Here is a 56,217-nt window from a genome sequence, read left to right as displayed (position 1 = left end):
CCAACAGGAACTATACACCCGGCAGCCGCGCGGAACACGGTAAAATACGGCACTTATTTCGCGCGCCGCCAGCCCTTCCCGGCAGCCCGCACACCTACTCAAAGCGCCCCATGTCTGAAAAATTCCTGTACTCACTCGCCCGCCCGCTGCTGTTTTCGATGGATGCCGAAGCGGCCCACCATCTCACCCTGCCCGCCCTGAAACGTGCCAGCGCGCTGGGCCTGACGAAGCTGGCCGGCAAGCCTGCTCTTGATCCGCGCACCGTGATGGGCATCACCTTCCCGAATCCCGTGGGCCTGGCCGCCGGCCTGGACAAGGATGGCGCTTACATCGACGCGCTGGCCGACCTGGGTTTTGGCTCCATCGAAGTGGGCACCGTCACGCCGCGCGCGCAGGCCGGCAATCCGAAACCGCGCATGTTCCGCCTGCCGCAGGCGCAGGGCATCATCAACCGCATGGGTTTTAACAATGGCGGTGTGGACGCCTTCGTGGCGAATGTGCAGGCGTCGAAGTTTTACCAGGACCGCGCCGGCGTGCTGGGCCTGAACATCGGCAAGAACGCCGACACGCCGATCGAGCGGGCGGCAGACGACTACCTGCTGTGCCTGGAAAAAGTCTACCCCTACGCCAGCTACGTGACGGTGAACATCTCGTCGCCGAACACCAAGAATTTGCGCCAGTTGCAGGGCGCGTCGGAACTTGACGCCCTGCTGTCGCAGCTGAAGCAAGCGCAGGCGCGCCTGGCCGACCAGCACAAGCGCTATGTTCCGCTGGCTCTCAAAATCGCGCCGGACATGGATGGCGAACAGGTGAAAAGCATCGCCGACTCGCTCACGCGCCACCGCATCGACGGCGTCATCGCCACCAACACGACCCTGTCGCGCAGCGCCGTCGAAGGCATGCCGCACGGCGCGGAAGCGGGCGGCCTGTCGGGCGCGCCCGTGTTCGAACTATCGAACAATGTCATCCGTTTGCTGAAGGCGGAACTGGGCGATGCACTGCCCATCATCGGCGTGGGCGGCATCATGCAGGGCAAGGATGCCTTGGCCAAGTTCGAGGCGGGCGCGCAGCTGGTGCAGCTGTACAGCGGCCTGATTTACGCGGGGCCGGCCCTGATCAAGGATTGCGCACGCGCGCTGCGCGGCAAACAGCCAGCATGATGGCGAAGGTCGGACTCGGTTCCAGCAGCCTGGAAGTGAGCCGGATCTGCCTGGGCACGATGACCTTCGGCGAACAGAATAGCGAAGCCGAAGCGCACAGCCAGCTCGATTACGCGCTCGAGCGGGGCATCAACTTCATCGACACGGCCGAGATGGGATGACGGTTATATAGGGCAATCATTACATTTTTCAATTTCACCTTAAGGTATGAGGTGTCTGAAAAAAGGCCCTCATGCGCACTTGTATTTTTTCTGAAGTGAACAATACTGGTTTCACGTTGAATGAATTATGGTGCCTTATGAAGTTGCTTCTGGCGCGACAAAATTGTTTGCTCTTGTGCGACAACGGTACGATTTGCTAGAGATGTGCTGCCTGCAATTGATCTTCCAACGTTGTGCAACCGGCGTCGAATACACGTCGTCCGGATCCTCCCGAACGACATTTACATGGCTGTAACTCCCTCAATGCAGATCCAGGAAATCATCGTATTGGGCATAATGGTTGAGGCATCTAATGATCTCTTCCTTTGACGCATTTGGCTTTTGCTTATGTGCTAAATCGACAACATCTTGAAAATGTTCTCGCATGTAACCAAACTCAAGATTCTTTTTCGTGACCGAATCAGGGACCACCTCATTATCGTCCTCATCGAAATCGGGTACAGGACCTACGTACACCTCCATTCCGGAAATTAAATCGCCCACGTTTTTAGGAACATAAATCATATAGATGGCATCTCGTTCGTTCTTATCTCTTACAAGATCAATCAAGTCCTCGATCTTATAAAATTCGTTTATTAAGAAATTTCTCATAATGGGCATCCTGTAACAGGGTTTAATTTTCCTTCTCGACCAGGGCGACCACCTCCCCATTTGTCCCTACCACCACTACCATCCGGATGATAGATTTCATGGTTATCGGCATGATCGCTTCGATCGACCAAATTTAATCTACCAACATCGTCATTATGGTGCCAAGTCATTCCCGAGGGACTGCCACTTAGGATCCAGGGGATTTTTCGACCATTCAAGTAACGCTGGATTTCGCCCCAGCATGCCTCGACGAAAATCCGGATCGGTATTCATTCTCTTAATCAGAGATTTACCGGCCACGACGGCGCAATGGAGGCACACCTAGCGATCCCGCTCCCGGACGAGATAGCTATAGATATCGAGATTTTGGATACTTGGAGAAATGAGATGGAGGCTAGGCTGAAAGGTAAGAAAAAGCCCGTGGCAGTCGCACTTCCCGTCGTGTAAAAATGGAGGATTGAGAACCTAGACCAGTAACTGGAAGCATTGACGATGCTCTCGAATGCGAGCAGACAGTGCTGGTTTGAGGGGCTCTCCAGTCGCGGCTAGTCTTGGCCGGGAATTGGCTTGAATGTTGGTCGGCCCCGTTTCAATTGCAGATCGTTACAGCTAAAAATGATCCGCTGAAAACGACCAAAAATGCGAATGGTTTCAAGGTTGACGAAATGTCAGAAAATGGCGTTTTTTTGCTAAAATAGACTCATTAAAGTACATTTCTTACATAAAACGTATTCGAATTGGTGGGCGACTTGCCTCTTAGCTTGAAGTATTACGCAGCATAACGAGCTTATTTTTTCGCCATTCGGCCTGTACCCGGTGATGGCCAGCGCGCAAACGCAGGGCAGCACCGAACGCCATATTGGCAGCTGGCTGAAGAAAAGCGGCAGGCGCGGCGACATTGTGCTGGCCAGCAAAGTGGCCGGACCGAACTCGCGCATGCACTGGATACGCAAGGGCAAGACGGACCACGACGCGGCCAACATTCGCGCCGCCGTCGAAGACAGCTTGCGCAGGCTGCAGACGGAACACATCGACCTGTATCAATTGCACTGGCCCAGCCGCAACCTGCCCATCTTCGGCGCCAGCGTGTACAACCCGCGCAAGGAACATGCCTCGGTCGCCATCGAAGATACTTTGGCCGTGCTGGGCAAGCTGGTCGAGGAAGGCAAGATCGGCCACATCGGCGTGTCGAACGAATCGTCGTGGGGCGTGTGCGAATTCATCAAGCAAGCCGAACTGAAAGGCTTGCCGCGCATCGCCTCCATCCAGAACCTGTACAACCTGGCGGCGCGCCATTTCGAGACGAGCCTGCTCGACGAAACCTGTCACCGCGAGAACGTCGGCTTGCTGGCCTACAGCCCGCTGGCGTTCGGCCAGTTGACAGCAAAATACCTCGACGATCCGCAGGCCAAGGGCCGCCTCACGCGCTTCCCGGCCGGCTGGAGTCCCCGCTACGTGCGCCCCGCCACCATAGCGGCAGCCAGCCAGTATGCGGCGCTGGCCCGCGCGCACGGCTTGACGCCGGCGCAACTGGCGCTGGCCTGGTGCTACACGCGCTGGTTCGTGGCCGCCACCATCATCGGCGCCACCAGCGTGCAGCAGCTGCAGCACAATATCGATGCCCATCAAGTCACCTTGTCGCCGGAACTGGTGGCGGCTGTCGACGCCATCCACGCCAGAGCGCCCAATCCGGGGCAGTAGGCATGCGGCGCCAGGCCTGCAACGTTCATTCCCTATAGTCGTATTTATACAACAGCCAGCAATTTACTGCGGTGCAGCATTGCAGCCTTGCCATGCCCGGTCGTATGCTGGAGACAAGGCCATATGCACTACTCGCGCCATTTTGACGAGTATCAGATATTTATTGCATATCGATAGACAGAACAATTCGTAAGCACGCCGTTCGCCCGCTGCTAAGCTGATTTCGTCACCGGACCGCCATGGTCCGCGCAACCACTAACCGAAGAGATATTGTCGATGAGTTCAAGCACCGCCCGCTCCCAGCTTCCCGCCCTCCCCGTGAAAACCGTCCTCGCCGCCAGCCTGATCGCCTGCTTCAGCCTGCCAATGCATGTGCAAGCGCAGCAAGAGCTGCCGGCTGAAGGTGAATTGCAATCGGTGGTGGTCACCGGTACCTTTGCCAAGAACCGCCGCACCATCGATTCCGAATCGCCGATCGACATCCTCACTTCGCGCGACCTGCAAAGCACGGGTTCGGCCGAACTGGCCACCGTGCTGGCGCGCCTGCTGCCATCGCTGAACTTCGCCCGCGCCACGGGCGCCGACGCCAGCGACGCCGTGCGTCCGGCCCAGTTGCGCGGCCTGTCGCCCGACCAGACGCTGGTGCTGGTGAACGGCAAGCGCCGCTACACTTCGGCCGTCGTCAACGTCAACGGCTCGCTGGGCCGCGGCTCGGCGCCCGTCGACCTGAATGCCATTCCCCTGGCCGCCATCGACCACGTGGAAGTGCTGCGCGATGGCGCAGCGGCCCAGTACGGCTCCGACGCGATAGCCGGCGTGATCAACATCATCCTGAAAAAAGGCGCGGCCGGCGGCGACATCGAAGTGGGCTATGGCCAGACGCAGGAACGCGACGGCAAGCAGAAATCCATCAAGGGTTCGGCCGGCTTCGCCCTGGGCGACGACGGCTGGGTGCGTGTCTCGGCCGAAGTGGCGGAACGCGATCCGACCAACCGCGCCGGCGCCGATTTCCGCAATCCGCTGGAACCGCGCTACGGCAAGGTCAACCAGCGCTATGGCGACCCGGAAAGCAAGCCGGCGACGATTTTCCTCAACAGCGAATACCGCATCAATGACAATGTAGACTGGTACGCCTTCGGCAACTATGGCAAGCGCGATACCTCGGCCGCAGCCACCTGGCGCACGGCACTGATCCAGAATTCCGTCACCAAAGCGTATTCGCAGCGCACGCCGCTTTTCCCTGAAGGCTTCTTGCCGCTGCAAAACAGCACCCTGACCGACCAGTCCATCGTCACGGGCTTGCGCGGCGAAGCGGCCGGCTGGCGCTGGGATGCCAGCCTCAATTACGGCAGCAACAAGTTCGAACTGGACCTGGACAATACGGTCAACCAGTCGCTGGGCGCAAACAGCCCCACGCATTTCTATGCCGGTTCGCTGAAAAATGAACAGACCGTGTTCAACCTCGATGCGGCGCGCGAATTTCCCGTTGCTTACTTTACGGGACCGCTGACGGTGGCCGTCGGCGCCGAAGCGCGCCATGAGAAATACAGCATCGGCGCCGGCGACGAAGCGTCGTACACGGGTGGCGGCTCGCAAGGCTTTGCCGGCTTCCGTCCCGCCAACGCGGGCAGCCACTCGCGCCACAACGAGTCGATCTATGTGAACCTGGAAGCGGAAGCGACGAAAAACCTGTCCGGTGGCGTGGCACTGCGCCATGAGCGCTACAGCGATTTCGGCAGCACCACCTCGGCCAAGGGGTCGGCCCGCTACTCGTTCACCGACGCCCTGTCCCTGCGCGGCACCGTGTCGAGCGGCTTCCGCGCGCCATCACTGGCACAGCAGTACTACACCATCACGACCACCAACTTCCAGGTCATCAATGGCAACAATACGGCCATCGAAACGGGCACCTTCGCCGTGAATACGCCGCAGGCGCGCTCCCTCGGTGCACAGGACCTGAAACCGGAAAAAGCCCGCAACTACAGCCTGGGCCTGCAATTCCAGCCTAGCCGCAACTTCACGACGTCGATCGACGCCTACCGCATCGACATCGACAACCGCATCCTGTTCTCGGCCAACCTGGCGCTGAACGACAAGCTCAAGGCCGAGCTGGCGACGCAAGGCTCGACCGTAGGCGCAGCGCGCTACTTCACCAACGCCGTCGACACGCGCACGGAAGGCGTGGACATCGTCAGCACCTACCGCATCGACCTGCAGGACAAGGATAGGCTGGACCTCACCGTGGCGTACAACCATAACAAGAGCACGGTGCAGAAAATCGCCGACAATCCGGCCATCCTGACGGCCAACAACCTGAAACTGATCGACCGCCAGAGCATCGATCGCATCACGGTGGCGTCGCCGAAGGACAAGTTCAGCCTGGCCGCCGACTATGGCTTCGGCATCTGGAATGCGCACGGCGTCGTGACGCGCTACGGCAGCTTCACGGTGCCGCAAAACGATGTCAAGCTGGACCAGACGTATGATCCGCAATGGGCGCTGGACGTGTCCGGTTCCGTGAAACTGGGCAAGAACTGGCGCCTGGTGGCCGGCATCGACAACGTCACCAACCGCTACCCGGCGCAAGTGACCAGCAACGGCAACCTCAACGTCAACGGCACCCAGCCCTACAGCATCTTCGCGCCGAACGGCTTCAACGGCCGCTATTACTACGCCAAGGCCGGCTATAGCTGGTAAGCGGCAAGTCCATACGACAAAAAGCCCGGAACGCATCGCGTTTCCGGGCTTTTTTCATCTTGCGCCCGCAGGCGCTGCAGGCTCAGGCGCGACGGCGGCGCGCGACAAAACCGAGCAGGCCCAGACCCAGCATCAGCATGCCGTAGGTCGCTGGCTCAGGCACGGCCGAGACCGAGTTGAACGCGCGGAAATTGCTCAAGCCACGCGGCAGGTTGGCAATGCTGAAAAGCGTATTGGCGGCCAGCGGCGTATCCCAGTGGAACAACAGTTCGCCACGGCCATAATGCACGGCCAGGTAGTCAAAGCTGGAGGTGACGGTGAACGAACCGGACTTGCTGCTGGCCAGGTCGCCCTGGGCGGCAAAGACCAAGGAGCCGGTACCGCTGGACGGCAGGGCAAACTTGCTGCTGACCAAACTCTGGATGGCGGCCGCGCTTTGCGCGCCGGATGGGTTGGCGCCGTCGTATACCCAGACCGTATCGGCGGCCACCGAGCCATAGGTGACGGTATTGCCGCCTACCAAGAAACCACTCTTGGCCGGATCGGTGATTTCCACCCAATTCGCCGCTTGGGCCAATGGCGCCAGGCAAGCCGACACACTGAGGCACAGTCCCAATACTGCATGTTTCGTCATATTCATATATTTCCCCTGGATTTTATTTCAATATTGCAACTTATTTGTATTTTTTATTATTTCTGCGACAAAACAAAAGATATCATCGAGGAAATCAAAATGCAATTAAAGAAACATATTTTCCCATTGGCATTTTCAATCGACCTCATCAATTTATTGCCAGGGTCCGCTATCACGGGGCTTGCCGCTATCCTTGCCATGCGCGGGCGCTGTGCCCGGAAAAGGATTGTTGTCATCGGCACACACCCGATGGCGAGGGAACCTTGCGACAATGGCAAGCCTGGACCGCATGCGTGGTCATCCTGACACGCAATCGGCTACCATGCGTCTATCTGTACCGCGAAGTGCAGGACAACAGCGACGACAGCGGCTGGCGCTTCACGGCCAACGACGAAAGCGATGACGACATCAACGACAGCGCCAAGGTGGCCCTCGTCTCGCTGGGCGCCGTGCTCAGCGTGGACGAGCGTTTCATGCGCCTGCGGGACGCTCCTGCCGGGTCAGCCTATGCCTACGACCACAACACGCGAAAATTCATGGTGCTTGAAGAATGACAACAGATGAACTGAAGGAATTTTGCGCGGCCCAGCCCGGTGCGCAAGCCGTGCTATACGGCGCGCCGTCGAACATCCTCGTGCTTGAAGTGAGCGGCAAGAAATTTGCCTATTTTAAGACCAGCGCACCGGAACAGTGGCGCTTCAGCCTGTGGGTCAGCGCGGAACGGTTTATCGAACTGACGGATATGCCGGGCGTGAAACCAGCCCGCTACATGGGCCGCTTTCACTGGGTGAGCATCGTCGATGTGGCGCGCTTCCCAAGCGATTACCTGGCGGAACTGGTACACGATAGCTACGCACGCGCCGTGGCCAGCCTGACGCGCGCGCAAAGGGCGGCCATCGCCTAGGGGGCGTCCTCTCCCGCCATGGCACGGTCGATGTCTGCGCGCGTCAGGTCCGGCGCCAGCTGCAATATGAACTCGTAGGCATAGGCGCGCAGGTACGTGCCGCGGCGCACCGCCAAACGCGTCGTGTTACTGGCGAACAGATGCGACGCTTCCACGGCCCGCAGCCCCTTGTCCCGACCATGATCGAAGGCCATGGAGGCAACGATACCCACGCCCAGGCCCAGCGCCACGTATTGCTTGATAACGTCAGAATCCATGGCGGTCAGGATGATGTCGGTGGCCACGCCCGCCTTGGCGAACGCATCGTCGATATGGCCGCGTCCCGTGAACCCCTTGTCGTAGGTGATCAAGGGATACTTGGCCAGGTCTTCCAGGCGGATGCTTGCATGTTCGAGCAGCGGGTGGCCGTCCGGCACGACAATCAGGTGGCTCCAGCGGTAGCACGGGAACGACACGAGGTCGGGGAACTGGCTCAAGCCTTCCGTGGCGATGCCGATATCGGTCTTGCCCGACAGTACCCACTCCGCGATGTGCTCGGGCGCGCTTTGTTGTAGCGCAATACGCACGTCGGGGTAGGCGGCGCGGAAACTTTGCACCACTTTCGGCAGCGCATAGCGCGCCTGCGTGTGCGTGGCCGCCACCGACAAGGTACCGCTGGTCTGGCCGCTGTATTCGAGGCTGGCCTGCTGCAGGTTTTCCGCCTCGATCAAGAGACGGTCGACGATCTTCAAGATGCCCTTGCCCGGCTCCGTCAAGCCCGTCAGGCGCTTGCCGTTGCGCTCGAAGATGACCACGCCCAGCTCGTCCTCGAGTTCGCGGATTTGCCGGCTCACGCCCGGCTGCGACGTGAACAGGGCGTTGGCCACTTCCGTCAGGTTATAGCCGCGGCGAGCCGCTTCGCGGATCGAACGCAGTTGTTGAAAGTTCATGGCATTCCAATATTAAATTCTTGATGTGGGTTCGACAAAGACGTGCAGGCGCTTGGGACGCACGACCAGCGTTTCGCCTTCCTTCAGTTGCAGATGCGTGAAACGCTCGTTCGACATCACCGCTTCGATCAGCTCGCTGTTATCGACGCGCTGCAAGTCCAGCTGGGCCAGCGGGCCGATGGCATGGGCGCGGCTCAGTTTCACGACGATGCCTTCGGCGCCCTGCGTGTAGCGGTCGATTTCCAGGTCGTGCGGCCGCACATAGGCCGTGCCCTTGCTGTCGCTCACGCCCGCGTAATCGGGCACTTCGAAGCTGGCGTCACCGGTCGCCATCACGCCGTCATGCACGCGGCCATGGAACAGGTTGACGTTGCCCAGGAAACCGTAGACGAACGGTGAAGCCGGGTGGTTGTAGACTTGCTCCGGGGAACCCAGTTGCTCGACGGTGCCCTTGTTCATCAGCACGACCTGGTCCGCCACCTCCAGCGCTTCTTCCTGGTCATGCGTGACGAAAATGCTGGTCACGTGCAAGTCGTCATGCAGGCGGCGCAGCCAGCGGCGCAATTCCTTGCGCACCTTGGCATCCAAAGCGCCGAACGGTTCGTCCAGCAGCAGCACGCGCGGCTCGACGGCCAGGGCGCGTGCCAGGGCGATGCGCTGGCGTTGTCCGCCCGACAGTTGCGGCGGATAACGGTCGGCCAGCCAATCCAGTTGCACCAGTTCCAGCAAATCCTTCACCTTGCGGCGGATCTGGTCTTCCGACGGGCGCTCGCTGCGCGACTTCACGCGCAAACCAAAGGCCACGTTTTCAAATACCGTCATGTGCTTGAACAAGGCGTAATGCTGGAAGACGAAACCCACCTGGCGTTCGCGCACGTGGCGGTTCGATGCGTCCTCTGCATCGAGCAGCACCTGGCCGCTGTCCGGATGCTCGAGGCCGGCGATGATGCGCAGCAAGGTCGTCTTGCCGCAACCGGACGGGCCCAGCAGGGCCGTCAGTTCGCCGGCGGGAAAGTCCAGCGAGATATTGTCGAGGGCGACGAAATCGCCGAAACGCTTGTGGATGTTTTTAACTGCGATGGTCATGTCAGTGCTCCGTAGAACGTAAGGCGGAATCGTCGGCGTCGCTCTCGTTCAAACGCCACTCAATAAAAGCTTTCAAGGCCAGGGTCACCAGGGCTAGCAAGGCCAACAGCGAGGCGACGGCAAACGCGGCGGCAAAGTTGTACTCGTTGTACAGAATCTCCACCTGCAGCGGCATGGTGTTGGTTTCGCCACGGATATGGCCGGAGACGACAGACACGGCGCCGAACTCGCCCATGGCGCGGGCGTTACACAGGATCACGCCATACAGCAGCCCCCACTTGATGTTTGGCAAAGTCACGCGGCGGAAAGTATTCCAGCCCGAGGCGCCCAGCACGATGGCAGCCTCTTCTTCTTCGCTGCCCTGCGACTGCATCAGCGGGATCAATTCACGCGCGACGAAGGGGAAAGTAATGAAGATGGTAGCGAGCACGATGCCGGGCACGGCAAACAGGATCTTGATGTCGTGCGCCTGCAGCCACGGGCCAAACCAGCCTTGGGCGCCAAACATCAGCACATAGATCAGGCCGGAAATCACGGGCGAGACGGAAAACGGCAAGTCAATCAGGGTCAGCAAGATACTCTTGCCGCGGAATTCGAATTTGGCGATACACCAGGAAGCGGCCACGCCAAATACCAGGTTCAGCGGCACGGCGATGGCGGCCGTGATCAAGGTCAGCTTGATGGCGGAAATCGCATCCGGATCGATGATGGCGGCGATATACGCTTCCCAGCCCTTCTTGAACGCTTCGGCAAAGACGGCTACCAGCGGCACGATCAGGAAAGCCGTCAGGAACAGCAAGGCGATGCTGATCAATACCGTGCGTACCCACAGAGGTTCCAGCACGACGGGGCCGACATTCGGTTCGAAACGGCGCGCTGTCGGCCGCGCATCTTTCACCTTGGCCACGGCAGTGATATTCGTACTCATGATTTCTTCGCCTTTCCGCGCGTCCATGCTTGCAGCAGGTTAATCGTCAACAACAGCAGGAAGGACACCACCAGCATCACCACGGCGATGGCCGTGGCGCCCGCGTAATCGTATTGCTCCAGCTTGGTAATAATGAATAGCGGCGTGATTTCCGACACCATCGGCATATTGCCGGCGATAAAGATCACTGAACCGTACTCGCCCGTGGCGCGGGCAAAGGCCAGCGCAAAACCCGTCAGCAAGGAGGGCAAAATCGTGGGGAAGATGACGCGGATAAACGTTTGCAAGGAATTGGCGCCCAGGCTGGCGGCCGCTTCTTCCAGTTCCTTTTCCGCGTCTTCCAGCACCGGTTGCACGGTACGCACGACAAACGGCAAGCCGATGAAGGTCAGCGCCACCACCACACCCAACGGCGTGAACGCCACCTTGATGCCCAGCACACCTTCGATGAACTGGCCGAACCAGCCATTCGACGAATACAGGGCCGTCAGGGTGATGCCGGCCACGGCCGTCGGCAAGGCGAATGGCAAGTCGACCAACGCGTCGATGATGCGCTTGCCGGGGAATGTATAGCGCACCAGCACCCAGGCCAGGATGCCGCCAAACACCACGTTCAGCAGGGCGGCGATCAGCGAGGCGCCAAACGTCAAGCGGTATGACGCCATCACGCGCTCGGACGTGACGGCGCTGAAGAAGGCGTCCCAGGTCATGGTGAAGGTTTTCAGGAACACCGACGAGAGCGGAATGAGAACGATTAGGGCCAGGTAAAAGAGCGTGAAGCCCAGTGACAGCTTAAAGCCCGGCATGACCCGGAACGGCGCTGCGCGCGCCTTGAGCGGTGCTGCTGATGCTGCAGACATAGAAACCCCTTCTTATTACATTTTTGAGTTATAGGGCGCAATAATCACATGCAACAGTTATAAAAAGAACTAACCATTTCTCATTTGCTTAGATGGATTTCGCATACCTGCCACTGAAAAATCCGGGCCAAAAAAAACGCACCGGCAAGGTGCGTTTTTATGGGGAAAGAGTGCCGAATAAAACGTTCAGGGCTAGGCGCGTTGCCGAAGACAGTACGAATGTACGGCGAGGCAATGCAACAACGCGATGGACGTTTTTTCGCTGCTTTTACTTGTTTGGCTGCGGCGTGAGGCGCAGATAAGGTTTCGCGGCCGTAAAGCCCTTCGGATATTTCTGCTTGATCACGTCCGGGTCTTGCACGGTCAAGGGGATGATGACGTCGTCGCCATCTTGCCAGTTACCGGGCGTGGCCACGGTGTAGCCATCCGTCAATTGCAGAGCATCGATGACGCGCAGGATTTCGTTGAAGTTGCGGCCCGTGCTCAGCGGATACGTGAGGATCAGCCGCACTTTCTTGTTCGGGTCGATGATGAAGACGGAGCGCACGGTGGCCGTGACGGATTGCTCCGGGTGGATCATGTCGTACAGCACCGATACTTTCTTGTCGACGTCGGCGATGATGGGGAAACCCACGACCGTGTTTTGCGTCTCTTCGATATCCTTGATCCAGCTCTTGTGCGACTCGGCCGCGTCCACGGACAGGGCGATAGCCTTCACGTTGCGCTTGTCAAATTCCGGCTTGAGCTTGGCAGTCAAGCCCAGTTCCGTCGTGCACACGGGGGTGAAGTCGGCCGGGTGGGAGAACAGCACCACCCAGGAGTCGCCGGCCCACGCGTGGAACTTGAGCGTGCCGATGGAGCTGTCTTGTTCAAAATCAGGGGCGACATCGCCCAGGCGTAAAGTCATCGTGATCTCCTTGTGAGGTTGTGTGGCGGGATGCTGGTCGTATCAGGCTGCCTGACGGTGGCGTTTGTCGCTTTGCGCCAGATCAAACAGCGTTTGCAGTTGCGCCTGGCCATACAGCCAGTCGCCCAGGCGCGACTCGGCATTGATATGGCCCAGCGCACCGCCATCAATATACTTGCAATTCCAGCGCCGTGCCCACTGCGCAGCGTGTTCGGCTGTCATCCAGGGGTCTGTCTGGCTGGCGATCAATATGCCGGGGCAAGGCAGCCGCTTTTGCGGCAATGCCTTGGCCACGCCAAACTTGTCCGGATCGGCAGGTCCCACCAGCAGCACGCCGGCCACGCCTTGCGGGTCGCGGGCAAGGCTGTGCGCCGTCGTCAGGCAGCCGAAGCTGTGGGCGACGATCAGGGTGGGACGCGCATCTAGCCGCCGCACCTGATCCAGGCGCGCCGACCATGTGGCCAGGTCGGGTTCGTTCCAGTGGTCCTGCTCGACCCGCTCGAATTGCGGATACAGGCGCTGCCAGCGGCTCTGCCAATGCTCGGGACCGCTGTTATGCAAGCCCGGCACGATCAATACCCGGTAATCGGAAAAGCTGCGCAGCGCCATGATGTGTCCTTGCGTGATCGATGCCGGCAAGCATTGCCGCCTGCCGGTGAAGATTACTTCGGCTGATAAATCTGGTCGAAGATGCCGCCATCGGCAAAGTGCGCCTTCTGTGCTGCCGTCCAGCCCCCTGCCACTTGCTCGATGGTGAACAGATTGACCTTGGCAAACTGCGACGCATATTTCTTCGCCGCCTTGTCCGTTGTCGGACGGTAGTAATTCTTGGCGATGAGGTCTTGCGCTTCGTCCGTGTACAGGTAGTTCAGATAGGCTTCGGCCACCTTGCGCGTACCGTGCTTGTCGGCAACCTTGTCGACGACGGCGACGGGCGGCTCGGCCAGGATGCTGACGGAAGGCGTGATGATATCGAACTTGGTCGGCCCCAGTTCCTTGACGGCCAGGTAAGCCTCGTTTTCCCAGGCGATCAGCACATCGCCGATGCCGCGCTCGACAAAAGTGGTCGTAGCACCGCGCGCGCCGGAGTCGAGCACGGGCACGTTTTTATACAGTTTGCCGAGGAAATCCCTGGCCTTGGCTTCATTTCCGCCCGGCTGGCGCAGCGCGTAGCCCCACGCGGCCAGATGATTCCAGCGGGCGCCGCCCGAGGTTTTCGGATTCGGCGTGATAACGGACACGCCAGGCTTGATCAAGTCGTTCCAATCCTTGATGCCTTTCGGATTGCCCTTGCGCACCAGGAACACGATGGTCGAGGTGTAGGGCGAGCTGTTGTGCGCCAATCGCTTTTGCCAGTCGGCGGCCAGCAGCTTGTGCTCGGCCAGCGCATCGATGTCGTAGGCCAGGGCCAAGGTGACCACGTCCGCTTCCAGGCCATCGATGACGGCGCGCGCCTGCTTGCCGGAACCGCCGTGCGATTGCTTGATCTTGACGTTGTCGCCCGTCTTGCCTTTCCACTGCTTGGCAAACGCCGTGTTCACATCCTGGTAGAGCTCGCGCGTCGGGTCATACGACACGTTGAGCAGGGTGATATCGGCCGCTTGCGCCGTTTGCAGAAGGGCAAACGCGCTGAGGGCGGCGGCAATGATGATTTTTTTCGACAGCATCTAAGATCCCCGTGTGGTTGAACTTTCAGAGCCACCAGATTACGGCGCAACGGCCGCAAAGAGAACGAAGCGTTTCGCCGTTTGATATGCAATTTGCGCATATGGACGGCGTGCAACGGGGATTTGGCGCTTAATAAAAACGGTTGAACAGGACAACGGCCCAGGTGGCAAACGCCAGGATGCACGTCAGCAGCACGGCGGCGCTGCCGAAATCCTTGGCGTTTTTCGACAGCGGATGGCGTTCCAGCGAGATGCGGTCGACTACGGCTTCCAGCGCGGAGTTGAGCAATTCTATGATCAAAACCAGCAACAGCACGCCGATCAGCAGCAGCTTTTCAAAGGCGGAGATGCGCAGCAACAAGGCGATCACGGTGCCGACGACGAACAGGCCCAGCTCCTGGCGAAACGCGTGTTCGTGGCGCCAGGCCGCTTTCAAGCCATCGAGCGAGTAGAAAAAGGCGGAAAAAATCCGTTTCAAGCCACTCTTGCTTTTGAATTCATTTACAGGTTGCATAGTTTTCCAAATGTGATGCAGGTGCAGTGGGCACATTATGGGGCTGGCATGGCAATGTGACCATTTATTCGCTGAATATCTCGGAACATTTCACTATTTTTTCACATCATGGTATAAAGAAGCATGAATACTGCAATGCACCAAATCCATCATGAAAATTGAACCGGTCGCTGCCCCAAAGACGACGATACAGGTGATCGAACGCATGGTCGCCCTGCTCGATGCCCTGGCCAAATATTCCGACCCGGTCAGCCTGAAGGAATTGTCGAAAGTTTCCGGCCTGCACCCCTCGACGGCGCACCGCATTCTCAACGACATGGTGCTGACGCGCTTTGTCGACCGCATCGAACCGGGAACCTACCGGCTGGGCATGCGCCTGCTGGAACTGGGCAATGTGGTGAAAAGCCGCCTCAGCGTGCGCGAAGCGGCGCTGGACTTCATGCGCCAGCTGCACAAGAAAACCCAGCAAACCATCAACCTGTCCGTGCGCCAGGGTGACGAGATCGTCTACATCGACCGCGCCTTTTCCGAACGCTCGGGCATGCAGGTGGTGCGCGCCATCGGTGGACGGGGACCGCTGCACCTGACTTCGACCGGCAAGCTGTTCCTGTCAGTCGATGAGCCAAAAGCCATCCGCGCGTATGCCACGCGCACGGGCTTGGCCGGGCACAACAAGAATTCCATCACGGATCTGCAAAAGCTCGAGCGCGAGCTGAGCCTGGTGCGCGAACGCGGCTATGCGCGCGACAATGAAGAACTGGAACTGGGCGTGCGCTGCATGGCCGCTGGCATCCGCGACGATACGGGCAAGCTGATCGCCGGCCTGTCGATCTCGGCGCCAGCCGACCGCCTGCAAGACGAGTGGCTGGTGGACCTGGTGGAAACGGCGAACCAGATTTCAGTGACCTTGGGATTTATCCCACAAGACTAAAGCACTGCCGCATAAAAATGTTCAGGGCAAGGCGCACTAACGAAGACAGTACGACTAGTACGGCGAGTCAGTGCAACGCTGCCATGGACATTCGCATTAAAACTTAATTAACCGCCGGGCAGGCTCATGTTGGCAGGCTTGAGGGCTTCGAGCCACTTGCGCATGCGTCCCGCATCGGCCGTACGCGACTGTTTTCCCTTGGAATCGAGGAAGACCATGATCACGGCCCGTCCTTCGATGACAGCCTGCATCATCAGGCAACGTCCCGCCTCATTGATGAAACCCGTCTTTTGCAAGCCGATCTCCCAGCCCGGATTGGCCACCAGGTGATTCGTATTGCCAAACTGCATGGGCTGACCGCTGGCTTCGACGATGGCTTTCGGGTCCGTCGAATACTCGCGCAGCAGCGGATGACGGAAAGCGGCCATGGCCAGCTTGCCCAGGTCGCGCGCGCTGGCCACATTCATTTTCGACAAGCCGCTGGAATCGACGTAGTGGGTATCCATCATGCCCAGCTGGCGCGCCTTGCTGTTCATGGCGTCGACAAAGGCCGGCAAGCCGCCCGGATAATTGCGGCCCAAGGCCGAGGCAGCGCGGTTTTCCGAGCTCATCAGGGCAATATGCAGCATATTGGCGCGCGTCAATTGCGAGCCCACTTTCAGGCGCGAGCTGCTGAACTTGGCACGGTCGACGTCCTCGTCCGTAATCGTCAGCACTTCATCCATGTCCTGGCGCGCTTCGACCACTACCAGGCCCGTCATCATCTTGGTAATGGAGGCGATGGGCAGGGCCACATTGGAATTCTTTTCAAACAACACTTCCGAGTTGGCCTGGTCCAGCACCAGCGCCACGCTCGATTTGAGGTCGAGCGGATCGCGCGTGAGATTCAGGCCGGCCAGGTCGCCCATGGTGGGCATCGGTGCAGCCATGGGCACGGCCACGCTGCTGACTTTTTGATAAATGACCTTGCGTTTGCCGCGCACCATGACGACCCGGCGCACGGTCTTTTCGCGCGGCGCGGCAGTGGCGCCCTTGCGCAGCACGACTTTGACTTTCTTGGTGTTGTGTTTCTTCGCGGCTGAGGATTTGCCGTTCGCTTCCCTGGCGTGCACGGCCGCAGCCGGCGCCAGCACAAACAGCAGGGAAGCCAGGATACCCAGCGCAAGTTTAAACTTAGCCATTCGATAATTCCCCGTGAAGCTGTTGCCTTATTGCAGTGTAGCGAAATGCAGAGTAATCGCAAGCCAATTTAACAGTTAAGACAGTATTTATTGCAGCAATGGAATACAAGTCGTTGACGATCAGCAAACAAGCTCATCCCTAACTGCCTGTTTACCTGTGCTGGTCGCTGGCAATGGCTATTGATCCATGAATTTAACAAAGCCAGCCAGTGGCTCGCGTTCCGTGCTCAAGCGGTTCTCGATCTTGTCCGGGTCGGCATAGCCGAGGGCCATGCCGCACACCACCATTTCGCTGGCCGGCACGCCCAGCTCGTCGCGGATGATGTCATGGTAATGGATGAAGGCCGCTTGCGGGCAGGTATCGAGTCCGCGCGCGCGCGCCGCCAGCATGATGTTTTGCAAGAACATGCCGTAATCGAGCCAGGAACCCTGTTCCAGCACCCGTTCGATGGTAAAGATCAGTCCCACGGGCGCATCGAAAAACTGGAAATTGCGTCCATGCTGGGCCATCATGCCGGCCGTATCGCCCCGCTCCAGGCCCAGCAGCTGATACAGGTCCAGGCCGATCTTGCGCCGGCGCTCGATGAACGGCGCCGTCCACTGGCGCGGGTAATAGGTATACGACGCCGTTCGCGCGGGCGCATCGGGCGCTTTCGGCGCGGCATAGGCGGCAAGGATGCGGCGCGACAGGCGCAGGCGCGCCTCGCCCGACAGCACATATACTTTCCACGGCTGCATGTTGGCGCCCGAGGGCGCGCGCGCCGCCACTTCCAGGATGCGCGCGACATCGTCCTGCGCCACCGGCGTGGACAAAAAGGCGCGGATCGAGCGGCGCGACACGATGACGGCGTCCACGGCTTGCTGCGTCGACGGTGTTTCAGATGCTTGCTTGTTCACTACCCTGTTCTCCTGCCATCTCTATTTCTTGACTACAAATACCACGCCGACCACGGCCACCAGCATGCCGGCGATGCCCAGCATATTGAACGCTTCGCCGAACATCAGCCAGGCCATCACGGCCGTCGTGGGCGGCGTCAGGTACAGCAAGCCCGTCACTTTCGTGGCGTCGCTGCGGCGGATCAGGGCGAACAGCAGGAAAATGGCGCCGATGGACAGCACGAGTACCGACCACAGCAAGGCACCGATAAAATTCGCCGTCCATTGCACATTGCTGAAATGCAGGTCCAGCCCTTCGTAATACAGGGCAAATGGCAAGACCACCACGATGGAGGCGGCAAACTGCACCACCGTGCCGGTGCGCAAGTCGAATTGCGGACAGTGGCGTTTTTGATACATGGTGCCGGCCGTCATCGACAGCAGGGCGAATACGCACAGCAGCACGCTTTCCACGGTCAAGCCCACGAGATTGATCTTCGCATACACGACCAGGGCCACGCCCAGCAAGCCAAAGAACAGGCCCAGCCACTGGCGCGGGCGCACGGATTCGCCGATCAGGGGCGCAGCGCAGGCCGTCAACACGGGCTGCATGCCCACGATCAGCGCGGACAGGCCGGCCGGCATGCCCAGCTTGATGGCGCACCAGACGCCGGCCAGGTAGCCGGCCTGCATCAAGATGCCGGCCACGGCGATCTGGCGGAACTGTCCCACGGGCCAAGGCGCGCGCAACAGCAGCACCAGCGGCAGCAGGATCAGCAGCACGCCAAGGAAGCGCAACAACAAAAAGGTCAGCGGCGGCGCGTAGGGCAAGCCGAACTTGGCCACGATAAAACCTGTACTCCATAACAACACGAAAAAGCCGGGCAAGGCCATCGGCGCCAGGCTGGTCAAGATAGGTGCTTTGGGGGCTTTGCCACTGGCGCCAGCCGCGGCGGGAAGATTGGACATGGTATCAACTCGGGAAACGGGATCTGCACCGGGGCGCAGCGCCAGTGCGGGAGGCAAAGTCTAGCATGCTGCGCCGCGATCGTCCCCGCAGCCACTGGAAACAATAGTTTAGGTTCAAACCATTGACACACAGAAAGCAAATATTTCTCTTTAGAAACAATGACTTTTGATGCAAATCTATTCAATTGTTGCATCGCACAAGAATCGCTTGACTTACGTTTTTTTCACCGTAGAATAGGGTTTGTTGCGTTGCACAATTCTTGTTCAGCTTGAAAAATTTAGATTCACCTGCTTTCCCAAACGGTACACGCAGCATCAAATTAACCAGATTTCGATTTTTTGGAGATTTATATGTTTTCAATTCCTGAGCAGTTTTCGTCCGCTACCAAAGCCAACCTGGAAGCCCAATTCGCCCTGTTCTCGTCGCTGACGGGCAAAGCCTTCGAAGGCATCGAAAAGATCGTCGAACTGAACCTGACCGCTGCCAAGGCAACGCTGGAAGAATCGACCGCCGCCGCCAAGCAATTGCTGTCGGCAAAAGATCCACAAGAATTCTTCTCGCTGAGCGCTGCTCAAGCACAGCCTAGCGCCGAAAAAGCCATCGCTTACGGCCGTCATCTGGCTGCCATCACGTCCGGCACCCAAGCCGAATTCAGCAAAGCAGCTGAATCGCAAATCGCCGAAACCAACCGCAAAGTCCTGTCCCTGGTGGAAGAAGTCACCAAGAACGCGCCAGCCGGTTCGGAAAACGCCGTCGCCATGCTGAAAAGCGCCATCGGCAATGCCAATGCAGGCTACGAGCAATTCTCGAAAACCAGCAAGCAAGCCGTCGAAGCCATCGAAGCGAACCTGACTTCGGCCGTGAACCAGTTCACGCAAGCGGCTGAAAAAGTCGCGCCACGCACGGCTGCCAAGTAATTCTTGCGCGACCGCTACGGCGGTCCGCTGTTAACGGCTCCTCCAGGCATCCATCCTGCACGTCCCCGACGGATGCCATTATGCCCCAGCCCAGCTGGGGCATTTTTTATGCCTGAATACTTCCTGAGTGCGCTTACTCCCCCAGATACGCCGCCTTCACGCGCGGGTCATCGAGCATGGCAGCCGCGTTGCCGCCCATGGTGACCAGCCCGGAATCCATCACATAGCCACGGTGCGCCGCTTGCAGGGCCAAACGGGCATTCTGTTCGACCAGCAAGATCGTGATGCCTTCGGACGAGACCTTGCGGATCACCTCGAAAATTTTCTCGACCATGATGGGCGACAGGCCCATCGACGGCTCGTCGAGCAGCAGCAGCTTCGGATGGCTCATCAGTGCCCGCGCCATGGCCAGCATCTGCTGCTCGCCGCCCGACAGGGTGCCAGCCATCTGCGCCGCCCTTTCCTTGAGGCGCGGGAACACGTCGAACCATTTTTCGATATCGGCCTCGACACCGGCCTTGTCCGTGCGCGTGTAGGCGCCCATCATGAGGTTTTCGCGGATCGACATGCGGGTAAACACGCCACGCCCTTCCGGCACCATGGCCAGTTTCCTTTCCACCAGGTGAAACGATTTCATCCCCTTGAGCGACTCGCCCAGGTAGCTGATCGTGCCTTCAACCTTGCAGGCAGGCAAAGTGCCCGTGATGGCTTTCAAGGTCGTCGTCTTGCCGGCGCCGTTCGCGCCGATCAGGGCGATCAGCTCGCCCTCGTTGACTTCCAGGTCGATGCCTTTCACCGCCTTGATGCCGCCGTAAGCCACATGCAGGCCCGCTACCTTCAGTACATTCTTGTTCAAGCCATTCTCAGTCATGCGTGCGATCCCCCAAGGTAAGCCTCGATAACGGCCGGGTTTTGTTGTATTTCGGCCGGCAAGCCTTCGGCGATGCGCTTGCCATACTCGAGCACCGTGATGCGGTCGCACAGTCCCATCATCAATTTCACGTCGTGCTCGATCAACAGCACGGTCTTGCCTTCGGCCTTGATTTTCACCAGCAACTCGCGCAGGGCCAGCTTTTCCGTCGCATTCATGCCGGCCGCCGGCTCGTCGAGCGCCAGCAGGGTCGGATCGGTGGCCAGCGCGCGGGCGATTTCCAGGCGCCGCTGGTCGCCATACGACAGGAAGCGCGCCGTGCGGTTGGCAAACTGGGCGATGCCGACGAAGTCGAGCAACTCCATGGCCCGCCGGCGGATGGACGCCTCCTCCTCGCGCGCCGCCTTGTGGCGGAAGATGGCGCCGAACACACCCTGGTGCGAGCGTACATGGCGCCCCACCATGACGTTTTCCAGCGCCGTCATGTCGCCAAACAAGCGGATGTTCTGGAAGGTGCGGGCAATGCCCGCCTTGGCCACCTTGTGCGGCGCGGATGGCGAATATGGCTTGCCGGCCAGCTCGAAGGTGCCCGTGTCGGGCTGGTACAGGCCCGTGATGACGTTAAAGAAAGTCGTCTTGCCGGCGCCGTTCGGGCCGATCAAGCCATAGATTTGCCCTTGCCGGATAGTGATGCCCACGTCGGTCAGCGCCTGCAGGCCGCCAAAACGCTTGTTCACGCCGGCGATATTGAGAATGATCTGTTCGCTCATGCCATCCCTCCCTTAAGCGGACACAACGCCGGTGGATTTATTCGGCTGGTCCACATCGTGGTCAGGCCGGTCCTCGTGCTTCGGCGATGGCCACAGGCCGGCGGGACGGTTGAGCATGATCAAGACCATGGCCAGGCCGTACAGCAACTGGCGCAATACTTCCGCCTCGATCAGCACTTCGCCGAACAGCGCCTGCTGGGCCGGCTCCACCACGTGACGCAGCACTTCGGGTATCGAGGCGAGGATCACGCCGCCCAGGATCACGCCGGGGATATGGCCGATGCCGCCCAGCACCACCATGGCCAGCACGGCGATCGATTCCGTCAGCGAGAACGATTCCGGCGAGACAAAGCCCTGGAACGAGGCAAACATGGCACCGGCCACGCCGCCGAACGAGGCGCCCATGGAAAAGGCCAGCAATTTCACGTTGCGCGTATTGATGCCCATGGCTTTGGCGGCGATCTCGTCCTCGCGGATGGCGACCCAGGCGCGGCCAAGGCGCGAATGCTGAAGGCGCTTGGTGATGAATACGATGGCAACGCACAAGACGAGGAATAGAAAGTAATACGCATTCACGGAGGGCATGGAAAAGCCGCCGACCACGACGGTGCTGTTGGTGCCCGCCTCGCCCGCCAGGTTGACGCCGAAGATGCGGATCGGATCGATCAGATTGATGCCTTGCGGCCCATTCGTAACATTGATCGGATCGTTCAAATTGTTCATGAAGATGCGGATGATCTCGCCAAAGCCCAGGGTCACGATGGCCAGGTAGTCGCCGCGCAGTTTCAAGGTCGGCGCACCCAGCAAGGCGCCGAACAGGCCGGCAACAAACGCAGCCAGGGGCACGATGATCCAGATCGACAGGTGGATGCCGTTTTCGCGGATTTCCGGCCCCATCAGCTGCACCAGGGTCTCGCCCGCCACCGGATATTGATTCACCACCGATTCGAGCAGGATGGCGAACTGCGGCGAGGCCAGCAAGGCCGTCAGGTAGGCACCCACGGCATAAAAGGCGATGTAACCGAGGTCAAGCAGGCCGGCAAAGCCGACGACGATGTTCAGTCCCAGGGCCAGCATGATGTAGAGCAAGGCCATATCGATGATGCGCACCCACGAGTTACCGAACTGGGCGGCAAAAAACGGGAACACCATCAACAGCGCGGCCAGACCCAGCATGCCGGCGTAGGCTTTGGTCGGATTTTTCTTAGCGTCAAAATCGAGTAGTGCCATGATTAAATCTCCCAGTTTCACATCAGGCACGGTCGGCCACGCGTTCGCCCATGATGCCGGACGGGCGCAGGGTCAGCACGATGATCAGCACGACGAAGGCAAAGATATCCTGGTAGTGGCTGCCCAGGAAGCCGCCCGTGAGGTCGCCGATATAGCCGGCGCCCAGACTCTCGATAAGGCCCAGCAAGATCCCCCCCAGCATGGCGCCATAGATATTGCCGATGCCGCCCAGCACGGCCGCGCAAAAGGCCTTCAAGCCGGGAATGGCACCCATGGAAAACTGGATGGACGCATAGTTGGCACCCCACATCACGCCCGCCACGGCCGCCAGCGCGGCGCCGATGGCAAAGGTGGCGACGATGACCTTGTCGGAATCGACGCCCATCAGTCCCGCCACGCGGGGGTTTTCCGCCGTGGCACGCATGGCGCGGCCCATTTTCGTTTTTTCCACCAGCAACACCAATGCGCCCATCGACAGGGCAGCCAGGGCCAGCAGCAACACTTGCGTTTGCGAAATCACGGCGCCGCCGATATTGATGGGGTCGGTCGACAGCAATTGCGGGAAGGGCAAGGGATTGCGCGTCCAGATCATCATGGCAAAGGTTTGCAGCAGGATGGAGACGCCGATGGCGGTAATCAGGGGAGCGAGGCGGGGGGCGTTGCGCAGGCGGCGGTAGGCGACCCGCTCGATGAGGACGTTGACCAGAATACAGATGGGAATGGCGCCGAGGATGGCGGTGGCCAGTTTCAAGTAGCCGGGCCAGTCCGGCACATAAATGCCCAACAACTTGAGAATGCTCAAGCCCGCCATGGCGCCGATCATGAGCACATCGCCGTGGGCGAAGTTGATCAGGTTCAAGACACCATACACCATCGTGTAACCGAGGGCGACTAAGGCATACATGCTGCCCAACACCAAGCCGTTAATGATCTGCTGGATGAATGTATCCATGATTGCCCTATCAAATATGCATTTTTCGGGAACAACTTCCGCCAGAACATGGGTCGCTGATACAAAAACGGCACCGGAGGAAGAATTCCTGCAGTGCCATCCCTGGACCGTTCTCACCAGCATGGTGCACGCACTCAAAACGGGCGTGACCTTGCTTAGTCATAACGACAACATATTCAAGCTTGAGGCAATCATAACGATCTTTTGCAAAAACTAAACTTGGAATAAATCAATCATTTCCGAATTAAATTCGGTTTGAGGTGACTATTTCATCGATACTCAATCGCGCCAACGCCTCATGCGACGTCGCGCTTGATGCCATCGAGGCCTTTTGGCATCGGGAAAGTGACGGCTTCCTGCACGCCATCGAGCGGGCGCACGCTCTTCACGCCGCACTCCTTCAAGCGGTCGATGACGGCTTGTACCAGTACCTCGGGCGCCGAGGCGCCAGCCGTCACACCCACGCGCAGCTTGCCTTCCAGCCAGGCAGGGTCGATTTGCGAGGCATTGTCGACCATGTAGGCTGGCGTGCCCATTTTCTCGGCCACTTCGCGCAAGCGGTTCGAATTCGAACTGTTCGGGCTACCGACGACGATCACCACTTCCACTTGCGGCGCCATGAATTTCACGGCTTCCTGACGGTTGGTGGTGGCGTAGCAAATGTCGCCTTTTTTCGGCTCGGCGATATTCGGATATTTCGCTTTCAAAGCCGCAATAATGTCGCTAGTGTCGTCAACGGACAACGTTGTTTGCGAAACATAGGCCAGGCTGTCCGGATTGGCGACCTGCAATGCCGCCACATCGTCGAGCGTTTCCACCAGATGCATGCCCATGTCGGCCTGCCCCATCGTGCCTTCCACCTCGGGATGGCCGTCGTGGCCGATCATGATGATTTCGCGCCCTTCGCGGCGCATCTTGCCCACTTCCATATGCACCTTGGTGACCAGCGGGCAAGTCGCATCAAAAATGCTCAGGCCGCGCGATTCCGCCTCGGCGCGCACGGCTTTCGATACCCCATGCGCGGAAAACACGAGCGTATTGCCAGCAGGCACGTCATCGAGGTCGTCGATGAAGATGGCGCCCTTGTTGCGCAAGTCCGCCACCACATAGGCATTGTGGACGATTTCATGGCGCACATAGATCGGTGCGCCAAATTGCTGCAAGGCGCGCTCGACGATTTCAATCGCCCGGTCGACGCCGGCGCAGAAACCGCGGGGCTGGGCCAGTAACAGTTCTTTATCCATCGCTATTCCTTCACAGCACCGAAATGAGCTTGACTTCAAAACGCAGCGGCTGGCCGGCCAGCGGATGGTTGAAGTCGAACAGGGCCGAATCGTCGCGCATTTCGCGCAGAACGCCGGCAAAGCGGCCGCCGCCCGGCGCGGCAAAGTCGACCAGGTCGCCGATCTTGTAGTCGGCGCCCGGCACGGAGTTTTCGTCCAGCGTCGCGCGCGAAACCGATTGCACCAGCTCGGGATTGCGCTCGCCAAAGCCTTCGCCGGCGGCCAGCTCGAACGTCTGGTGCGTGCCTTCAGGCAAGCCCAGCAAACGCTGCTCGAGGAACGGCGCCAACTGGCCCTGCCCCAGCATCAAGGTAGCAGGATTTCCGCTGAAGGTAGTGACAATATCAGTACCGTCAACAGTAGCAAGACGATAATGCAGGGTGAGGTAAGCCGCTTCGGTGACGACTGCTGGTTGCTCGTTGGACATAGTGAGTTTTCAAGTAGCTGATGCAAAACGATATTGTAAGCCACACTGGCCGCGCCTGCCCCATGCCATCTCGGCGCGGCCATGCTTTTGTCAAAAAACATGGCCGCGCACCGCATCCAACGTCAAATCAGCGAATCAGACGTTGACGTACGTCAACCCGCCAGGCGTGCTGGCGTGATTGCCGAAGCCGGAGCTGTCTTCCAGGTTGCCGTCGAGCTTCCAGCGTCCCACGGGCCGGTTCACGATGCCATATTGACCATAGTCATACACTTCCTTCGGCGTCAGCACGCGGTCGTACAGGATCACGTCGGACAACTGCCAGGCAGGCGTGCCCTGCTCCAGCGCATGCACGGGGTGGCCGATCACCAGGGGTGTGCCGGTGGCCTGCACGAATGGCTGCACTATTTTGTTCCCCTGGTACATCAGGAAATCATCGACGTACAGGCTGATGCTACCATCATGCTTGACAGTATAGGTGCAGCGAAACCAGCGGTTGGGAATGTCCACCTTCAAGCCGTGCCCATTGCTGTTGGCACCCAGGCCAGCAAACCCTTCGTTATCCCATAAATGCAGGAAGGTGTTGATACCACTCTCCCCGGTCGTAAATTTTTGCAAAAGCGCCCAGCCTTTCAGATTCGATTGGCGCTTGATGAAAGCCAGTTCAAGGTCCTTGATCGAGGAGATTGCCTGTTGCCGGATGCAATACGACAGCGAAAAGTCCGCACTCTCATAGCGCACGGACGACGGCACGGTGAGCATCAGGCCAGGCTGGAATTGCAAGGTCTTCGTCACGCCGAAGCAAGGCGTTGGCGGCGCCGGACGCATGGCGTCTTCGCCGCGCAAGGCGTCCCAGACAGCCATGCGCTTGTTGCTGTAGGCCGGCGTCTCGACCAGGTTCAATCCGTCGTCCTCCATGGGATTTCCCCCATTCCAGTCCCAATAGCACGCCAGTTGCACGCCCGTACGGCGTATGGCGCTCAGCAACGCATGCAAGTTGTCTTGACGTTCGGTATCTTGCAACGCCAGTTCCTGCTTTTTCGACAGGCAAAAGCTGCCAAGGTAATACGGCTTGCCCAAGGTATATGCGGCTCGCTGCATCACTTGCAGGTAAGCGAGCGAAGACGAGACGAAGTCGGCCGGCAGATCCGCGCTGCTGTCCAGGGCGCTGCTCACATATTCATTACCCGGGAACAGATTTTCACAAAGGCAGTCGACCGGATCCGGATTCACGAATGGCAGGGTTTCCGTGACGTATTGCTGCAAGGAACCTTGACGGGGCAAAGTATGGGCAATTCCTGCATTACCGGAGGAAATCATCCGCGCCAGGGCATCGTTGTCGCGCAGCAATTGCGCCGTCTCCTGGATGATTTCACGGGTGGCAGTCAAGTCTATCTTGGCCACGTCCATCAGTTCCTGAGCAGCCATCCAGGCGGCGATGCCGGCGTGGTTGCTGTAGCGCTGCGCAAACGCCTTGGCAAAGGCACGCATGTAGTGGCGTGTTTTCGATTGTGGATTGACCAGTGCCACACGAGCGGCCGCGGCCTGTTCGTCTTTTGTAGCGCCCTCAGCGCCCGCTTCCCCCACCAATTGCGGCACGGCGTAGGAATTCCAGAATGGGCAGGCGATGATGCCGATGCCATTGGCCAGCGCGCAATCGAGCAGCGCCGTTATGGCAAGCCAGTACGAATCTTTGATATTCACATCGGTTAGCGTGTTGTCAGCTGCGAACTTTGGCTTGCCAACGACTTCGCCCCAATTCCAATAGCCATCCTTGCCGTTGAAAGGCGCCAGCATCACCTGGATGTACTTGAAGCCGTTGCTGGCAAGGTACGGCAAATCGGTGCTGTAATCGGGCTTCTTCAGGTCCGGAACGAGCGGTGCGGCAACACTCCAGTTCCGGTGTTCCAAATACGCGTGCGCATTGAGGCCGATACCACTGACCTTGCCCGTATTGACACCGGCGGCGTTGAACTCTTGCATGACTCCATTGATAACTTTGATATAAGGCATGACGACTCCTGTAAAACAAGTGGAAGACATTGAGTTCAGGGCCCTGACTCCCCGTCGCTGCAACTTGCATGGATTGCAACGACAGGTAAATGATAGCGTCTGGAAATGACCAGGCAGGCATCTTGGTTTTTGTTTTTTTCATATGATTCCCCATAAAGACGAGCTAGCGCAGCATCGCTGCCTCAGGATGGCGCCACAATCATCCCCAGGCGCCACTATCAGCCGGGCGCGACAGGGGAGGCAGCATGGGCATCAAGGATTGGCCGGCCAGCGAACGGCCACGCGAACGCCTGATCGAGGATGGCGCGCAGTCGCTGTCGGACGCGGAATTGCTGGCCGTCTTCCTGCGCACGGGCGTGCGCGGCAAGAGCGCCGTGGAACTGGCGCGCGACACAGTCGAGCACTTCGGCTCCTTGCGGGGCCTGTTCGGCGCCAGCCTTGTGAGTTTTTCCGCCGTACACGGCTTGGGCAGCGCCAAGTTCGCCCAATTGCAGGCGGTGATGGAACTGGCGCGGCGCGCCATCATCGAGGACTTGCAGACGGGGCAAGCCCTCAATGCGCCACACGCCGTCAAAGATTATTTGCGCCTGACCCTGGGCAACCTGGCGCATGAAGCGTTTCATGTGTTGTTTTTGGACGTCAGGAACCGCCTCATCACGACCCGCGAAATGTTTCGTGGCACCCTCACCCACACCAGCGTGTATCCGCGCGAAGTGGTCAAGCAGGCGCTTCTGCACAACGCGGCCAGCATCATGCTGGCCCACAACCACCCTTCCGGCACGCCGGAACCGAGCGAAGCGGATTTATTACTGACACGTGCGCTGGTGCAAGCCTTGTCGCTGGTGGACGTACGCATCCTCGACCATTTCGTCGTGGCCGGGCGGCAAGTGCATTCCTTTGCGGAACATGGCCAGATCTAGGCCAGCGCCGGACTATCGCAGTTAACCATGTGTAAACAAGGACATACGTGACAGCAGCAACACGCTTATCTAACAGTAAACAGCGCTGTTTACCAGGGCGTTTCCCCAGGAAGAAGGGCAAGAGACAAATTGTTAAATTTTTTCAATACAACATGACACAATTGTTTTTCGCAAGTCATTGATAAATCTGCTTATTTTGGATATACTCTCGTTTTTCCAATTTGGAATATCTTTAAGGAGTGCGCCATGGCACGTGTTTGCCAAGTCACTGGGAAGAAGCCGATGGTCGGCAACAATGTTTCCCATGCAAACAACAAAACCAAACGTCGTTTTTTGCCTAACTTGCAGAATCGTCGTATTTTTGTTGAATCTGAAAACCGCTGGGTCTCCCTGCGTTTGTCCAACGCCGGTCTGCGCGTCATCGATAAAGTCGGCATCGACGCCGTATTGGTCGATATGCGCGCTCGTGGCGAAAAAGTCTAATTAGCAGAATAAGGGAGCTATCATGGCAAAATCAGGCCGCGACAAAATCAAGTTAGAATCGACCGCCGGTACGGGTCACTTCTACACGACTACCAAAAACAAGCGTACGACGCCTGCGAAAATGGAGATCATGAAATTTGATCCTAAAGCACGCAAGCACGTAACGTACAAAGAAACCAAGATCAAGTAATTGATATTGTGTTCTGTAAAAAGAGCCGCTCCACTGAGCGGTTTTTTTTCGCCCTGATTTTCAGCCGGCGCCCTCGCGTTTTTCCGGGATGAAAAAAAGGCCCTGGAATCCAGGGCCTTGATCGTGAGCGCTAACGCTCGTTATGCGTAACTGCGCAGGCGCAAGGAGAAATCCTGCAGCGACTGGATGCCAGACGCTTCGGCGCGCGTGCACCAGTCTTGCAGCTTCTGCAGCAACTGTTCGCGCGTAAAGTGTGAACGCTCCCATATGGCGCCCAGTTCGACGCGCATATGATGCATGGTTTCCAGCGCCTTGCTGTGCTGGAACAATTCCGACAACTGCTCGTGCTGCGCATCGGCCAGCTTGCCCGGCTCGCGCTGCATCAGCTTGCGCGACGATTTCAAGAAGCGTTTTTCCAGTTCGGCCTTGTGCTTCAGGTGTTCCAGCTCTTCCTTCCAGGCATGCTTGATCGATTTCGCATACTTGGCCATCACGTCGTAGCGGTTGGCGATGACGGACTGCAAGGTCTCGAAGTCCGCTTCCAGCTTGCCGGGCGAGAACTTCGGTTCCGGCGCCAGCTTTTTCACCTTGGCCAGGCCCAGCATTTCCAGCGCGCGGATATACGCCCAGCCGATATCGATTTCATACCATTTCGACGACAGCTTGGCCGACGTGGCATACGTATGGTGATTGTTGTGCAACTCTTCGCCACCGATCAGGATGCCGAAAGGAATGATGTTGGTGGCCGCATCGGCGCAGTCGTAATTGCGATAACCCCAGTAGTGGCCGATACCGTTGATGATGCCGGCTGCCGTGATCGGAATCCACATCATTTGCACGGCCCACACGGAAATGCCGATCACGCCGAACAAGGCGAAATTGATGACGAACAAGGACACCACGCCCAGCCAGCTGTATTTGGTGTACAGATTGCGTTCGATCCAGTCCGTCGGCGTGCCGTGGCCGTACTTGGCCATGGTTTCCATGTTCTTCGATTCAGCGCGGTACAGCTCGGCGCCTTCCCAGAACACTTTCTTGATGCCGCGCGTCACGGGGCTGTGCGGGTCTTCTTCCGTATCGCATTTGGCATGGTGCTTGCGGTGGATGGCGGCCCACTCCTTGGTGACCTGACCCGTCGTCAGCCACAACCAGAAACGGAAGAAATGACTGGGAATCGCGTGCAATTCCAGCGCCCGGTGAGCCTGATGGCGATGCAGGTAAATCGTGACGCTGGCGATCGTGATGTGCGTGACCACCATGGTGTACAGGAAAACTTGCCATGCGGACAGATCGGTAATGCCAGTTGCCATGAACTGCAAAACGTCGTGTAAAACGGAACTCAATGTCATTACTGCTACTCCAAGTGAACAGGGCGTACGCACGTTCTCTCCAGTGACTGTGGAGGTACGGCAAAGTATATTTTAGGCGTGATTGTACGCCCTAATGGGTACTATCAGGCGAAATCGGAGGCAGGCAGCGAGGTTAAGGCTGGGTGCCGGATGGCGAGGACTCACCGTCTGCCGCGCCGAGAAGCGGGGCAGGAGGCGTACCAACAATACGCAATTCGCGTTGCGGAAACGGTACAGTGACCTTATGTTCCTGCAAGGTGCGCCAAATGGCGCGGTTCACATTCGACTTCACGCCGCCGGTACCGTTTTCCGGGTCCGCGATCCAGAAGCCGACCTGCACATCGAGGCCGTCGGCGCCGAAACGCACGAGGGTGGCCGACGGCGGCTTGCTTTGCGACACGCGCGGCACCTTGGCGGTGGCCTCTTCCAGCAAGGGAAAGATGACGTCCAGATCCGTTTCATAGCCAAGCGACACAGGCACACCGAGCCAGATCATACGATTGCTCAGCGACATATTCTGTACACCGCCGGATATCAGCATTTCATTGGGCACGATGGATTCAACGCCATCGGCACCCAGTAACACAGTATAGCGCGTATTGATTTGCGTGACTTTTCCCGTGAACTGGCCAACGGTGATCATGTCGCCGATGGTCAGACTACGGTCGAGCAGAATGATGAAACCGGAAACAAAGTTTGCGGCGATCTTTTGTAAGCCGAAGCCCAGCGCCACGCCGAAGGCACCGCCAAATACGGATAGCACGGTCAGGTCGATGCCCACCAGCGACAGGCTGACCAGCACGGAAACGAGGATCAGCACGGCGCGCCCCATGCGCGACATCACCACGCGCAAGGAAGTGTGCAGCCCCGGCATTTTCATCAGGCGCTCGTCGAGCGAAGTACCGGCCCACATGGCCAGCACCAGCAGCACGGCCACCGAAATAGCGGCTTGCAAGATGGCCGCTACGGACACCTTGTTGCGTCCCAACGGCACGATGATGCTTTCCAGGAAGGTGTGCAATTCCGGCCACAGGCCCGTGATATACAGGGCCATGCCGGCCCACACCACGACAGTAAAGATTTTTTCCAACAGCAACATAGTGGGACTGATGTCGCCATGGCGGGAAAAAATGCGGCGCAGCACATAAAAACCGAAGCGCACCAGCGCCATCGAGGTGCATAGAGGGATGGCAATACTGAGCAGGTTCACCGACTGCAACTTGGCCAGGAAATGCTGCGCAATGCCCAGCAGCATGGCCGCCAGCACCGGCGTCAGGATGCGGATGAAACTATCCGTGCGCTGCAAGGCTTCCGGCGTGGCCGGGACAGCGGCCGCCTCCGCTCGATTGTGCAGGAACACGCGCAACTGCCGCACCAGCAGCCAGCTCAACGCCATGCAGGCGAGGATGAGCAGCGCCTGCCACAGTATGGCCGGTTGACGGAAATCGTTGACAAAATCAGTGATCAGGTTGAGCAGCGGCGTTTCGTTCATGGCGGATGAGGTCTGGAAGGTGGGACGGAGGGGCGGTGTGCCCATGCCGCCAGGCGGGCTGGCGGCATTGAAAGCCGCCGCTGCAGGGTGCAGCGGCGGCCCGTGACAGGCTTACTCGGCTTGTTCAGCGTCAACGTCGTCGGCCGGCTTTTCATCGGCGTAGACTTTTTTCGGCATGACCTTGCGCTCGAACACGGCGGCGAAGAAGCCGTCGGTCTGGTGCAAGTGCGGCAACAATTTCAGGTAGTCACCCATTTCCAGCTCGATCTTCTGTTCGGCCAGCACCTTGTTCATTGGCACCAGGGTGAAGTCCGGATGGGCAGCCAGGAATTGCTCGGCGATAAAATCGTTTTCTTCATTCAGGAAGCTGCAAGTGGCGTACACCAGGCGGCCGCCGCCCTTGACCAGGCGCGCCGCACCGGCCAGGATGGCTGCCTGCTTGGCTTGCAACTCGACGATGGAATTCGGCTGCTGGCGCCATTTCACGTCCGGATTGCGGCGCAGGGTGCCCAGGCCGCTGCACGGGGCATCGACCAGCACACGGTCGATCTTGCCGGCCAGGCGCTTGATCTTGGCATCGCGCTCATGCGCGATCTGCACCGGATGCACGTTCGACAGGCCGCTGCGGGCCATGCGCGGCTTCAGCTTGGCCAAACGCTTTTCCGACACGTCGAACGCGTACAGACGGCCCGTGTTGCGCATCAGCGCGCCCAGCGCCAGCGTCTTGCCGCCCGCGCCAGCACAGAAATCGACCACCATCTCGCCGCGCTTGGCGCCGACGATCTGCGACAGTATCTGGCTGCCTTCATCCTGCACTTCGATGGCGCCGCTCTGGAACAAAGGCATGTTTTGCAGCGAAGGCTTCTTGATCACGCGCAAACCCAGCGGTGCATAAGGAGTCGGGGTACTGAGGATAGGCGCTTCGGCCAGGGCCAGCATCACGTCTTCGCGCGTGGCCTTGAGCGAGTTGACGCGCAAATCCAGCGGCGCCGGTGCGTTCAGCGCATCGGCCAGCTTCATGGTTTCCGCTTCGCCGAACTGGGCGATCAGCTTGTCGAACAGCCAGGTCGGCATGTTGGCGCGCATATTCGCCGGCATCAGGCTGCGGTCGATCTGCGTGATGCGTTCCAGCCATTCGACTTCTTCTTCCGTCAAACCACCGAGCGAGTCGGCACCGACAGCTTCGGCCAGGCCGAGGATGGTCAGGCGGCGCATGGTCGGGCCACTGCCCGCTTCGGCGAAGTCCGTGAAGAACGATTTGTTGCGCAGCACGGCATAAATGCCTTCGGCGATGGCGCCGCGCTCGCGCGAACCGAGGCGCGGATGGTCGCGGAAATAGCGCGACAAGGTGGTGTCGGCCGGGGCCGTGAAACGTAAAATTTCGCGCAATACTTCTTCAGCATTGGCAAGTATCGCTGGTGGCAATCTCATTGTTATTCTTCCTGTAATATTTTATTGAGGGTCCACGCGGACCTGGCCATGCTCGATCGACAGTTTATCGTCAATGAACAGGCGGATGGCGCGCGGGTAAAGCAGATGTTCCTGTACCAGCACGCGCGCCGATAAGCTGTCTTCTGTGTCGCCAGGCAAGACGGGGACTTTCGCGCTCGCCACGGCCGGGCCATGATCGAGCTCGGCCGTCACGAAATGCACGGTCGCGCCGTGTTCCGTCACACCCGCCTCGAGCGCCTGGCGGTGCGTCGCCATGCCCGGGAACAGCGGCAGCAGCGAGGGGTGGATATTGAGCATGCGCCCCGCGTAATGCTCGACGAAAGGCGGCGTCAGGATGCGCATGAAACCGGCCAGCACGACCAGGTCGGGGGCGTAGCCGTCGATCACGGCTTGCAGCGCCGCATCAAACTGCTCGCGGCTGGCATAATCCTTGTTGGCAACGACTGCCGTCGCTATCCCATGTTCCGCGGCGAAAACCAATCCCTGGGCGTCGGCCCGGTTACTGATGACGGCGGCAATCCGGGCTGGCCATTGCTCGGCTTGCGCCGCGCGTACGACCGCTTCCATGTTGCTGCCGCGTCCGGAAATGAGGATAACGATATTTTTCATAGCGCGCATTGTACCCGCTATGGCGATGCGAATCTAGAAAGGCCGGCATTATTGTTGCGGCGCAACATGAGTGCTGGCGCGCCGCGAGCGCCCGGGGATGCCGCTGCTCACCTGCGCGGGAAGCGGGCTTGGCGGCGTCGCGGCAAGAGTCAGTCTTTACTCGAACGAATAGAAAACGCGAAACGGGACTTTCTTTTCGGCCCAGTAGTCGGCTGCGTCGCGAAACACGTCGAGCAGGATCTCGCGCGCTTCCTTGTCGAATTTTTGCGTATTTGGTAATTGCTCCAGCACCACCAGGAAACCCGTTTGCGTGCCGGCCTTGAACATGGTGTCCGTCAGGCACAGGCGCAGGGCATCGAAATTCTTCGCCAGATTTTTCGGAAACAGGAATGCTTCTGCAATAATGCCGATGACTTGTTGTTTGGTCTGTCCAGCGTTGCAATGCGCATATAAAAAGTGCTGCCCGAGACGGATCGCCTCGTCTTGTAATTCGGTCACGCGAAAGGCACGGATGGACTGGACAAGGTTGGGCGGCACGGTTAGTAACAAACTCATTTTTCCCTCAAATCGACCTGTTATGTATGGATCTGTTCTAACTGCTCTTCTTATTGCATCCCCGCACGCGGGTCAATGCGCACGCGGTGATTCGATCTGTATCAACTTTTATGCGATTCAGTGCGATTTTATATAAGCCATACGCGTATTAGGGTAACGTGTTGTCCTGCATGAATCAACCCGAATATGATGTCAAACGCAAGATTTGTTACAAACCGCTGGTTTCAAGTCACTTCAACATCTTGTATCGATTGAAAGTGCATGTTACAGACTGTGGGGCAAGGAGCTTGGGCTGTTACATTTTGTTGCCATGCGAAACACTCGCCCAGGTCTGGCGGGATTACTATAGTCTCAAGTTATAAAAAATACCCTGAAAGATTCTCTACATAATGAGGTTAGAAATGAACTTGCAAGCCAAATTGATGATGTCAGCACTTTGTATCGGCGCATTGCCACTCGCCCAGGCCGCCGACTTTGAAGATTTCGGCAAAGTCGTGCGCGTCGTGCCGCAAGTGGAACAGATCAATCGTCCACGCCAGGAATGCCGTACGGAATACGTGCAAGTGCAGGCGCCGCCGCAGCAGCGCAGCGCTGGCGGCTCCATCGTCGGCGGTATCGCCGGTGCCCTGCTCGGCAGCCAGGTCGGCGGCGGCAATGGCCGCACGGCCGCTGCTGCGGCTGGCGCGATTGCCGGCGCCGTCGTTGGCGACCGTGTCGACAACCAGAACAATTACCAGGGCGGCATGCAGGAACAGGCCGTCAAGCAATGCCGCCAGGTCGACCACTGGGAATCGCGCAACAATGGCTACCAGGTCACCTACGACTACCGCGGCCGCAACTACACGAGCATCATGTCCTACGATCCGGGCGAACGCATCCGCCTGCGCGTGTCGATCGAGCCAGCTCAGCAGTAAGCGCAACAAGCGGCCCGCACCATGCCAGCCCCAGCGGCTGGCATTTTTTTGTGCAGCTACGGCACGGGCTATAATGCGGCACACTTTCAGGCCGCCTTATGCTTATCAAACGAAAATCCATCGAACAAGTCGAATCCTCGCGCCCTGCGCGCAAGCCCCGCTATGCCCCTGTCACCCTGTCCGAGATGGATGGCGTGCGCTATCTGCATTTCGGCACGGAGTGGGTGCAGGGCGCCATGCGCATCCGCAAGCCGGACTGGCCGGAGCTCGAATACGCGCAGCAGATGATGGCGTGGATGCTGTGGATAGCGCAACCGCAGCGCCTGGCCCAGCTGGGACTGGGCACGGCCGCGCTGACCAAGTTCTGCTACCGCCAGTTCCCGCAGGCGCAAGTCGAGGCCATCGAACTGAATCCGTCCGTCATCACCATCTGTGCGTCGATGTTCAAGCTGCCGCCCAACGACGAGCGCCTGCACGTGCGCGAGATGGATGCGCTCGACTACGTCAACGATGACGCCAACCACGGCACCCTCGATGCCCTGCAGGTGGACCTGTATGACGCCACGGCGCGCGGTCCCGTGCTCGATAGCGCAGAGTTTTATTCCGCCTGCTGCGCCTGCCTGGCTCCGCACGGCATCATGACGGTGAACCTGTTTGGCGACCACCCCAGCTACGCGAAGAACATCAAGGCGATGAAGTTTGCGTTTGAACAGGTGATCTGCCTGCCGGAAGTCCATGATGGGAACGTGGTGGCGATCGCTTTCAAGACGAAAGTGGCACTCGATGCCGAGGCGCAAGCCGCCCTGCTTGAGCGTGCCAAGCAGATCGTCGCCGAGACCAAGCTGCCCGCCAAGTCCTGGCTCAAGGGCATCGTCAGTACCCTGTAAACGCCGACCTGTCCAGGCAAGGCCGGCAGCCCGGAAAGGCGCCGGCCATGTCCGCTCCCCCTCCTCCCGACACGCCGCTGGAACTGCCGCAACTGCTGGCCTGGCTACAGGAAGACGGCTTGCTCGACGCTGCGCAGGCAGCCGCCGTCCATACCCAGGCCGCCGTGCAGCCGGCGCCACCCTTGCATCCGCTGTGCAGCATCGCCCACGGCGCACTGACGCTCGACACCCTGTGCGCGTGGCTGGCGCAACGGGCTAGCCTGCCATATCTGCGCATCGATCCCTTGCACATCGATTTCAGCCAGGTGGCCGACGTCATGACGGCCAGCTATGCTGCCCGCTTCAACATCCTGCCCGTGGAAAGCACCCTGGAGCGCATCGTCATCGCCACGGCCCAGCCGTACGCGCTCGCCTGGCAGGCGCAGCTGGGAAACCTGGCGCCACGCAAGCTGAGCCTGGTCATCGCCAATCCGCTGCATATCGCCGACGCCATCGCACAATTTTTCAGCCTGGCCAGTTCCGTCAAGGTGGCCCGGCAAGCGTCCACGCAAGACCTGGCGCTGCGCCACAATTTCGAACAACTGGTGGAGCTGGGGCGCAACAAGGGCAACCTCGACGCCAACGACCAGCACGTGGTGCGCATCGTCGACTGGTTGTGGCAATACGCGTTTGCCCAGCGCGCCTCCGACATCCATCTGGAACCGAAACGCGATGCGGGCCTCGTGCGCCTGCGCATCGACGGCCGCCTGCACCAGGCCTACCAGCTGCCGCCCGTGGTATTGCTGGCCATGACGGCGCGCATCAAGTTGCTCGGGCGCATGGACGTGGTGGAAAAGCGCCGCCCCCAGGATGGCCGCATCAAGACGCGCAATGCGCAGGGCCAGGAAATCGAACTGCGCCTGTCGACCTTGCCCACGGCCTTCGGCGAAAAGCTCGTCATGCGCATTTTCGACCCGGAAGTGGCCGTCAAGAGCCTGTTTGATCTGGGTTTTCCGCCAGCAGACGCCGAACGCTGGCGCCAGCTGACGGCACGCACGCACGGCATCGTGCTGGTGACCGGCCCTACCGGCTCGGGCAAGACCAGCACCCTGTACTGCACCTTGAAGGCGCTGGCCGGCAGCGACGTCAATGTATGCACGGTGGAAGACCCCATCGAGATGGTCGAACCGGCCTTCAACCAGATGCAAGTGCAAACCCAGGCCGGCATCGAACTGTCGTTTGCCGATGGCGTGCGGGCGCTGATGCGACAAGACCCCGACATCATCATGGTGGGCGAAATCCGCGACCTGGCCACGGCCGAGATGGCCATCCAGGCGGCGCTGACCGGCCACCTGGTGCTGTCGACGCTGCACACCAACGACGCGCCCTCGGCCGTCATGCGCCTGCTGGAACTGGGCCTGCCCGCCTATCTGCTGGAAGCATGCCTGGCCGGCGTGCTCGCGCAGCGCCTGCTGCGCTGCCTGTGCGCGGCTTGCAAGCAGCTGGATGCCGCCCCCGGCGCCGCTGCCTGGCAGCGCCTGACGGGCGGCCAGCTGGAACGGCCGGAGCTCACGTACCGCCCGGTCGGCTGCGCCCAGTGCCGGCACAGCGGCTACCTGGGGCGCGCCGGCATTTATGAACTGCTGAGCGTGACGGAAACGTTCGGCCAGTTGATCAAGGCGGGCGCCGACCTGCACGCCCTGCGCCGGCAGAGCATCCTCGATGGCATGACGCCGCTGCGCATCGCCGGCGCGCGCAAGATCATCGACGGCACGACCAGCATCGATGAAGTGCTGAAGCTCACGGCAGCCCTGCCTTAGCGGGCTAGCAATTTCTCGCAGGAATGCTTTGCATTCCTTTTCAACTGATATATAATGCGGCCTCTTTCGGGTCGTTAGCTCAGCTGGTAGAGCAGCGGACTTTTAATCCGTTGGTCGCAGGTTCGAATCCCGCACGGCCTACCACGAATGCGCAGTACTAAAAAGCCCATCCTCACGGATGGGCTTTTTGCGTTTCCGCCCCCGGGTTATACTGATTCTTCGTCTTGCCAGCCCTGAAAGAAACGCATGAAATTTGCCGTCACCCTCCTCCTGGCAACCGCCTGCCTGTCCGCCCACGCGCAAGCGCCCATCGTGCTCGACGGCCAGTACAGCGCGCGCACGGACGAGATGAGCTTGCAGATCATCGGCAAGCGCGTCTGCTTCGCGCCAGACAAGGCGCAATGGGGACGTTTGCCCCGCCCGGCGGCGGCACACGACGCGTGGTTTTGTTTTAGCAACGATGGCGAAGCACGCCGACTGCTGCGCGTGCCCGCAGGCCAGGCCGACAATTGCGGCTGGCAAGCGCGTGCGCGCATCGTCATCAACACCTATCAGCCGTATGTGGAACAGGGCGACGGCAACGACATGGCACGCCTGGCATCGGTGGTGAAAGTGGCGCAACCGAATGCCATCGCCTGCGAGTAGTGTCAATCGAGTTCGTATTCCTGCAAATAACGGGCAAACAAGTCGCCATCGGCCAGCGGACAGACAAAACCCGCGCCCCAGTCGGCCAGCAAGAGCTGTTCTTTCAAGGGCAGCAGCAACAGCTCTGGCATGCCATCGCTGCACCACAGGTCGCACACGATGCCCTTGTCGTCCAGGCCCGCGAATAGTGTCTCCGTCTTGTCGCCGCCAAAGGCCAGCACGTTCTTGCATTCCACGCGGTAACTGCTGTAGCCCGTGTAGACGGCATCATACGGCGGCATGGCATCGGCCAGCGCCAGGCGCAGCTGATCGGCGGTGATGCCCAGCACGCGCATCTGCGACGGCGGCGCCTCGGGCACGTACATCTGCGTCCAGCCGTCGCCGCTGCGGTGCGCGTCGGCGAACGCCTGCTGCTCGCCCATCTGCGTCAAACAGTGCTGTAAGTTATTCAGCGGCAACAGTTCGATCATGCAAAAATCGTCTTCGTGATAGTACGCTTCGCGCATGCCTTAATCCCCCAGCATCGCTTGCAGTTGCGCATTGCGCCGCGCCGTCAGCAGGCCGGCCCAGGTCTCGCTGGTGACGGACGGATAGCGCAGGGCGCCGAAATGCATCCAGGCATCGCGGTACGCCAGCCACAGGCGCTGGGTGGCGCGGATGCCCTCCTTGCCCACGGCGCCCGCATAGGTCTCGGCCGGCTTTTTCATCAGCTTGCCGTAGATGGCGTTGAGTTCCTTGTCGAGTGCCGCCGCCTGCGCCTTCGACCTACTTGGCGGCAGCTTGCCGCCTTCGTACGCACGCAAGTCCTGCGCCAGCAAATCGAGCTCGGCGGTGCGGGCGGCGATGCTCAGGGCGGCGCGCGCCGTGCCGCTCAAATCCGTTTCATTAGCGGCGCGCGCATCGGCAAACTTGCTTGCCGCCGTCTGCAGCTTTTGCAGTGACGCTTGCGCCACGGCAGGCATGCTTGCGCTGACTTTATCTGTCGCCTGCGCGCGCACTCTTTGTTTCTGGCGCGCATCGATGGCGCTGCACACGCCCATCATGTAGCCGCTGGTGATGTCGTCGCACCAGTCGATCATGCCGCGCCCGCTGGCATTGATCTGCTGCAAATGTTCTATGCGCCCCTGCATCTCGGCCGGCGCCGCGTCGATGCTGCACGCATACTTGAGCGCCAGCAAGGGGTCTTTCTGCACACCCTGCCCATTTTGGTACAGCATCATCAGCACGGCGCTGTTGTGCGTAGCCATGGCGCAATGGCGCACGGCACGCCAGTCGGCAGGCTTGGACGAGGACATACTCTTGGTATCGTAATACAGGTCCGTCGCCTGGCACTGCTGCAAGGCAGCCACAGCGGACGGCGCCGGCAAGTCGGCCGGCGGCGGTGCCGCATCCTTGACCTTCAGGCAGCCCGCATACCAGGCCGTGCTTTCCGCGTGGCCCACGCCCATGGCGCTGGTATTCGGGTACGGCGCGGCGGCAGCGGCAAAAACCGGAGCAGCCAGCAGGCAGCTCGCGCCCAGCAATAGCGATTGCAATAAGGGTAGACTAATTTTCATGTTCAAGCAGCCCCAGCGTAAGTAAAGCGGCAAGTTTAACTGATCGGATACGCCGTGCATGTCCGCCATGCGTGCGCCAGCCTGGTAAGTTACGGTACACAGCCTTGGCAGCGGGGGAAACGATGGGCAATAATGTTGCCCGCTGTACTTTTTTCACTTCCCGGACTACGCCCATGACCTCACCCCGTCTTCGCCGTTCCCTCGCCCCCCTGCTGATCGCAGCGGCCTGCGCCTCGCTGGCAACGACCATCCACGCCGCCGATACCACGCCGGCTATACCAGTTGCCACCGCGCAAACGCAAGTTAAACATGCGATCACGCATGAAGACGTGTGGCTGATGAAACGGGTGGGCGCGCCTGTCGCCAGCCCGGATGGAAAGTGGGCCGTGTTTTCCGTCGTCGACAGCGCCTACGATAGCAAGGAGCAATGGTCGGACCTGTGGATCAAGTCGCTGCTTGACGACAGCCCCGCGCGCCGCCTGACCTATTCCAAAAGCGGCGAAGGCGCCGTGGCCTGGTCGCCGGACAGCCGCCAACTGGTGTTCGTCGCCAAGCGCGATGGCGATGAAGCGGGACAGATTTACCGCCTCGACGTGGCCGCTGGCGGCGAAGCGCAGCGGCTGACTTCGCTCACCCTGGGCGCGCGCATGCCGAAATGGAGTCCGGATGGCAAGCAATTGCTATTTATCAGCGACATTTATCCAGGCAACAAGACGGAAGCCGACGTCAAGCAAAGCGCCAAGGAACGCAAGGAGCGCAAGGTCAGCGCCCGTTCGTATGAAACAACGGCGCCCCGCTATTTCGACAAATGGCTGACCGACAAGCAAGTGCGTCTGTTCATCGTCGACGCCGAACCTAACGCTGTCCCACGCGACATCCTGTCTGGCACGCAACTGGTCACCCTGCCGGGCTTTGGCGGCAGCCAGGGCGACGAGGGACAATCGCTGGACGCCGTCTGGACGCCGGATGGCAAGGCCGTCGTCTTCAACGCGGCCACCAATCGCGATGCGGCCCAGCGCGAAGCCGTGGTCTCGCAACTGTATCTGCTGCCCGTGGCCGGCGGTGAAGCACAGCGTTTGACGCAGGACAAGCATAGCTACGGTTCCCTGAAATTCGCGGCCGACGGCAAGACCCTGTTCGCCCTCAGCGACGCGCAAACGCCAGGCAAAGTGTATGACGTGAAACGCCTGGCCAGCTTTGCCTGGCCGATGAGCAACCCTGCGCCTACGATATTGACGGCCAAGCTGGACCGGTCGATTTCGCGCTTCGTGCTGCCCGAAGGCGGCAAGCGCGTCCTCTTCAGCTATGAACATGCAGGCCTGGAAAAGCTGTACTCGATCGACGCCAAAGGTGGCGAGGTGCGCGAGGAGCCATCCTTGCCGACGGGTACCATCAACTCGCTGAGCAGCGGCGGCAAGGCCCTGGTCGGCGTGTGGGAGTCGTCCATCAACCCGCCGGAAATCTATGCCTTCAACGGCAAGCAGCCGAAGCGGCTGACAGCCTTCAACACGGACAAGGCAAGTAAAATCGACTGGCAGGCGCCCGAGCACTTCTGGTTCACCACGGCAGACGGACGCCGGATCCACAACATGCTCGTCAAGCCCGCCAACTTCGATCCGAACAAGAAGTATCCGCTGTTTACCGTCATCCACGGCGGCGCGGCCAGCATGTGGCGCGACCAGTTCGTGCTGCGCTGGAACTATCACTTGCTGGCCAAGCCAGGCTATGTCGTGCTACTGACCGACTACAAGGGTTCCACCGGCTATGGCGAGGAATTCTCGCGGGCTATCCAGTTCGACCCATTGAAAGGTCCGGGCGACGAAGTCAACCAGGGTGTCGATGAAGCCATCAAGAAATATGCCTTCATCGACGGCACGAAACTGGCCGCCGGCGGCGCCAGCTATGGCGGCCACCTGGCGAACTGGCTGCAAGCGACCACCACGCGCTACAAGGCCATCGTCTCGCACGCGGGCGAGATGGACTTGATCATGCAATGGGGCACCAGCGATGGCGGTTTCGGCCGTGAAACGAATGCGGGCGGCCCCGTCTGGTCAAACCTGCCCGTGTGGCGCGACCAAAGCCCCCTCATGCAAGCGGGCAACCACGAAAAAGGCACGGGCTTCACGACCCCGATCCTGATCACCGTGGGCGAGCTCGATTACCGCGTGCCGGCCAACAATGCCTTGATGAACTTTGCCGTGCAACAACGCCTGAACGTGCCGGCAAAATTGCTGGTCTTCCCGGACGAAAACCACTGGATCTTGAAGGGCGAGAACAGCCGCTTCTTCTATAGCGAAGTTGAAGGCTGGCTGGCTAAATACCTCAAGTAAATCCTGAAGCGTTCTTGGTAAAACAGAAGCCAGGCTCCGCGCATGCGGGCCTGGCTTTTTTCATGCGGGCTGGACAGTAGCCACGGCCGCCGTCTGCCGCCGTATCGCCAGCACCAGCAGCGCGGCCAGCAGGCAGGCGGCGCCGGCCGCGAACAGGGCCGGATTGTAGGTCAGCATCAGGGTGCGGATGCGGCCCGCCGCGTATGCGGCCACGGCAGCGCCCAGCTGGTGGCCGGCGAAGATCCAGCCAAACACCATGCCCGCCCGCTCCCGGCCAAAGGTGGCGCCCACCAGTTTCACGGTCGGCGGCACGGTGGCGATCCAGTCCAGGCCATAGAACATGGCGAACAGCGACAGGCCGTACAAGGTAAATTCCGAATACGGCAGCCAGAACAAGGACAGGCCACGCAAGCCGTAGTACCAGAACAGCAGTTTGCGGTTGTCATAGCGGTCCGACAGCCAGCCGGACAAGATCGTGCCGAACAGGTCGAAGGCGCCCATCATGGCCAGCACGGAAGCGGCCGGCACGGCCGACAGGCCCGCATCGCCGCACAGGGAAATGAAGTGCGTCTGGATCAAGCCGTTGGTGCTGAGGCCACAGATGAAAAACGTGACTAAGAGTATCCAGAAGGTACGGTGTGCCGCCACGCTGCGCAAGACCACGAACGGCGTGGCGAACGTCATGTTCGCCGCAGGCAGCCCCACCAGGGGCGTGGCAGGATCGGCGCCATACGGACGCAAGGCCACGTCCTGCGGCCGGTTGCGCATGCACAGGAAGGCCAGCACGGCGACGATCGCGCAGGCAATAAACACGGGCATGACGGCCGTGCGCCAGCCGTAGTGCTCGATCAACCAGGCGCCCACGGGCAGGAATAGCAGCTGGCCCGTGGCCGAGCTGGCCGTCAGCACGCCCACCACCAGGCCCCGGTGCGTCTCGAACCAGCGGTTGGCCACCACTGCACTCAAGACCAGCGCCGTCATGCCCGAGCCCAGCCCCAACAGGATGCCCCACAGGGCCACCAGGTGCCAGAACTGCGTCATGCGCGTGGCCAGCAGCATGCCGGCCGCGATCAGCCCCAGGGCCACGCAGATGACATTGCGCAAGCCGAAGCGCTCCATCAGGATGGCGGCAAACGGCCCCATCAAACCGAACAGCACGAAGCGCACGGCCAAGGCCGAGGAAATCTGCTCGGCATCCCAGCCGAACTCACGGCTCAAGGGTTGCATCAAGGCGCCCGGCAAACCCAGTGCGGCAGATGAAGTTAATGCCGTGAGGAAAGTAATGGCGACGATGACCCAGGCAAAGTGCATGCCGCGCCGCGCCAGCCATTGCGAAAAGGGATAGGAAAGCATGCAGCCCTCATGAGAAAAAGTGGATATCGACCAGCACCAGCGGTCAGATTTTTCTCATGTTATATTATGATCGTAATTTATACAATCAAAAAAAGCTGGCGCCACACTGCTGCGTGCGGCGCCAGTCCTGGCGTTAAGGCCTGTGCAGAATGCGCCTTACTTCACCTTCAAGCCATTCTTCACGTCCGTCACGCCTTCCACGCCACGGGCCAGGTCGGCGGCTTTTTTCAATTGCGCCTGGGAAGGCACGAAACCGCTGAGCATGACGACGCCCTTGACCGTTTCCACATGGACGTCCAGCGCTTTCAAATCATTGTCCTTGACGAGGTCTGCCTTGATCTTGGTGGTGATGACGGAGTCTTCCACTGCCACCTTGGTGCTGCTGGCCGCATTGCGCGTCACGCAGGCAACCTTGGCCGTTGCATCCATGGCATCGCAATTTTCCTTCATGGTGGCAGGTGGATTTTGCGCCACGTTGGTGCCGGCCATGGAGCCCGTGTTGGCGTCAGCCAGCGCAGCCGTTTTCGCTGCCTTGGCATCGTTCATGCACGTGCTCTTGTCGGCACCCGTGCGCTCGCCGCACTGGGCCTTGGCCAGGTCATACTCGGCCTTGGCCACATCCTTGCGGGCCTTGCCCAGTTCGCGCGGCGTGTTGCGGTATTGCGCCACGGCGTCAGAGTCGGCCTTGGCGCGCGCCACCGCAGCTTCTTCCACGCAAACTTTCTTCGCGTTGCCGCTGTGGGCATCGCAAGCAGCCTTGGCTTGTTTGTAGTCGGCCGCTGCCTTGTCCGTCAAACTCTTGTAGGAAGCATCCTGCGCATACGCGGGCGTGGCAGCAAGCAGGGCGCTGGCACTGGCCGCCAGCATGAGTGCAATAATTTTGTTCATGATGGTTACTCTCCGGTGTGTTAATGACCAGATTAAACCCCTGCCGCACGCAAAGCTCCGTGCGACAGCGCACGCTGACAGGCCATCCACGTAAAAATGCGCGTTTATTTATCGCCGCTCAAGCCCTTCCGCCACAATACTTGCGCCTGTTCAAATGGTGAAGCGGACGCGTCAAATACACCCACGCCACCCGCCAGTGCCAGCCATGCCTGCGTGGCGTGGGAACTGCCTGCACCGCCGCCCGCGCCGTCGCCGCCGGCGCGCACGCCGCGCATCCAGGCCAGCACCTCCTGATATTGCTCCGGGTGGCGTCCCTGCATCCAGGCAAGTGCCACCAGATCCGCATAGGCCTCTTCGCGGCGCGTCTCGCGCAGCTCCTGCGCCAGCGCTGTCAACGTGCCCCGCTGCGTGCTGAGCGGCTCAACCAAGCCGCGTGGCGAGGCGTGCCAGTCGCCCTGTGCATAGCGTCGGCAATGGCCGATTTCATGCGCCGTCATCGCTTCCATCATCATGCCCTGGCGCGCAGGCAGTACATCTTGCAAGACGCTGTCCGCCTGTGCATTGCCGCGCAGCGATAGCACCAGCTTGCAGCGCCCCGCTGCGTAGCCCAGCGCCAGCGGCACGGCACCGGGCGCATCCTGCGGCTGCACGATGATATCGATGGGCAAACCTTGTGCGCGCGCAAACGCGATGACGGGTTGGCCGGCCTGTAGCCAGCGGCTTTCCAGAGCGGTGAGCTGGGCGGCGGCCACGGCGGGCACAGAAGATACGGCGATGAGCAAGCTCATCAGCAAGAGCGGATTTGGCATGGGACAGACGGGACGAAAGAAAAGCAACTACTGCAGAGTAAGCGGTGAAAATATTTCCACAAGGAAAAACTGGCAACTTTTCATAAATAAAGACGAAAAAAAACCGGCGCAGATGCACCGGCTTTACACTCTGATAATACGGCGTCAGATTTATTTCTTCGTCGCTTGATCCAGCGCGCGCGCCGTGACGAATTCCGGGCGGATATCGTTGGGCACGGCCTTCATCTTGTCGAGCGCGACCTGCACTTCAGGGCGAATCACCACATACTTGCTCATCAAGCTTTTCGCGCGCGCATAGTCGCCCGTCGCCTCGATGGTCAAAAATTCACGGTCCAGGTCGATCACGGCTTGCTTGATCTTGCCAAAATCGACGCCGAACTTGCCATCACCCAAAGAAACAAAACCGCCCTTGTCGAGGATGTAATTCATCTGGATGGCCATGCCGCGCGCATGCGAATCCGTCAGACCGAAATGCAGGGTGCGGAAACCGGAGGCAAGAAAAGTGTTGTACAGCTTGCGCTCGGCGGCCTCGCCCTGGCCCAGGGTGTCGTTAAGTTGCCCTTTGTCCATCATGTAGCGCAACGCAAACAATCCCGTGATGTCGGCCTTGGCTTCTTCGATGGTCGAATAGGCTTCCTTCAAGTCCTGGCGCGGCGTCGATGGCTTGCCGTCGATGACGGTGGCGTGCGGGCCCAGGCCGTGCATGATTTCATGCGCGAGGATGTGCGTGAAGAAGGAATTGAAATCCACATCCTGCTGCGCTGCGGGCGTCAGCACCAGTTTGGAGATCGGCGTCAGGGTGGCCTTGAACTTGGCTTCCTGCACGTTTTTCAGCATCACGCGCTTGGAACCGCGCGCGCTGATGATGCGCTCGTCGTTGGGCAAGTTGTAGGCCGCCGTCTGCACGGCCATGTTGCCGTCGCCGGCGCCATACACCTGGTTGACCACCACCATCGGCGCCAGCGCGCCCACTTTCGGGTTGCGGTAGCGGGCGTCGAGTGGCAGATTGTCTTCCAGCTCCTGCATGTGCTTGGCAAAGAAGTTCAGCTTCTGCGTTTCCGCCTGGTCGCGGATGTTCACGTAAGCCTCGAACGCAGCCTTGTAGCCGAACAGTTCGTCGTTATACGTTTCGTAGGGGCCGATGGTGATGTCGACGGGCGAATCGAGGTCCATCCATGCGAAATCGGATGGCAGGTAATCATTGTCGAGGAAAGCCTTGGCGCGCAGGGTGAGGAATTTCTTCAGGGAAGCATTGTCGGTGGCGGCCGCCGCCTCATCGAGCAGCCTGGCCAGTTGCTTGAGCTCCACCTTGTATTCGTCCGAATACTTGACGGTCTGGTAGGTGCCATCCTTGCCCGCGCGAATCGTCGTAAAGAACCATTGCGCCTGCTGCTTGTCGTCCGCCGGCAAGCCATTCATCCACGTTTCCAGGCTGGCCTTGGTGGCGCCCTGCGGATAGAAATTGCCCGCTTCCGGCTTGTGCGCGGGAATGGCGATGCCGGCATAGCTCGCCGGCATGAACGAGGCGTGGGCGTCGAGCACCGACCATGGGCCCTTGTTGATCCAGAAATAATTCAAACGGGCCTGGCCCAGGGCCGACTTGTCCTTCTTCAAGGCTGCCCACAGCGCTTCATTGCCGGCCCAGCGCTGGCGCAGCTGCAGCACATCGACCAGCTTGGCCGCTTCGACCAGCTTGGCGATGGCCTGGCGGTCGCCGGCAGACAGGTGCGTGACATCGGCGCTCAGCGCAACGGGCGCATAACGGGCGCTCATGGCCGTCAGTTGTTGCGCCGTGGCAGGGGTTGCTGGTGCGGTGGCTGGCGTTGCGGCGCAGGCGCTGCCGAAGGCGGCAGCCATCAGCAGGGGAATCAGGAGTTTTTTCATGGGGGTCTCGGTTAGATTTTTCTCAGGAGCGGCTGGCGCGGATGGCGCGCGACCGCTTTCTTGTTCAACCTGCGATTGTCCCACCTGCCCCATGGCATGGCAAGCCGCTTACCAGACCTTGTACACCTGCCCCGTCTGCGCCCCTTCGACGCTGCGGCTGTAAGCCAGGGCCACGCGGCTGGCGGCGGCCGGTTCGAAGCCGTAGAAGAAGGGGCCATACGACTCCAGCGATTCGGCCAGCACCGTGGGGCTGACGACATTGATGCGCACGCCGCGCTGCAACTCGATGGCGGCGCCCCGCACGAAGCCTTCCACGGCCGCATTCGTCATGCTGGCAGCCGCGCCGAAGCGGATAGGCTGCTCGGCCACGATGCCGCTGGTGAGGGTGATCGAGCCGCCGTCGTTCAGGTATTCCTGCGCCACCAGCGCCACGTTGACCTGGCCCATGAGCTTGCTGTCCAGGCCCAGCTGGAATTGTTCAGGAGTAAATTCAGCCAGGGGGCCGAAATGCAGCTTGCCGGCCGTGACGACGACGGCATCGACCTTGCCGATGCGCTGGAACAGGGCGCGCACTTGCGCGATGTCGCCCATATCGGCCTGGTGGGTGCCGCTGCGGCTGCCCACTGCGATGATTTCATGGCGCTGCGCCAGTTGGGCGGCGACGGCCGTGCCGATGGTGCCGCTGGCGCCGATGATGACGATTTTCATGCTGCTTCCTTGTGTGGGTTGAACGATGGAGCCAGTATGCGCCGCTTACAAAAAGGAATAAATACGCTAGAATTTACAAGATTACAAACCCTAAATTTGCAATCAAGGTAGCCATGGATAAATTGCGCAGCATGGAGATTTTTGTCGCCGTCGTCGATGCGGGCAGTTTCACGGCCGCCGCCGAGGCGTTCCAGATTTCGCCCGTGATGGTGGGCAAGCACATCAAATATCTGGAAGAGCGGCTGGGTGCAAGGCTGCTGGCGCGCACCACGCGGCGGCAAAGCCTGACGGAAATCGGCCAACAGTATGTGGAACAGTGCCGCCAGATCCTGGCCAGCATCAATGCGGCGGAACGTGGCGCGGAAGCCATGCGCACGGCGCCGCGCGGCAAGCTGAAAATCACGGCGCCCGTGTCCTTCGGCAGCGAGTGCATCGCGCCGCTGCTGGCAGACTACCTCGATGCGTATCCGGAAGTGAGCCTGGAATTGAACCTGAACGACAGGACGGTGGACCTGGTCGAGGAAGGGTTTGACGCGGCCATCCGCATCGGCAAGCTGGACGATTCCGCCATGGTGGCGCGCGTGCTGCGCCCGTATGCGATGGTGATCTGCGCCGCACCCGCCTACCTGGCAAGACACGGCACGCCGCGCACGCCGGCCGACCTGGCGCGGCACGAATGCCTGGACTTCATGCAATGGACGCGCCATGTGCGCTGGCGCCTGGCCAGGAGCGGCGACGACGATGGCAGCCCCGTGCGAGAGAGCCGCTTCCGCTCGAACAATGGGCAGGCACTGCGCGTGGCGGCACTGCATGGCTTCGGCATCGTCATGCAGGCGGAGATCCTGATGGCCAGCGATATCGCCGCCGGCAGGCTGGTGCCGCTGCTGGCCGACTACGTGCCGGCGCCGCGCCCCATGCACCTCGTGTATGCGCGCGACCGCCAGCCCACGCCCAAGCTGACGACCTTCATCGATTTTCTGCTGCAACGCTACGGGCCGGCGGCGACACCGCCACCGGCCACGCTCACGTAACAGTTGTACCTGGTTCACCTCGTACTTAGTTGGCCTTCGCCAGCTTCGCCAGCTCGCCGTCCGGTTTCCAGCCGGCTCCCAGGGAACGGGCCACGGCAACCGTCGCCAGCAGGCGCTGGGTCTTGATCTGCGCGGCAGCGCGGTCCGCTGCCAGCGAACTGCGCTGCGCGTCGGTGACATCCAGGTAGGTGGAAATGCCGCGCTCGTAGCGCGTGCGCGCCACCAGGTAGGCACGCGCCGCCGCCGCCTGCGACAGGGCCTGGGCGTCGCCCTGCAACTGGCGCTGTTGCACGTCAGATAAAGCGTCTTCCACTTCGCGCAAGGCTGTCAGCAGCTTGGTTTCGTGATTCGCCACGGCTTCCGCATAGCGCGCCTTGCTCACATCCAGGTTGGCCTGGTTGCGGCCACCGTCGAAGATCGGCAGGGACAAGGCCAGCGGGCCAAAGCTGAACTGGCGCGAACCGCCTTGTGCCAGGTCGCGCAGCTTTTCGGAGGCGTAGCCGAAATTGCCCGTCAGTTGCAGCGACGGGTAAAACGCGCCTTCGGCCACGCCCACTTGCGCATTCGCCGCGCGCAGGCCCGCCACGCTGGAGACCAGGTCCGGGCGGTGCGCCAGCAGGCTGGCAGGCAGGCCGACAGGGATGCTTGGCGGCAGCGGCAAGCTGGAAGGCTCGGCGGCCACCGGCAATTGCAGCGCCGACGGCGGCTTGCCCGTCAGGGTGGCCAGGCTGTTTTCCAGCTGGTTGCGCTGGCGCCTGACTTCATGCAGGTCCGCCTGTGCGTTCGACAGTTCGACCTTCGCGCGCGCCAGGTCCAGCTCATTCGTCAAGCCCGCATTGAAGCGCGCCTCGACCAGCTGCGCCGACTCACGGCGCGTGTCGAGCGCGCCATTCAGGATGGCCATTTCCGCGTCCAGCCCGCGCAGCTGCCAGTAATTGCTGGCCACTTGCGCCGACAGCATCAGCAGCACGCCGTCGCGGTCAGCCTGCGCTGCCAGCGCCTGCGAGTCAAACGCTTCGACCATGCGTTTTACACGCCCCAGCAAGTCGACTTCGTACGACAGCGAGCCGCCCACGGAGAAGTTATTGCCGCTGATGGAGCGGTTGCCCAGAGCCAGGCCCTGCGAGGTATTGGCCGAGGTGCGCGAGTTCGAGATCCCCGTGCTGACGTTCACGCTCGGGCCCTGGTTGGCGCGCGCCGTGCCGCTTTGCGCCAGCGCCTGCAGCAATCGCTCGCCGGCCGCCCTTACGCCGGGATTGTCCTGCAGCGCGCTTTGCTCAAGGCGGTTCAGGGTCGCGTCGCCGTAGATGCTCCACCACTGTTGGGGCAGTTGCGCGGCATCCGCCGTGGCCGCGCCATGGCGGAAAACGCCGTTGTCGACGCCGGCCACATTCGCCGGGGCGGTGAAATCCTGGCCCACGGTGCCGCAGGCGGACAGCGCCACGGCAAGGGAGGCGGCCAGCGCGATTTTCGTCAATACTGTTTGCATGATGTGTACCTTCTTGTTCTTGAGGTGTTTGCGGGCGCGGTCAATGACCGCCGCCACCGCCACCGGGAGCTTTGAGTTTGTCGGCCAGCCACAGGGGCACGATGCAGGCCAGCAGAATGGCGCCGATCAGGAAGAAGCCATCGTTGTAAGCCATCACATACGCTTCGCGGCGAACGATGCCGTCGATCGCCTGCAAGGCCTGGTTGCCGGCCGTGACGGCGTCATAGCCCTTGGCCATGAACGAAGACGTCAGCTGGTCGATGCGCAGCTGCGTGGCGCTGGAATAGGCATTGATCGCCTCACCCAGGCGCTGCGAATGAAAGTGCTCGCGGGTGCTCAGGGCCGTTGCCAGCAGGGCGATGCCGATCGAGCCGCCCAGGTTGCGCGTCATGTTGAACAGGCTCGATGCCGATGGCATATCCTTCGGCGCGATGCCCTTCATGGCGAAGTTCGACAGGGTCAGCATGACGAAGGGCTGGCCCAGCGCACGCACCACCTGCGACCACAGCAGCTGGTCGTAACCGGTGGACGCATCCATATAGGCATTCATCATGCACGAGCCGCCGAACAGCAGCAGGCCGAACGAGCACAGGATGCGGTTATCCACCACGGACGACAGTTTGGCGACGAAAGGCATGATGAACAGCTGCGGCAAGCCCACCCACATGATGACTTCGCCGATCTGCATCGGCGAATAGCCGGCGATCTGGCCCAGGAACAGGGGCAGCAAAAAGGCCGAGCCATACAGGCCCATGCCCGTCACGGCCGACAGCACGGTGGCCACCAAAAAGTTGCGCTGGCCGTACAGGGCCAGATTGACGAATGGCTCGGCGCGCGTGGCGCTGGTGACGACCCAGCCGAGGATGCCCGTCAGGGCCAGCGCGGCGAAGGCGATGATGAAGCCCGAGTCGAACCAGTCCTTCGAATTGCCCTCTTCCAGGAAGATGGTCAGGCAACCCAGGCCCAGGGCCATGAAGAAGATGCCCAGCCAGTCGGCTTTCCAGAACATCTCGAGCTTCATCGGCTCCTTGTCCAGGCCATAGATCATGCCGGCGATCAGCAGCACGCCGGGTACCCAGTTGATGTAGAAGATCGAGGGCCAGCCATACAGTTCGGAGAGATAGCCGCCCAGGGTCGGGCCCATGGCCGGCGCCAGGGTAGCTGTCAGGCCGAAGATGGCCATGCCGACGGCGCGCTTCGACGGCGGCAGCTTGAGCATCACCAGGGTGAACGCCATGGGAATCAGGGCGCCGCCCGTAAAGCCCTGCAGCATGCGGAAGACGATCATGCTTTCCAGGTTCCAGGCCGTACCGCACAGGGTGGAGAACAGCAGGAAGAAAGCGGTGGTGCCTATCATGTAGGTGCGCAAGCCGAACACGCGCGCCAGCAGCGCGGTGAGGGGAATGACGATAATTTCAGCCACCAGGTAGGCCGTGGAAATCCACGAACCCTCTTCCTGGGTGGCCGACAGCGAGCCAAGGATATCCTTGAGCGAAGAGTTGGTGATCTGGATGTCGAGCACCGCCATGAAGGCGCCCAGCATGCCGGCGGCGACCGCCAGCCAGGTGCGCCCGGAGACTTTCTCGTCGATCACGGGAAACGCTGGCGGCTTCGCCAGCGTGGTAGAGGGGCTGCTCATGGAAGCTTAGCGGGTGGTGGTCTGGGCGGCAGGAGCAGCTGGCGCGGCGGCGTGGCGCGCGGCCTTGTCCTGAGCTTGATCCGACACGGGCTGGTTCACTTCCACTTCGGCGATCACCGACATGCCCGGCACCAGGCGGCCATGCATGGCCTTGATGTCTTCCGGCTGGAAGACGATTTTCACGGGCACGCGCTGAACGATCTTGGTGAAGTTGCCGGTGGCGTTATCGGCCGGCAGCAGGGCGAATTGCGCGCCCGAGGCAGGCGCGAAGCTGTCCACGGTACCCACCAGTTTCTTGCCCGGCATGGCGTCGATGGTCACGTGCACGCTCTGGCCGCGGTGCAGGTCGGCCAGTTGCGTTTCCTTGAAGTTGGCGGTGACCCAGACGTTGTCCTGCACGATGGCCGTCAATTGCTGGCCAGGCTGCACGCGCATACCCGTTTCCACGTTGCGTTTGCCGATGCGACCGGCGACGGGAGCCAGGATGCGGTTGTACTGCAGTTGCTGTTCCGCGTCCTTCAATTGCACGCGCAGCACGGCCACTTGCGCCTTGGCCACGTCGCGCGCGGCCTGGGCGGCGCCGATCTGCGCCTTGGCGGCCGAGGCGCTGTCACGGCGGGCGGCCAGGTCGGCGACGGCACTGGAGCGGGCCGCATTGGCTGCATCGAGTTCCGCTTTCGAGACGGCTTTCATCTGGCTCGTGTAGAGCTGGCCATAACGCTCTGCATCCTGTTTTGCGCGCAGCAATTGCGCATCGGCCTGCGCCACTTGCGCCTGGGCAGCGCTCGCCTGTGCCTGCACTTGCGCAATCTGCGCGTCCGCCTGCAGCACTTGCTGCTCGGCGCTGGCGATCTGCGCGGCGATCTGCTCGGTTTTCACGCGTTGGTCGAACGGATCGAGTTCGGCGATCACGTCGCCCTCTTTCACCAATTGATTGTCATCGATGAAGACCTTGGTGACGACGCCGGAGATGCGCGCCGAGACGGGATGCACGTGGCCGGCCACATAGGCGTTTTCCGTTTCCACGAAATAGTGGCTGCGGTACCACATGCGCGCGCCGGCGCCCAGCGCCACGAGGACGATCAGGCCGGCGATGATTTTCACGCGCTTGTTCGGTGCTGCGGAGCTGGCGGAAGCGGCGGGCATGGAAGGTGCGGCAGGGGCCGCAGGTGGGACGGCGCTCAGCACCTTGTGCTCTGCTTGGCCTGGCTGATTGGACATACTCGCTCCGAAAATGAAATGATATAGGTTCATTATTGGGCAAAGAAAAGCCAAAGTCAAGAAATGAAACGATTGCATTTCATTTTAATTTGCACTACAGTGTGAGCCATCACTCACCTTTCCACTTATAAAGAGACCCAGACCATGCCCGATCCCGGCCTCAGCGACACCCTGCCCACCGATAAAGAATCCGACGACGCACAGGAGCAGTCCTGCTGCGGCAAGCCAGCCGGCCGCCCGCGCGCGGCCGATATGGAAGCGCGCATGGACAAGCTGCTGCATACGGCCGGCTGCCTGTTTCTGGAAAAAGGGTATGGAAAGGTGAGCCTGGAAATGATCGCCCGCGAAGCCCATGTGGCCGTGCGCACGATTTATGTGAAATTTGGCGGCAAGTCGGGCTTGTTCAATGCCGTGGTGGAATTGCGCCGCGCCGCCTACTTCTCGACCATGCCCGCGCTGGAAACGGACATGCGGCCCCTGCCCACCATTTTGAGCGAGTTCGGCCTGCTGTTCGTGCAGCTCGTCACGATGCCGGCGGCGATACGCCTGAATCGCATGGTGGTGGCCGAAGCGGCCACGCACCCGGAACTGGCGGAAACGTTTTACAAGGTAGGGCCGGGACAGACGCGCGAGATGCTGAGCAGGTTTTTCAGCCGCCCCGACATCGCGCCGCTGTTTCGCGCGGAGCTGGCACCCTCCATGCTGGCGCTACACCTGCTTAATTGCCTGATGGGCGATCAGATGTCGCGCCTGCTGTTTCCACCGCTGGCGCAACCCGATGTGGCACAGCTGCGCGCCAAGGTAGCACTCAGCCTGGACCTGTTCCTGCGCGGCACCTTGCGCCAGCCGCTTGCGCACTGACGCGCGACGGCTGGCCGGGAAACTCAGCCAGGGCGGCTGCAGTCTTGCGGCGCAGCCACTTCGGCGCGCTCATCGCTCAAGCCCAGCGCGCGCAGGAAAGGCTGGGCCGCCGATACGCCATCCGCACCGAGTGAAGACTCACTTGCATCGTAGCGATCCGGGCCGTAACGCATCAGGTCAAACGAGGTTTCAAAGCGTTGCGCGAGGAAGTAGGTGCGGAAGTAATCGAAGGAAAACGCCACCTGGCCATCAGCCCGCAACAGCAAGCCATGCGCATACAGCGGCGCCAGCCAATCCTCCGCGGCCATGCTCAAGCCTTTCACGCCACCATAATCGCTGGCAAAGCGCTGCAGTTCCGCTTCGCCGAGGAACAGGCTCTGGGCTTCGAACATCACGAACGCCAGCTCGATCAGGAATTCGCGCGCATCGGCAGCCACGCCCGCGTCCTCATGCTGCGTGCCCGCCTTGCCCAGCAAGCCATCGAAATAGGCGCGTTCGCCCGCCAGCTGCGGCAACAGGGTGGCAAACACATACTCGGCATCCATCTGCCCCGTTTCCTGCGCATTCGGCGTGTACAGCACCGACAGGGCGAAGTTCTTGCTCACTTCATCGAACTCGCGCAGGGACACGGTCCAGCGCGTGCATGGCGCGCCGTCATCGGCCACATGCGTGCCGAACTCTAGCACGGAAAACGCCGCCATCTGACCATGCGTACCGCACAAGCTGCCGGGATTGCTCTTGAACAGGATTCCTAGCGACTTCATCAGCGAACTGGCATCGCCCGTATATTGGTGGCCATGAAACACGGCGTGGATATTCTTGTAGTGCGCGCGCTGCTCGGCATTGGCGTGCTCATCGGCGGAGAAAAAGCTGAAACCGGCATTGCCCAGCGCCGCAGCCGCGACACCCTGCACGCGGCTGCCCGGTACCAGGTAGTAACGCGCCCCAGGCAAGCTGGCCGCCTGCAGCAGGGGGCGCAGGAAGGATTCGTAGACATACACGGGCGTCGTATCGGCACCGGCATCCGGCGCCACCAGCTGGCCCGTGAAGAAAATCGCATCGATTTTCTGGCCCGCCGCCAGAATGGCAGCCACATCCTGATACAAGGCATGCAGCATCACGGCTTGCTCTTGCTCGTCAGCCCGGCGCAAACGGACATCGGCAATATGAAGGGCGGTAAATTTTTTCATTGTTGCAAAACTTTCTTAGAGCCTATCCCAGTAGGGAGCGTCTTCTGCCGGATTTCATCAGGAGCGCGGAGAAGGCGTCAGGAGGACGCGTGGCGAGCCACGCGACGACGCTCAACGCAGTGCCCGCTTCTGAGGGGCGCCAGCAGGGGATGTATTCATCGACTGGGACAGACTCTCGGTACAGCGGAACTTGACCGAACCCCACGCTGGCAACATTCCTGGAAAAATCACACGCTGCTGTTAAAGCAAAAGCAAAACATGGTTACAGACCTCCATTCTGCCATTTTTTCCATACAGCAATACTCACCAATATTCACATGACGCCGCCGCGCCACGTTTTAGCATGCTGCAGGTCAAGAGAAATAAAAAAACCGGGAACAAGTCCCGCTTTTTCGTACCAAGAGTTAACTTTTATTAGCGTTTGCGCAGTGGCGGCAAGTCCGTGCACACGCCTTCGTAGCCGTCAGCAGCCATCCCGATCGACTCGCCCAGGGTCGGGTGCGGATGGATGGTCTTGCCGATGTCCGTGCCGTCGCAGCCCATTTCGATGGCCAGGGCGATTTCGCCGCTTCATCGTTGACCTGTCGCCCGCGTGCGTGCCGACGATGGTGCCGCCGATGATGTGCCTAATCGTTGCTGGATAATAAAAAACCCCGCAATCGCTTGCGGGGTTTTTAGTGTTACGACACAGCGCTACAACATCAACGCTTGCGCGGTGGTGGCAAGTCCGTGCACACGCCTTCGTA

At 60.3% G+C, this 56,217-nt stretch carries 54 protein-coding genes, 1 tRNA gene and 4 pseudogenes; 21 read left to right on the top strand and 38 right to left on the bottom strand.

What is annotated here, in order from left to right:
• The first annotated feature begins 110 nt into the window (after positions 1-110).
• Together K0F85_RS04115 and K0F85_RS04110 are read left to right on the top strand one after the other, a co-directional pair.
• Positions 111-1,160: a quinone-dependent dihydroorotate dehydrogenase gene (locus tag K0F85_RS04115; RefSeq protein WP_219114670.1), complete on the top strand. Its 1,050-nt coding sequence runs from the start codon at positions 111-113 to the stop codon at positions 1,158-1,160.
• Positions 1,160-1,315 (top strand): annotated as a pseudogene (locus K0F85_RS04110) (aldo/keto reductase); the annotation flags it as partial. The gene K0F85_RS04115 and the pseudogene K0F85_RS04110, both read left to right, overlap by 1 nt.
• A 306-nt stretch (positions 1,316-1,621) precedes the next feature.
• Here K0F85_RS04110 and K0F85_RS04105 read toward each other — a convergent pair.
• Together K0F85_RS04105 and K0F85_RS28565 are read right to left on the bottom strand one after the other, a co-directional pair.
• Positions 1,622-1,972: a hypothetical protein gene (locus K0F85_RS04105; protein WP_219114669.1), complete on the bottom strand. Its 351-nt coding sequence runs from the start codon at positions 1,970-1,972 to the stop codon at positions 1,622-1,624.
• Positions 1,969-2,142, bottom strand: coding sequence for an HNH endonuclease (locus K0F85_RS28565; RefSeq protein WP_257572516.1), 174 nt, complete (start codon positions 2,140-2,142; stop codon positions 1,969-1,971). The genes K0F85_RS04105 and K0F85_RS28565 overlap by 4 nt, the downstream gene beginning before the upstream one ends.
• 637 nt (positions 2,143-2,779) lie before the next feature.
• Between K0F85_RS28565 and K0F85_RS04095 the strand changes: the two are divergent.
• Together K0F85_RS04095 and K0F85_RS04090 are read left to right on the top strand one after the other, a co-directional pair.
• A pseudogene (locus K0F85_RS04095) lies at positions 2,780-3,673 on the top strand (aldo/keto reductase); the annotation flags it as partial.
• Between the two features lie 276 nt (positions 3,674-3,949).
• Positions 3,950-6,370, top strand: coding sequence for a TonB-dependent siderophore receptor (locus K0F85_RS04090; RefSeq protein WP_219114668.1), 2,421 nt, complete (start codon positions 3,950-3,952; stop codon positions 6,368-6,370).
• Positions 6,371-6,452: 82 nt separating this feature from the next.
• Here K0F85_RS04090 and K0F85_RS29200 read toward each other — a convergent pair.
• Positions 6,453-6,539 (bottom strand): annotated as a pseudogene (locus K0F85_RS29200) (PEP-CTERM sorting domain-containing protein); the annotation flags it as partial.
• Positions 6,540-6,992: 453 nt separating this feature from the next.
• On the opposite strand from K0F85_RS29200, the gene K0F85_RS04080 reads away from it, so the two are divergent.
• From K0F85_RS04080 to K0F85_RS04070, 3 genes are read left to right on the top strand one after another with little or no spacing between them, the layout of a single operon-like run.
• Positions 6,993-7,310: a hypothetical protein gene (locus tag K0F85_RS04080; RefSeq protein WP_219114667.1), complete on the top strand. Its 318-nt coding sequence runs from the start codon at positions 6,993-6,995 to the stop codon at positions 7,308-7,310.
• Positions 7,298-7,558, top strand: coding sequence for a DUF2185 domain-containing protein (locus K0F85_RS04075; RefSeq protein WP_219114666.1), 261 nt, complete (start codon positions 7,298-7,300; stop codon positions 7,556-7,558). Before K0F85_RS04080 ends, K0F85_RS04075 begins: the two co-directional genes overlap by 13 nt.
• Positions 7,555-7,908: an MmcQ/YjbR family DNA-binding protein gene (locus tag K0F85_RS04070; protein ID WP_219114665.1), complete on the top strand. Its 354-nt coding sequence runs from the start codon at positions 7,555-7,557 to the stop codon at positions 7,906-7,908. The genes K0F85_RS04075 and K0F85_RS04070 overlap by 4 nt, the downstream gene beginning before the upstream one ends.
• Here K0F85_RS04070 and K0F85_RS04065 read toward each other — a convergent pair.
• The 8 genes from K0F85_RS04065 to K0F85_RS04030 all read right to left on the bottom strand — a co-directional run bounded on the left by K0F85_RS04065 (position 7,905) and on the right by K0F85_RS04030 (position 14,799).
• Positions 7,905-8,837, bottom strand: coding sequence for a CysB family HTH-type transcriptional regulator (locus tag K0F85_RS04065; protein WP_219114664.1), 933 nt, complete (start codon positions 8,835-8,837; stop codon positions 7,905-7,907). The genes K0F85_RS04070 and K0F85_RS04065 overlap by 4 nt on opposite strands.
• A 12-nt stretch (positions 8,838-8,849) precedes the next feature.
• Positions 8,850-9,923 (bottom strand): sulfate/molybdate ABC transporter ATP-binding protein, encoded by a 1,074-nt coding sequence (locus tag K0F85_RS04060; RefSeq protein ID WP_219114663.1) that lies wholly within the window; start codon positions 9,921-9,923, stop codon positions 8,850-8,852.
• Position 9,924: 1 nt separating this feature from the next.
• Positions 9,925-10,851, bottom strand: a complete 927-nt coding sequence (gene cysW, locus K0F85_RS04055; RefSeq protein ID WP_219114662.1) for a sulfate ABC transporter permease subunit CysW — start codon at positions 10,849-10,851, stop codon at positions 9,925-9,927.
• Positions 10,848-11,657 (bottom strand): sulfate ABC transporter permease subunit CysT, encoded by an 810-nt coding sequence (cysT, locus tag K0F85_RS04050; RefSeq protein ID WP_251373664.1) that lies wholly within the window; start codon positions 11,655-11,657, stop codon positions 10,848-10,850. The genes cysW and cysT overlap by 4 nt, the downstream gene beginning before the upstream one ends.
• 322 nt (positions 11,658-11,979) lie before the next feature.
• Positions 11,980-12,618: a peroxiredoxin gene (locus tag K0F85_RS04045; protein WP_219114660.1), complete on the bottom strand. Its 639-nt coding sequence runs from the start codon at positions 12,616-12,618 to the stop codon at positions 11,980-11,982.
• Between the two features lie 42 nt (positions 12,619-12,660).
• Positions 12,661-13,227: an alpha/beta hydrolase gene (locus K0F85_RS04040; protein WP_219114997.1), complete on the bottom strand. Its 567-nt coding sequence runs from the start codon at positions 13,225-13,227 to the stop codon at positions 12,661-12,663.
• 53 nt (positions 13,228-13,280) lie between these two features.
• Positions 13,281-14,285, bottom strand: a complete 1,005-nt coding sequence (locus K0F85_RS04035) for a sulfate ABC transporter substrate-binding protein (RefSeq protein ID WP_257572514.1) — start codon at positions 14,283-14,285, stop codon at positions 13,281-13,283.
• 130 nt (positions 14,286-14,415) lie between these two features.
• Positions 14,416-14,799 (bottom strand): diacylglycerol kinase, encoded by a 384-nt coding sequence (locus K0F85_RS04030; protein WP_257572513.1) that lies wholly within the window; start codon positions 14,797-14,799, stop codon positions 14,416-14,418.
• Between the two features lie 151 nt (positions 14,800-14,950).
• Between K0F85_RS04030 and K0F85_RS04025 the strand changes: the two genes are divergently transcribed.
• Positions 14,951-15,730, top strand: a complete 780-nt coding sequence (locus K0F85_RS04025) for an IclR family transcriptional regulator (protein ID WP_034747499.1) — start codon at positions 14,951-14,953, stop codon at positions 15,728-15,730.
• A 107-nt stretch (positions 15,731-15,837) separates the two neighbouring features.
• Here K0F85_RS04025 and pbpG read toward each other — a convergent pair whose 3' ends face one another.
• From pbpG to K0F85_RS04010, 3 genes are all read right to left on the bottom strand, one after another.
• Complete coding sequence (pbpG, locus tag K0F85_RS04020; RefSeq protein ID WP_219114659.1) at positions 15,838-16,911, bottom strand: D-alanyl-D-alanine endopeptidase; 1,074 nt, start codon at positions 16,909-16,911, stop codon at positions 15,838-15,840.
• A gap of 177 nt (positions 16,912-17,088) precedes the next feature.
• Positions 17,089-17,808 carry a nitroreductase gene (locus K0F85_RS04015; protein ID WP_219114658.1) on the bottom strand — a complete coding sequence of 240 codons (720 nt, stop codon included), beginning with the start codon at positions 17,806-17,808 and terminating at the stop codon, positions 17,089-17,091.
• Between the two features lie 21 nt (positions 17,809-17,829).
• A complete protein-coding gene (locus K0F85_RS04010) occupies positions 17,830-18,756 on the bottom strand; it encodes a DMT family transporter (protein ID WP_219114657.1) in 927 nt (308 codons plus the stop codon).
• Between the two features lie 351 nt (positions 18,757-19,107).
• Between K0F85_RS04010 and K0F85_RS04005 the strand changes: the two genes are divergently transcribed.
• Complete coding sequence (locus K0F85_RS04005) at positions 19,108-19,674, top strand: phasin family protein (protein ID WP_219114656.1); 567 nt, start codon at positions 19,108-19,110, stop codon at positions 19,672-19,674.
• 133 nt (positions 19,675-19,807) lie between these two features.
• On the opposite strand, the gene K0F85_RS04000 is transcribed toward K0F85_RS04005, so the two are convergent.
• From K0F85_RS04000 to K0F85_RS03985, 4 genes are read right to left on the bottom strand one after another with little or no spacing between them, the layout of a single operon-like run.
• On the bottom strand, positions 19,808-20,530 hold the full coding sequence (locus K0F85_RS04000) for an ABC transporter ATP-binding protein (protein WP_219114994.1): 723 nt from the start codon (positions 20,528-20,530) through the stop codon (positions 19,808-19,810).
• An 11-nt stretch (positions 20,531-20,541) separates the two neighbouring features.
• Complete coding sequence (locus tag K0F85_RS03995) at positions 20,542-21,315, bottom strand: ABC transporter ATP-binding protein (RefSeq protein ID WP_131689619.1); 774 nt, start codon at positions 21,313-21,315, stop codon at positions 20,542-20,544.
• Positions 21,316-21,327: 12 nt separating this feature from the next.
• The gene (locus tag K0F85_RS03990) at positions 21,328-22,545 is read right to left on the bottom strand and encodes an ABC transporter ATP-binding protein (protein ID WP_219114655.1); all 1,218 of its coding nucleotides are present in this window, start codon (positions 22,543-22,545) and stop codon (positions 21,328-21,330) included.
• A gap of 22 nt (positions 22,546-22,567) precedes the next feature.
• Positions 22,568-23,497, bottom strand: coding sequence for a branched-chain amino acid ABC transporter permease (locus K0F85_RS03985; RefSeq protein ID WP_219114654.1), 930 nt, complete (start codon positions 23,495-23,497; stop codon positions 22,568-22,570).
• On the opposite strand from K0F85_RS03985, the gene K0F85_RS03980 reads away from it, so the two are divergent.
• A complete protein-coding gene (locus tag K0F85_RS03980) occupies positions 23,496-23,714 on the top strand; it encodes a hypothetical protein (RefSeq protein WP_034785167.1) in 219 nt (72 codons plus the stop codon). The genes K0F85_RS03985 and K0F85_RS03980 overlap by 2 nt on opposite strands.
• 79 nt (positions 23,715-23,793) lie before the next feature.
• Here K0F85_RS03980 and ispH read toward each other — a convergent pair whose 3' ends face one another.
• The 3 genes from ispH to K0F85_RS03965 all read right to left on the bottom strand — a co-directional run bounded on the left by ispH (position 23,794) and on the right by K0F85_RS03965 (position 27,217).
• Positions 23,794-24,741 (bottom strand): 4-hydroxy-3-methylbut-2-enyl diphosphate reductase, encoded by a 948-nt coding sequence (gene ispH, locus K0F85_RS03975; RefSeq protein ID WP_086140002.1) that lies wholly within the window; start codon positions 24,739-24,741, stop codon positions 23,794-23,796.
• A gap of 10 nt (positions 24,742-24,751) precedes the next feature.
• The gene (locus tag K0F85_RS03970) at positions 24,752-25,207 is read right to left on the bottom strand and encodes a peptidylprolyl isomerase (RefSeq protein ID WP_034785165.1); all 456 of its coding nucleotides are present in this window, start codon (positions 25,205-25,207) and stop codon (positions 24,752-24,754) included.
• A gap of 135 nt (positions 25,208-25,342) precedes the next feature.
• On the bottom strand, positions 25,343-27,217 hold the full coding sequence (locus K0F85_RS03965) for a LamG domain-containing protein (protein ID WP_219114653.1): 1,875 nt from the start codon (positions 27,215-27,217) through the stop codon (positions 25,343-25,345).
• Between the two features lie 245 nt (positions 27,218-27,462).
• On the opposite strand from K0F85_RS03965, the gene radC reads away from it, so the two are divergent.
• From radC to rpmG, 3 genes are all read left to right on the top strand, one after another.
• Positions 27,463-28,137: a DNA repair protein RadC gene (gene radC, locus K0F85_RS03960; RefSeq protein WP_219114652.1), complete on the top strand. Its 675-nt coding sequence runs from the start codon at positions 27,463-27,465 to the stop codon at positions 28,135-28,137.
• Between the two features lie 246 nt (positions 28,138-28,383).
• Positions 28,384-28,620 (top strand): 50S ribosomal protein L28, encoded by a 237-nt coding sequence (rpmB, locus tag K0F85_RS03955; protein WP_010400928.1) that lies wholly within the window; start codon positions 28,384-28,386, stop codon positions 28,618-28,620.
• 22 nt (positions 28,621-28,642) lie between these two features.
• A complete protein-coding gene (gene rpmG, locus K0F85_RS03950) occupies positions 28,643-28,810 on the top strand; it encodes a 50S ribosomal protein L33 (protein WP_010400929.1) in 168 nt (55 codons plus the stop codon).
• A gap of 140 nt (positions 28,811-28,950) precedes the next feature.
• Here the strand turns inward: rpmG and K0F85_RS03945 are convergent, their stop codons facing one another.
• The 5 genes from K0F85_RS03945 to K0F85_RS03925 all read right to left on the bottom strand — a co-directional run bounded on the left by K0F85_RS03945 (position 28,951) and on the right by K0F85_RS03925 (position 34,267).
• The gene (locus K0F85_RS03945) at positions 28,951-30,159 is read right to left on the bottom strand and encodes a fatty acid desaturase (protein ID WP_219114651.1); all 1,209 of its coding nucleotides are present in this window, start codon (positions 30,157-30,159) and stop codon (positions 28,951-28,953) included.
• 133 nt (positions 30,160-30,292) lie between these two features.
• Positions 30,293-31,696 (bottom strand): mechanosensitive ion channel family protein, encoded by a 1,404-nt coding sequence (locus K0F85_RS03940; RefSeq protein WP_257572512.1) that lies wholly within the window; start codon positions 31,694-31,696, stop codon positions 30,293-30,295.
• Positions 31,697-31,762: 66 nt separating this feature from the next.
• Entirely contained in the window at positions 31,763-33,082 is a 1,320-nt protein-coding gene (locus tag K0F85_RS03935) for an RsmB/NOP family class I SAM-dependent RNA methyltransferase (protein WP_219114650.1), read from the bottom strand.
• 21 nt (positions 33,083-33,103) lie between these two features.
• On the bottom strand, positions 33,104-33,712 hold the full coding sequence (gene purN / locus K0F85_RS03930) for a phosphoribosylglycinamide formyltransferase (RefSeq protein WP_219114649.1): 609 nt from the start codon (positions 33,710-33,712) through the stop codon (positions 33,104-33,106).
• Between the two features lie 156 nt (positions 33,713-33,868).
• A complete protein-coding gene (locus K0F85_RS03925) occupies positions 33,869-34,267 on the bottom strand; it encodes a barstar family protein (RefSeq protein ID WP_034747450.1) in 399 nt (132 codons plus the stop codon).
• 401 nt (positions 34,268-34,668) lie between these two features.
• On the opposite strand from K0F85_RS03925, the gene K0F85_RS03920 reads away from it, so the two are divergent.
• The 5 genes from K0F85_RS03920 to K0F85_RS03900 all read left to right on the top strand — a co-directional run bounded on the left by K0F85_RS03920 (position 34,669) and on the right by K0F85_RS03900 (position 38,512).
• Entirely contained in the window at positions 34,669-35,181 is a 513-nt protein-coding gene (locus K0F85_RS03920) for a glycine zipper 2TM domain-containing protein (RefSeq protein ID WP_034785134.1), read from the top strand.
• A gap of 98 nt (positions 35,182-35,279) precedes the next feature.
• Entirely contained in the window at positions 35,280-36,068 is a 789-nt protein-coding gene (locus K0F85_RS03915) for a spermidine synthase (protein WP_219114648.1), read from the top strand.
• Positions 36,069-36,115: 47 nt separating this feature from the next.
• Entirely contained in the window at positions 36,116-37,867 is a 1,752-nt protein-coding gene (locus tag K0F85_RS03910; protein WP_219114647.1) for a GspE/PulE family protein, read from the top strand.
• Between the two features lie 68 nt (positions 37,868-37,935).
• Positions 37,936-38,011, top strand: a tRNA-Lys gene (locus K0F85_RS03905).
• A 102-nt stretch (positions 38,012-38,113) separates the two neighbouring features.
• Positions 38,114-38,512 carry a hypothetical protein gene (locus K0F85_RS03900; RefSeq protein WP_219114646.1) on the top strand — a complete coding sequence of 133 codons (399 nt, stop codon included), beginning with the start codon at positions 38,114-38,116 and terminating at the stop codon, positions 38,510-38,512.
• A gap of 2 nt (positions 38,513-38,514) precedes the next feature.
• On the opposite strand, the gene K0F85_RS03895 is transcribed toward K0F85_RS03900, so the two are convergent.
• Both K0F85_RS03895 and K0F85_RS03890 read right to left on the bottom strand, forming a co-directional pair.
• A complete protein-coding gene (locus K0F85_RS03895) occupies positions 38,515-39,018 on the bottom strand; it encodes a hypothetical protein (RefSeq protein WP_219114645.1) in 504 nt (167 codons plus the stop codon).
• Between the two features lie 3 nt (positions 39,019-39,021).
• The gene (locus tag K0F85_RS03890; protein ID WP_219114644.1) at positions 39,022-40,068 is read right to left on the bottom strand and encodes a lysozyme inhibitor LprI family protein; all 1,047 of its coding nucleotides are present in this window, start codon (positions 40,066-40,068) and stop codon (positions 39,022-39,024) included.
• 173 nt (positions 40,069-40,241) lie between these two features.
• On the opposite strand from K0F85_RS03890, the gene K0F85_RS03885 reads away from it, so the two are divergent.
• Positions 40,242-42,398, top strand: coding sequence for a S9 family peptidase (locus tag K0F85_RS03885; RefSeq protein WP_219114643.1), 2,157 nt, complete (start codon positions 40,242-40,244; stop codon positions 42,396-42,398).
• 60 nt (positions 42,399-42,458) lie between these two features.
• On the opposite strand, the gene K0F85_RS03880 is transcribed toward K0F85_RS03885, so the two are convergent.
• From K0F85_RS03880 to K0F85_RS03860, 5 genes are all read right to left on the bottom strand, one after another.
• Entirely contained in the window at positions 42,459-43,751 is a 1,293-nt protein-coding gene (locus tag K0F85_RS03880; RefSeq protein WP_219114642.1) for an MFS transporter, read from the bottom strand.
• A 156-nt stretch (positions 43,752-43,907) separates the two neighbouring features.
• Positions 43,908-44,639 carry a BON domain-containing protein gene (locus tag K0F85_RS03875; protein ID WP_219114641.1) on the bottom strand — a complete coding sequence of 244 codons (732 nt, stop codon included), beginning with the start codon at positions 44,637-44,639 and terminating at the stop codon, positions 43,908-43,910.
• Positions 44,640-44,743: 104 nt separating this feature from the next.
• A complete protein-coding gene (locus K0F85_RS03870) occupies positions 44,744-45,448 on the bottom strand; it encodes a hypothetical protein (RefSeq protein WP_219114640.1) in 705 nt (234 codons plus the stop codon).
• Positions 45,449-45,598: 150 nt separating this feature from the next.
• Positions 45,599-47,332, bottom strand: coding sequence for a hypothetical protein (locus K0F85_RS03865; protein WP_219114639.1), 1,734 nt, complete (start codon positions 47,330-47,332; stop codon positions 45,599-45,601).
• A gap of 108 nt (positions 47,333-47,440) precedes the next feature.
• The gene (locus K0F85_RS03860; protein ID WP_219114638.1) at positions 47,441-48,040 is read right to left on the bottom strand and encodes a short chain dehydrogenase; all 600 of its coding nucleotides are present in this window, start codon (positions 48,038-48,040) and stop codon (positions 47,441-47,443) included.
• A 113-nt stretch (positions 48,041-48,153) separates the two neighbouring features.
• Between K0F85_RS03860 and K0F85_RS03855 the strand changes: the two genes are divergently transcribed.
• Positions 48,154-49,071, top strand: a complete 918-nt coding sequence (locus tag K0F85_RS03855) for a LysR family transcriptional regulator (protein WP_219114637.1) — start codon at positions 48,154-48,156, stop codon at positions 49,069-49,071.
• Between the two features lie 25 nt (positions 49,072-49,096).
• On the opposite strand, the gene K0F85_RS03850 is transcribed toward K0F85_RS03855, so the two are convergent.
• From K0F85_RS03850 to K0F85_RS03840, 3 genes are read right to left on the bottom strand one after another with little or no spacing between them, the layout of a single operon-like run.
• Positions 49,097-50,560, bottom strand: a complete 1,464-nt coding sequence (locus tag K0F85_RS03850; RefSeq protein WP_257572510.1) for an efflux transporter outer membrane subunit — start codon at positions 50,558-50,560, stop codon at positions 49,097-49,099.
• Positions 50,561-50,600: 40 nt separating this feature from the next.
• Positions 50,601-52,199: a DHA2 family efflux MFS transporter permease subunit gene (locus K0F85_RS03845; protein ID WP_219114636.1), complete on the bottom strand. Its 1,599-nt coding sequence runs from the start codon at positions 52,197-52,199 to the stop codon at positions 50,601-50,603.
• Between the two features lie 6 nt (positions 52,200-52,205).
• On the bottom strand, positions 52,206-53,420 hold the full coding sequence (locus K0F85_RS03840) for an HlyD family secretion protein (protein WP_219114635.1): 1,215 nt from the start codon (positions 53,418-53,420) through the stop codon (positions 52,206-52,208).
• Positions 53,421-53,564: 144 nt separating this feature from the next.
• Here K0F85_RS03840 and K0F85_RS03835 point away from each other — a divergent pair, with 144 nt between their 5' ends.
• Positions 53,565-54,281, top strand: a complete 717-nt coding sequence (locus K0F85_RS03835; protein ID WP_219114634.1) for a TetR/AcrR family transcriptional regulator — start codon at positions 53,565-53,567, stop codon at positions 54,279-54,281.
• A 23-nt stretch (positions 54,282-54,304) separates the two neighbouring features.
• Here K0F85_RS03835 and K0F85_RS03830 read toward each other — a convergent pair whose 3' ends face one another.
• Positions 54,305-55,471 carry a hypothetical protein gene (locus K0F85_RS03830; protein ID WP_219114633.1) on the bottom strand — a complete coding sequence of 389 codons (1,167 nt, stop codon included), beginning with the start codon at positions 55,469-55,471 and terminating at the stop codon, positions 54,305-54,307.
• Between the two features lie 414 nt (positions 55,472-55,885).
• Positions 55,886-56,093: pseudogene (locus tag K0F85_RS03825) on the bottom strand (dihydrolipoyl dehydrogenase); the annotation flags it as partial.
• Between the last annotated feature and the right edge of the window lie 124 nt (positions 56,094-56,217).

It is taken from the genome of Janthinobacterium sp. UMAB-56, assembly GCF_900095265.1.
Taxonomy (GTDB): Bacteria; Pseudomonadota; Gammaproteobacteria; order Burkholderiales; family Burkholderiaceae_D; genus Janthinobacterium.
Note: the sequence above shows the minus strand (reverse complement) of the source record. Positions and strands in the feature narration are given on the sequence as shown.

Coding starts and splice junctions, on each gene's coding strand:
- K0F85_RS04115 (WP_219114670.1), top strand. CDS start 111: ATGTCTGAAAAATTCCTGTACTCACTCGCCCGCCCGCTGCTGTTTTCG.
- K0F85_RS04105 (WP_219114669.1), bottom strand. CDS start 1,972: ATGAGAAATTTCTTAATAAACGAATTTTATAAGATCGAGGACTTGATT.
- K0F85_RS28565 (WP_257572516.1), bottom strand. CDS start 2,142: ATGACTTGGCACCATAATGACGATGTTGGTAGATTAAATTTGGTCGAT.
- K0F85_RS04090 (WP_219114668.1), top strand. CDS start 3,950: ATGAGTTCAAGCACCGCCCGCTCCCAGCTTCCCGCCCTCCCCGTGAAA.
- K0F85_RS04080 (WP_219114667.1), top strand. CDS start 6,993: ATGTTTCGTCATATTCATATATTTCCCCTGGATTTTATTTCAATATTG.
- K0F85_RS04070 (WP_219114665.1), top strand. CDS start 7,555: ATGACAACAGATGAACTGAAGGAATTTTGCGCGGCCCAGCCCGGTGCG.
- K0F85_RS04065 (WP_219114664.1), bottom strand. CDS start 8,837: ATGAACTTTCAACAACTGCGTTCGATCCGCGAAGCGGCTCGCCGCGGC.
- K0F85_RS04060 (WP_219114663.1), bottom strand. CDS start 9,923: ATGACCATCGCAGTTAAAAACATCCACAAGCGTTTCGGCGATTTCGTC.
- cysW (WP_219114662.1), bottom strand. CDS start 10,851: ATGAGTACGAATATCACTGCCGTGGCCAAGGTGAAAGATGCGCGGCCG.
- cysT (WP_251373664.1), bottom strand. CDS start 11,657: ATGCCGGGCTTTAAGCTGTCACTGGGCTTCACGCTCTTTTACCTGGCC.
- K0F85_RS04045 (WP_219114660.1), bottom strand. CDS start 12,618: ATGACTTTACGCCTGGGCGATGTCGCCCCTGATTTTGAACAAGACAGC.
- K0F85_RS04040 (WP_219114997.1), bottom strand. CDS start 13,227: ATGGCGCTGCGCAGCTTTTCCGATTACCGGGTATTGATCGTGCCGGGC.
- K0F85_RS04035 (WP_257572514.1), bottom strand. CDS start 14,285: ATGCTGTCGAAAAAAATCATCATTGCCGCCGCCCTCAGCGCGTTTGCC.
- K0F85_RS04030 (WP_257572513.1), bottom strand. CDS start 14,799: ATGCAACCTGTAAATGAATTCAAAAGCAAGAGTGGCTTGAAACGGATT.
- K0F85_RS04025 (WP_034747499.1), top strand. CDS start 14,951: ATGAAAATTGAACCGGTCGCTGCCCCAAAGACGACGATACAGGTGATC.
- pbpG (WP_219114659.1), bottom strand. CDS start 16,911: ATGGCTAAGTTTAAACTTGCGCTGGGTATCCTGGCTTCCCTGCTGTTT.
- K0F85_RS04010 (WP_219114657.1), bottom strand. CDS start 18,756: ATGTCCAATCTTCCCGCCGCGGCTGGCGCCAGTGGCAAAGCCCCCAAA.
- K0F85_RS04005 (WP_219114656.1), top strand. CDS start 19,108: ATGTTTTCAATTCCTGAGCAGTTTTCGTCCGCTACCAAAGCCAACCTG.
- K0F85_RS03995 (WP_131689619.1), bottom strand. CDS start 21,315: ATGAGCGAACAGATCATTCTCAATATCGCCGGCGTGAACAAGCGTTTT.
- K0F85_RS03990 (WP_219114655.1), bottom strand. CDS start 22,545: ATGGCACTACTCGATTTTGACGCTAAGAAAAATCCGACCAAAGCCTAC.
- K0F85_RS03980 (WP_034785167.1), top strand. CDS start 23,496: ATGATTGCCCTATCAAATATGCATTTTTCGGGAACAACTTCCGCCAGA.
- K0F85_RS03985 (WP_219114654.1), bottom strand. CDS start 23,497: ATGGATACATTCATCCAGCAGATCATTAACGGCTTGGTGTTGGGCAGC.
- ispH (WP_086140002.1), bottom strand. CDS start 24,741: ATGGATAAAGAACTGTTACTGGCCCAGCCCCGCGGTTTCTGCGCCGGC.
- K0F85_RS03970 (WP_034785165.1), bottom strand. CDS start 25,207: ATGTCCAACGAGCAACCAGCAGTCGTCACCGAAGCGGCTTACCTCACC.
- K0F85_RS03965 (WP_219114653.1), bottom strand. CDS start 27,217: ATGCCTTATATCAAAGTTATCAATGGAGTCATGCAAGAGTTCAACGCC.
- radC (WP_219114652.1), top strand. CDS start 27,463: ATGGGCATCAAGGATTGGCCGGCCAGCGAACGGCCACGCGAACGCCTG.
- rpmB (WP_010400928.1), top strand. CDS start 28,384: ATGGCACGTGTTTGCCAAGTCACTGGGAAGAAGCCGATGGTCGGCAAC.
- rpmG (WP_010400929.1), top strand. CDS start 28,643: ATGGCAAAATCAGGCCGCGACAAAATCAAGTTAGAATCGACCGCCGGT.
- K0F85_RS03945 (WP_219114651.1), bottom strand. CDS start 30,159: ATGACATTGAGTTCCGTTTTACACGACGTTTTGCAGTTCATGGCAACT.
- K0F85_RS03940 (WP_257572512.1), bottom strand. CDS start 31,696: ATGGGCACACCGCCCCTCCGTCCCACCTTCCAGACCTCATCCGCCATG.
- K0F85_RS03935 (WP_219114650.1), bottom strand. CDS start 33,082: ATGAGATTGCCACCAGCGATACTTGCCAATGCTGAAGAAGTATTGCGC.
- purN (WP_219114649.1), bottom strand. CDS start 33,712: ATGAAAAATATCGTTATCCTCATTTCCGGACGCGGCAGCAACATGGAA.
- K0F85_RS03925 (WP_034747450.1), bottom strand. CDS start 34,267: ATGAGTTTGTTACTAACCGTGCCGCCCAACCTTGTCCAGTCCATCCGT.
- K0F85_RS03920 (WP_034785134.1), top strand. CDS start 34,669: ATGAACTTGCAAGCCAAATTGATGATGTCAGCACTTTGTATCGGCGCA.
- K0F85_RS03915 (WP_219114648.1), top strand. CDS start 35,280: ATGCTTATCAAACGAAAATCCATCGAACAAGTCGAATCCTCGCGCCCT.
- K0F85_RS03910 (WP_219114647.1), top strand. CDS start 36,116: ATGTCCGCTCCCCCTCCTCCCGACACGCCGCTGGAACTGCCGCAACTG.
- K0F85_RS03900 (WP_219114646.1), top strand. CDS start 38,114: ATGAAATTTGCCGTCACCCTCCTCCTGGCAACCGCCTGCCTGTCCGCC.
- K0F85_RS03895 (WP_219114645.1), bottom strand. CDS start 39,018: ATGCGCGAAGCGTACTATCACGAAGACGATTTTTGCATGATCGAACTG.
- K0F85_RS03890 (WP_219114644.1), bottom strand. CDS start 40,068: ATGAAAATTAGTCTACCCTTATTGCAATCGCTATTGCTGGGCGCGAGC.
- K0F85_RS03885 (WP_219114643.1), top strand. CDS start 40,242: ATGACCTCACCCCGTCTTCGCCGTTCCCTCGCCCCCCTGCTGATCGCA.
- K0F85_RS03880 (WP_219114642.1), bottom strand. CDS start 43,751: ATGCTTTCCTATCCCTTTTCGCAATGGCTGGCGCGGCGCGGCATGCAC.
- K0F85_RS03875 (WP_219114641.1), bottom strand. CDS start 44,639: ATGAACAAAATTATTGCACTCATGCTGGCGGCCAGTGCCAGCGCCCTG.
- K0F85_RS03870 (WP_219114640.1), bottom strand. CDS start 45,448: ATGCCAAATCCGCTCTTGCTGATGAGCTTGCTCATCGCCGTATCTTCT.
- K0F85_RS03865 (WP_219114639.1), bottom strand. CDS start 47,332: ATGAAAAAACTCCTGATTCCCCTGCTGATGGCTGCCGCCTTCGGCAGC.
- K0F85_RS03860 (WP_219114638.1), bottom strand. CDS start 48,040: ATGAAAATCGTCATCATCGGCGCCAGCGGCACCATCGGCACGGCCGTC.
- K0F85_RS03855 (WP_219114637.1), top strand. CDS start 48,154: ATGGATAAATTGCGCAGCATGGAGATTTTTGTCGCCGTCGTCGATGCG.
- K0F85_RS03850 (WP_257572510.1), bottom strand. CDS start 50,560: ATGCAAACAGTATTGACGAAAATCGCGCTGGCCGCCTCCCTTGCCGTG.
- K0F85_RS03845 (WP_219114636.1), bottom strand. CDS start 52,199: ATGAGCAGCCCCTCTACCACGCTGGCGAAGCCGCCAGCGTTTCCCGTG.
- K0F85_RS03840 (WP_219114635.1), bottom strand. CDS start 53,420: ATGTCCAATCAGCCAGGCCAAGCAGAGCACAAGGTGCTGAGCGCCGTC.
- K0F85_RS03835 (WP_219114634.1), top strand. CDS start 53,565: ATGCCCGATCCCGGCCTCAGCGACACCCTGCCCACCGATAAAGAATCC.
- K0F85_RS03830 (WP_219114633.1), bottom strand. CDS start 55,471: ATGAAAAAATTTACCGCCCTTCATATTGCCGATGTCCGTTTGCGCCGG.